Annotated in this window: 41 protein-coding genes and 1 tRNA gene; 17 read left to right on the forward strand and 25 right to left on the reverse strand. The window is 59.6% G+C overall.

Annotated elements, in window-relative coordinates; all coding sequences use genetic code 11:
- Positions 1-466: 466 nt before the first annotated feature.
- Positions 467-724: a CHRD domain-containing protein gene (locus ACVWZG_RS11380; RefSeq protein WP_414357840.1), complete on the forward strand. Its 258-nt coding sequence runs from the start codon at positions 467-469 to the stop codon at positions 722-724.
- Positions 725-958: 234 nt separating this feature from the next.
- On the opposite strand, the gene ACVWZG_RS11385 is transcribed toward ACVWZG_RS11380, so the two are convergent.
- The 3 genes from ACVWZG_RS11385 to ACVWZG_RS11395 all read right to left on the reverse strand — a co-directional run bounded on the left by ACVWZG_RS11385 (position 959) and on the right by ACVWZG_RS11395 (position 6,163).
- On the reverse strand, positions 959-2,350 hold the full coding sequence (locus tag ACVWZG_RS11385) for a TldD/PmbA family protein (protein ID WP_457407116.1): 1,392 nt from the start codon (positions 2,348-2,350) through the stop codon (positions 959-961).
- Between the two features lie 132 nt (positions 2,351-2,482).
- Positions 2,483-5,131, reverse strand: a complete 2,649-nt coding sequence (leuS, locus tag ACVWZG_RS11390; protein ID WP_457407118.1) for a leucine--tRNA ligase — start codon at positions 5,129-5,131, stop codon at positions 2,483-2,485.
- A 141-nt stretch (positions 5,132-5,272) separates the two neighbouring features.
- Positions 5,273-6,163, reverse strand: a complete 891-nt coding sequence (locus ACVWZG_RS11395; RefSeq protein ID WP_414418557.1) for a ferredoxin--NADP(+) reductase — start codon at positions 6,161-6,163, stop codon at positions 5,273-5,275.
- A 351-nt stretch (positions 6,164-6,514) separates the two neighbouring features.
- Here ACVWZG_RS11395 and ACVWZG_RS11400 point away from each other — a divergent pair, with 351 nt between their 5' ends.
- Together ACVWZG_RS11400 and pgl are read left to right on the forward strand one after the other, a co-directional pair.
- Entirely contained in the window at positions 6,515-7,522 is a 1,008-nt protein-coding gene (locus tag ACVWZG_RS11400) for a phosphoribulokinase (RefSeq protein WP_414351832.1), read from the forward strand.
- 86 nt (positions 7,523-7,608) lie between these two features.
- On the forward strand, positions 7,609-8,340 hold the full coding sequence (gene pgl / locus ACVWZG_RS11405; RefSeq protein WP_457407120.1) for a 6-phosphogluconolactonase: 732 nt from the start codon (positions 7,609-7,611) through the stop codon (positions 8,338-8,340).
- 151 nt (positions 8,341-8,491) lie between these two features.
- Here pgl and ACVWZG_RS11410 read toward each other — a convergent pair whose 3' ends face one another.
- The 4 genes from ACVWZG_RS11410 to rplS form a co-directional block, all read right to left on the reverse strand.
- Positions 8,492-8,914: a hypothetical protein gene (locus ACVWZG_RS11410; protein ID WP_414344534.1), complete on the reverse strand. Its 423-nt coding sequence runs from the start codon at positions 8,912-8,914 to the stop codon at positions 8,492-8,494.
- A 402-nt stretch (positions 8,915-9,316) separates the two neighbouring features.
- Positions 9,317-10,135: a tetratricopeptide repeat protein gene (locus tag ACVWZG_RS11415; protein ID WP_457407121.1), complete on the reverse strand. Its 819-nt coding sequence runs from the start codon at positions 10,133-10,135 to the stop codon at positions 9,317-9,319.
- A 72-nt stretch (positions 10,136-10,207) separates the two neighbouring features.
- Positions 10,208-10,280, reverse strand: a tRNA-Trp gene (locus ACVWZG_RS11420).
- A gap of 67 nt (positions 10,281-10,347) precedes the next feature.
- Positions 10,348-10,725 carry a 50S ribosomal protein L19 gene (rplS, locus tag ACVWZG_RS11425; RefSeq protein ID WP_011434427.1) on the reverse strand — a complete coding sequence of 126 codons (378 nt, stop codon included), beginning with the start codon at positions 10,723-10,725 and terminating at the stop codon, positions 10,348-10,350.
- Between the two features lie 166 nt (positions 10,726-10,891).
- Here rplS and ACVWZG_RS11430 point away from each other — a divergent pair, with 166 nt between their 5' ends.
- Together ACVWZG_RS11430 and ACVWZG_RS11435 are read left to right on the forward strand one after the other, a co-directional pair.
- On the forward strand, positions 10,892-12,265 hold the full coding sequence (locus ACVWZG_RS11430; protein ID WP_457407122.1) for an efflux RND transporter periplasmic adaptor subunit: 1,374 nt from the start codon (positions 10,892-10,894) through the stop codon (positions 12,263-12,265).
- Complete coding sequence (locus tag ACVWZG_RS11435) at positions 12,262-13,473, forward strand: ABC transporter permease (RefSeq protein ID WP_414424043.1); 1,212 nt, start codon at positions 12,262-12,264, stop codon at positions 13,471-13,473. Before ACVWZG_RS11430 ends, ACVWZG_RS11435 begins: the two co-directional genes overlap by 4 nt.
- Here ACVWZG_RS11435 and ACVWZG_RS11440 read toward each other — a convergent pair.
- Positions 13,470-14,978, reverse strand: a complete 1,509-nt coding sequence (locus tag ACVWZG_RS11440; RefSeq protein ID WP_457407123.1) for a UbiD family decarboxylase — start codon at positions 14,976-14,978, stop codon at positions 13,470-13,472. The two genes, ACVWZG_RS11435 and ACVWZG_RS11440, sit on opposite strands and share 4 nt — an antisense overlap.
- An 18-nt stretch (positions 14,979-14,996) precedes the next feature.
- The gene (locus tag ACVWZG_RS11445; protein ID WP_457407125.1) at positions 14,997-15,893 is read right to left on the reverse strand and encodes a carbohydrate ABC transporter permease; all 897 of its coding nucleotides are present in this window, start codon (positions 15,891-15,893) and stop codon (positions 14,997-14,999) included.
- 221 nt (positions 15,894-16,114) lie between these two features.
- Between ACVWZG_RS11445 and ACVWZG_RS11450 the strand changes: the two genes are divergently transcribed.
- Positions 16,115-16,450, forward strand: a complete 336-nt coding sequence (locus tag ACVWZG_RS11450) for a YbaB/EbfC family nucleoid-associated protein (protein WP_011434432.1) — start codon at positions 16,115-16,117, stop codon at positions 16,448-16,450.
- 35 nt (positions 16,451-16,485) lie between these two features.
- On the forward strand, positions 16,486-17,085 hold the full coding sequence (gene recR / locus ACVWZG_RS11455; protein WP_414357229.1) for a recombination mediator RecR: 600 nt from the start codon (positions 16,486-16,488) through the stop codon (positions 17,083-17,085).
- 14 nt (positions 17,086-17,099) lie between these two features.
- On the opposite strand, the gene ACVWZG_RS11460 is transcribed toward recR, so the two are convergent.
- Positions 17,100-17,678 carry a hypothetical protein gene (locus ACVWZG_RS11460; protein WP_414357227.1) on the reverse strand — a complete coding sequence of 193 codons (579 nt, stop codon included), beginning with the start codon at positions 17,676-17,678 and terminating at the stop codon, positions 17,100-17,102.
- Between the two features lie 247 nt (positions 17,679-17,925).
- Between ACVWZG_RS11460 and frr the strand changes: the two genes are divergently transcribed.
- Positions 17,926-18,474: a ribosome recycling factor gene (gene frr, locus ACVWZG_RS11465; protein ID WP_011429597.1), complete on the forward strand. Its 549-nt coding sequence runs from the start codon at positions 17,926-17,928 to the stop codon at positions 18,472-18,474.
- A 231-nt stretch (positions 18,475-18,705) separates the two neighbouring features.
- Positions 18,706-21,420 carry a CBS domain-containing protein gene (locus ACVWZG_RS11470; protein WP_457407128.1) on the forward strand — a complete coding sequence of 905 codons (2,715 nt, stop codon included), beginning with the start codon at positions 18,706-18,708 and terminating at the stop codon, positions 21,418-21,420.
- A 9-nt stretch (positions 21,421-21,429) separates the two neighbouring features.
- Here the strand turns inward: ACVWZG_RS11470 and ACVWZG_RS11475 are convergent, their stop codons facing one another.
- The 5 genes from ACVWZG_RS11475 to ACVWZG_RS11495 all read right to left on the reverse strand — a co-directional run bounded on the left by ACVWZG_RS11475 (position 21,430) and on the right by ACVWZG_RS11495 (position 25,530).
- Positions 21,430-21,936, reverse strand: a complete 507-nt coding sequence (locus ACVWZG_RS11475) for a hypothetical protein (protein ID WP_011434437.1) — start codon at positions 21,934-21,936, stop codon at positions 21,430-21,432.
- A gap of 92 nt (positions 21,937-22,028) precedes the next feature.
- Entirely contained in the window at positions 22,029-22,970 is a 942-nt protein-coding gene (locus ACVWZG_RS11480) for a transglutaminase family protein (protein ID WP_457407141.1), read from the reverse strand.
- A 121-nt stretch (positions 22,971-23,091) separates the two neighbouring features.
- Positions 23,092-24,138 (reverse strand): isopenicillin N synthase family dioxygenase, encoded by a 1,047-nt coding sequence (locus tag ACVWZG_RS11485; protein WP_457415385.1) that lies wholly within the window; start codon positions 24,136-24,138, stop codon positions 23,092-23,094.
- A 107-nt stretch (positions 24,139-24,245) separates the two neighbouring features.
- A complete protein-coding gene (gene mazG / locus ACVWZG_RS11490) occupies positions 24,246-25,046 on the reverse strand; it encodes a nucleoside triphosphate pyrophosphohydrolase (RefSeq protein WP_457407143.1) in 801 nt (266 codons plus the stop codon).
- Between the two features lie 262 nt (positions 25,047-25,308).
- The gene (locus ACVWZG_RS11495; protein WP_041436895.1) at positions 25,309-25,530 is read right to left on the reverse strand and encodes a DUF2949 domain-containing protein; all 222 of its coding nucleotides are present in this window, start codon (positions 25,528-25,530) and stop codon (positions 25,309-25,311) included.
- Positions 25,531-26,038: 508 nt separating this feature from the next.
- Here ACVWZG_RS11495 and ACVWZG_RS11500 point away from each other — a divergent pair.
- The 3 genes from ACVWZG_RS11500 to lipA all read left to right on the forward strand — a co-directional run bounded on the left by ACVWZG_RS11500 (position 26,039) and on the right by lipA (position 28,311).
- Positions 26,039-26,275 (forward strand): DUF3148 domain-containing protein, encoded by a 237-nt coding sequence (locus ACVWZG_RS11500; RefSeq protein ID WP_011429589.1) that lies wholly within the window; start codon positions 26,039-26,041, stop codon positions 26,273-26,275.
- A 465-nt stretch (positions 26,276-26,740) separates the two neighbouring features.
- The gene (locus ACVWZG_RS11505) at positions 26,741-27,235 is read left to right on the forward strand and encodes a DUF4079 domain-containing protein (RefSeq protein WP_011429588.1); all 495 of its coding nucleotides are present in this window, start codon (positions 26,741-26,743) and stop codon (positions 27,233-27,235) included.
- A gap of 221 nt (positions 27,236-27,456) precedes the next feature.
- Complete coding sequence (gene lipA / locus ACVWZG_RS11510) at positions 27,457-28,311, forward strand: lipoyl synthase (RefSeq protein WP_414424038.1); 855 nt, start codon at positions 27,457-27,459, stop codon at positions 28,309-28,311.
- On the opposite strand, the gene ACVWZG_RS11515 is transcribed toward lipA, so the two are convergent.
- Complete coding sequence (locus ACVWZG_RS11515) at positions 28,308-29,531, reverse strand: Era-like GTP-binding protein (RefSeq protein WP_457407133.1); 1,224 nt, start codon at positions 29,529-29,531, stop codon at positions 28,308-28,310. The two genes, lipA and ACVWZG_RS11515, sit on opposite strands and share 4 nt — an antisense overlap.
- A gap of 134 nt (positions 29,532-29,665) precedes the next feature.
- Between ACVWZG_RS11515 and ACVWZG_RS11520 the strand changes: the two genes are divergently transcribed.
- From ACVWZG_RS11520 to aroQ, 4 genes are all read left to right on the forward strand, one after another.
- The gene (locus ACVWZG_RS11520; RefSeq protein WP_011429585.1) at positions 29,666-29,815 is read left to right on the forward strand and encodes a hypothetical protein; all 150 of its coding nucleotides are present in this window, start codon (positions 29,666-29,668) and stop codon (positions 29,813-29,815) included.
- A gap of 376 nt (positions 29,816-30,191) precedes the next feature.
- On the forward strand, positions 30,192-32,141 hold the full coding sequence (locus ACVWZG_RS11525) for an acetate--CoA ligase family protein (protein ID WP_457407134.1): 1,950 nt from the start codon (positions 30,192-30,194) through the stop codon (positions 32,139-32,141).
- Between the two features lie 168 nt (positions 32,142-32,309).
- On the forward strand, positions 32,310-32,441 hold the full coding sequence (locus ACVWZG_RS11530; RefSeq protein ID WP_011434447.1) for a hypothetical protein: 132 nt from the start codon (positions 32,310-32,312) through the stop codon (positions 32,439-32,441).
- On the forward strand, positions 32,419-32,916 hold the full coding sequence (aroQ, locus tag ACVWZG_RS11535) for a type II 3-dehydroquinate dehydratase (RefSeq protein WP_414344089.1): 498 nt from the start codon (positions 32,419-32,421) through the stop codon (positions 32,914-32,916). Before ACVWZG_RS11530 ends, aroQ begins: the two co-directional genes overlap by 23 nt.
- 31 nt (positions 32,917-32,947) lie before the next feature.
- Here aroQ and ACVWZG_RS11540 read toward each other — a convergent pair whose 3' ends face one another.
- The 3 genes from ACVWZG_RS11540 to ACVWZG_RS11550 form a co-directional block, all read right to left on the reverse strand.
- Positions 32,948-33,958 carry an alpha/beta fold hydrolase gene (locus ACVWZG_RS11540; RefSeq protein WP_414417522.1) on the reverse strand — a complete coding sequence of 337 codons (1,011 nt, stop codon included), beginning with the start codon at positions 33,956-33,958 and terminating at the stop codon, positions 32,948-32,950.
- The gene (locus ACVWZG_RS11545) at positions 33,955-34,881 is read right to left on the reverse strand and encodes a fatty acid desaturase family protein (RefSeq protein ID WP_414399867.1); all 927 of its coding nucleotides are present in this window, start codon (positions 34,879-34,881) and stop codon (positions 33,955-33,957) included. Before ACVWZG_RS11545 ends, ACVWZG_RS11540 begins: the two co-directional genes overlap by 4 nt.
- A 105-nt stretch (positions 34,882-34,986) precedes the next feature.
- Positions 34,987-35,523, reverse strand: a complete 537-nt coding sequence (locus tag ACVWZG_RS11550; protein ID WP_457407137.1) for a thioredoxin domain-containing protein — start codon at positions 35,521-35,523, stop codon at positions 34,987-34,989.
- A 191-nt stretch (positions 35,524-35,714) separates the two neighbouring features.
- Here ACVWZG_RS11550 and pheT point away from each other — a divergent pair, with 191 nt between their 5' ends.
- Positions 35,715-38,192, forward strand: coding sequence for a phenylalanine--tRNA ligase subunit beta (pheT, locus tag ACVWZG_RS11555; RefSeq protein WP_457407144.1), 2,478 nt, complete (start codon positions 35,715-35,717; stop codon positions 38,190-38,192).
- 1,318 nt (positions 38,193-39,510) lie between these two features.
- On the opposite strand, the gene ACVWZG_RS11560 is transcribed toward pheT, so the two are convergent.
- The 6 genes from ACVWZG_RS11560 to ychF all read right to left on the reverse strand — a co-directional run bounded on the left by ACVWZG_RS11560 (position 39,511) and on the right by ychF (position 45,791).
- Positions 39,511-40,650, reverse strand: coding sequence for a glucose-6-phosphate dehydrogenase assembly protein OpcA (locus ACVWZG_RS11560; RefSeq protein ID WP_457395264.1), 1,140 nt, complete (start codon positions 40,648-40,650; stop codon positions 39,511-39,513).
- Positions 40,651-40,780: 130 nt separating this feature from the next.
- A complete protein-coding gene (locus tag ACVWZG_RS11565) occupies positions 40,781-42,379 on the reverse strand; it encodes a glucose-6-phosphate isomerase (RefSeq protein WP_457407139.1) in 1,599 nt (532 codons plus the stop codon).
- A 46-nt stretch (positions 42,380-42,425) separates the two neighbouring features.
- A complete protein-coding gene (gene folK, locus ACVWZG_RS11570; RefSeq protein ID WP_414414067.1) occupies positions 42,426-42,932 on the reverse strand; it encodes a 2-amino-4-hydroxy-6-hydroxymethyldihydropteridine diphosphokinase in 507 nt (168 codons plus the stop codon).
- Entirely contained in the window at positions 42,929-43,294 is a 366-nt protein-coding gene (gene folB, locus ACVWZG_RS11575; protein WP_414417813.1) for a dihydroneopterin aldolase, read from the reverse strand. The genes folK and folB overlap by 4 nt, the downstream gene beginning before the upstream one ends.
- Positions 43,281-44,150, reverse strand: a complete 870-nt coding sequence (gene folP, locus ACVWZG_RS11580; RefSeq protein ID WP_457395273.1) for a dihydropteroate synthase — start codon at positions 44,148-44,150, stop codon at positions 43,281-43,283. The genes folB and folP overlap by 14 nt, the downstream gene beginning before the upstream one ends.
- Positions 44,151-44,699: 549 nt before the next feature.
- Complete coding sequence (gene ychF / locus ACVWZG_RS11585; protein ID WP_011434459.1) at positions 44,700-45,791, reverse strand: redox-regulated ATPase YchF; 1,092 nt, start codon at positions 45,789-45,791, stop codon at positions 44,700-44,702.
- Positions 45,792-46,097 lie beyond the last annotated feature (306 nt).

Genomic DNA, 46,097 nt, shown 5'->3' on the forward strand with positions numbered 1-46,097 from the left:
CTTGGCTCATAAGTTCATTGTACTTCATCAAAGCGCATTCCTCCCGACACCGACCCTACGGGTACAGTGCGGGGCTCCTGCGATTTCTAGCTGAACCGAGCTTGGGGAAAGTGCCTGGGTGAACCCTCTCCCCCTCTCCGCAACTTTATAGGTACGGTCAGAGATTTCTGCTCCGCGCACGTTCTCCAGTCTACACCATCCCCCAACCCCCACAGGGTAGGGGCTTTTGTCTCTTGGTAGCGGGGATTTTGCCATCTTTTAAACCCGGAGATGAATCCGAAGCTGGGCCTGATACGTAACTTATTTGGCCTGTTCTCTGACCGAGGAGCTTTTTTCCATGTTGTTGATCGGTTTTTCCCTTCGGCCTCGTTCAATTTTCGAGGTTTTTTGCGGCTTTTGCCTGGTTGCTGTCTTGTTTCTCAGCGGTTAAGGAAGCTTTACAAATCTCACAACCCCACTTCTACCCATTGCTAACTTTGGCCCTGGGCACATTCACATTGCTCAGCCGCAGCCAGGACAATCTTTCGCCCAGGCCACAGGGCCGGTGGCCTTTGTCTTGAACATGTTGCCGAATCCAGGCAATCAGTCGGGGAATTTCCGACTGGAAGCCAACCTCACCCCTGAGCAAGTCTCCAGCTTTTTGGCCGGAGCTTACTACATCAACATTCACACGCAGGCCAACCCGCCGGGCGAGTTGCGAGCCCAGGTGGTTTTCCCTCGCTAAGGTTTGATCCAGTACCCCATCTGGGATCCCCGCAGGTGAGGGGATCCCTAATTTTTGCGGACGGATTGGCTGTTCTGTGAACTCCCCCACGGTCAGTCGGGCCGGCAGGACAGAGTTTCTGTGTAGCTCCTGGCCAGCAGCTTTCGGTAGTCCTGGAGCTGGCCTGCCAGTCCCCTTTACAGAGCGAGCTGTGGGCTTCACCTCTGGGCTAGCTGTGGAGCGCCAAGGGAATAACTACACAGGTTGTTGCCCACCTACAATGGCCCGACAGCGAATGTAGGGGCCGCCTGCATCCACCTTGGCCGGTTGACCCTTGCCGCAATGGCCGGATCCCAAATCCCACAGGAAGTCCCGCGAGACGGCATCTACCGATTGCAGCACCTCAAAAGCATTGCCGGTGATGGTGACACCGCGCAGCAACTCCGCCAGCTTGCCATCGCGAATGCGGTAGGCCCGCTCCACGCCAAACATAAACTCGCCGGTGGAGTCCGCCTGCCCGTTCCTGGCCCCATCCAGGAAGTAGCCATCGGGAGTGCTGGCGATGATTTCTTCTAGCGTTTGGGATCCGGGTTCAATGAAGGTGTTGCGCATGCGGATCAAAGGCTCATCGGCATATTCCCAGGCGCGGGCATTGCCGGTGGGCTCTACGCCAAAGTGGGCAGCAGTTTCGCGGTTGTGGAGATAGCTGACCAGAATGCCGTTTTGGATGATGGTGGTGCTTTGGGTAGGAACGCCCTCGTCGTCCACAGGAAGGGTTCCCCCTGCCCCTGGCATAAACTCCGAATGGCCGGAGTCTTTGAGAGTAACCAAGTCGCTGGCCACCCGCTGCCCCAGCTTGCCGGCAGCCACAGAACCCGCCAGGACAAAATCCGCCTCGACCGTGTGGCCAATGGCCTCGTGCACCAACAGCCCCACGATGGAAGGCGACAGAATAACCGTGGCCCATCCCCCTTCTGCGTAGCCTGCGGACAATAAATCAACCGCGGTAGCAGCCGCCTTTTCCGCCATCTGCAAGGGATGCGAGCGGAACAGGCAATCCCATCCCCCTGTTACCCCAATGGCCTCGGAGCCACTGCTGAGCTGGCCGGCAGCTTCGGCCACCGCCTGAACTCGCAGCTCGGGGCGTACCAGACGAAAGGCCACATCCGCCCCATCGGTGGTGACGATGGCTTTTTCCTCGTAAATCTCGTTGTAGGTGCAACTGGCGGAGCTAATTTGGCGGGAAGCCTGCCGGGCCTGCGCCTCGGTTTCCAGAGCCAACTGGATCTTCGCCTCCAGCGGTTTGTTCAACACCTCCTCCACACCGGGCTCGCAGAACTCCCCTTGGGCCAGCCGCACACTGGGCAGGGATCCCAGCTTTTGTTTGCGGTAGTCGGCACTGGCTTGAGCAGCACGGCGAGCCTCAGCGATGGCCTCCCGAATAGCAGCCGGCGAGGGATCCCCGGTGGCAGCAAAGCCCCAAGTGCCGGCCTCCAACACCCGCACCCCCACTCCGGAACGGCGACGAACCGCGGTGCGCTCAAGGCGGCCCTTCTCGGCAGTGATGCTGCGAAACACCTTGCTGTGGTAGCGCAGTTCCACAAAGCCAGAGCAATCCCGAAGAATGTCGCGCAGAAGGTCTCGCATAGCAACAGGGAGATGGGTGTAGTCCTCAGTCCAGCATAGCCCGATCCTGGAAAGTCGATGAGCTGCCACGCCGAGTGAAAGCCCCGATCCCGTTCGTGTCAGCAGTGCGGAACATTTTGGCCAGGCCCGCCGTTAGAGGACAAAGTTAACCAGCTTTTTCGGCACCACCACCACTTTTTTGGGCGTTGCCCCTTCCAGATATTTCTGCGCTGCCTCTGACCGAAGGGCCAACTGTTCCTGCTCCTCCGGCGTTACCTCGGCAGGGGCCTCAAACGAGCCGCGCAATTTGCCGTTCACCTGAATCACAATGGTCACCGTGTCGGCCACCAGCGCTGCCGGGTCATAGCTGGGCCAAGACTGCCGATGCACCGAGTCTGCGCCCCCCAGCGCCTGCCACAGCTCCTCCGCAATATGGGGGGCAAAGGGCGCCATCAGCAACACCAGCGTGCGGATCCCCTCTGCATAGACCGGCGAATCCAGGATCCCGGCCTCGCCCAGAGCATTGCTCAGCTTCATCAGCTCGGCAATGGCGGTGTTGAATTGATAATCGTTTTCCAGATCTTCGCTGACTTCCTTGATGGCGGTGTGGATGGCCCGGCGCAGATCTTTTTCCGCCTTGGTCAGGGATCCCACCTCGACCTTGGCCGGCAACAGCTCTGGGGCCCCGCTCTGCAAAGACTCCGTCCCGCTACCGCGAACGACAAACTCGTACACCTGCCGCCAGACGCGGTTGAGAAAGCGAAATTGCCCCTCCACATCGGCATCGTCCCACTCCAGATCCTTCTCCGGCGGGGCCTTGAAGAGGATAAACATGCGGGCCGTATCCGCCCCGTAGTGGGCCAGCACCTCCTCGGGATCCACGCCGTTGCCCTTGGACTTGGACATGGTAGCGTAGATAACTTGCAGGGGCTCGCCCGTTTCCGGATCCCGCGGGTCGTTGGGATCCTGCACCAGAGCTGCCGGGATCCAGCGATCCTTGCCGGACTTGTTGGGGTTATAGTAGGTGCGCCCTTGCACCATCCCCTGGGTGAGCAGACGCGAGAACGGCTCGTCAAAATCCAGCAGCCCCCGATCCCGCAACACCTTGGTAAAAAAGCGGGAGTAGAGCAGGTGCAGGATGGCGTGCTCAATGCCACCCACATACTGATCCACCGGCAGCCAGGCGTTCACCCGGTCTTTGCGGAAGATCTCTCGGTCGTTGCGGGCATCGCTGAAGCGCAGGAAGTACCACGACGAGCAGATGAAGGTGTCCATGGTATCGGTTTCCCGGCGAGCCTCCGCGCCACAGGTGGGGCACTTCACCTTCACCCAGTCCTCCAACTGGGCCAACGGGGATCCCCCTCGCCCCGTCAGCTCCACCTCCTCCGGCAAGAGCACCGGCAGATCCTCCTCCGGCACCGGCACAATGCCACAGTGGGGACAATGGATCACCGGGATGGGACAACCCCAATAGCGCTGCCGCGAGATCAGCCAATCCCGCAGGCGGTAGTTGATCTGCTTTTCCCCCAGCCCCTGGGCTTCCAGCCAGGCGATGGCTCTTTCCACACTTTGCCCTGGGCCTTTGCCCACCGGGATCCCGTCTAGGGGGCCAGAGTTGATCATCACCCCTTCCCCCGTCCAGGCAGCCTGCAGTTCTGAGGACTCCGTCCCGCTGGCGCGATCCGCTGAGGCCGGAGAACCCTCCGGCGGCTGCACCACCCGCTTGATGGGCAGGCCGAACTTGCGGGCAAACTCGAAATCCCGCTGGTCGTGGGCGGGCACGGCCATGATGGCCCCCGTACCGTAGCCCATCAGCACATAGTCGGCAATCCAGATGGGGATCCGCTCTTGGTTAACGGGGTTGATGGCGTAGGATCCCGTCCAAACCCCTGTCTTTTCCCGGTCTTCAGCGCTGCGCTCGATCTCGCTGCGGGCAGCGGCCTGGGCTTGATAGGCTCTGACGGCCTGCAGTTGCTCGGCAGTGGTGAGCTTGTCCACCAAGGGGTGCTCCGGCGACATCACCATGAAGGTGGCCCCCCAGAGGGTATCAGGCCGGGTGGTGAATACTGCCAGCTCGTCCCCTGCCTCGGTTTTGAAAATCACCTTGGCCCCCACCGATTGGCCGATCCAGTTCTCCTGCATGGTGCGCACCCGCTCCGGCCAGCCGGAGAGCTTTTCCAGATCCGCCAGCAGTTGGTCGGCATAGGCGGTGATTTTGAAAAACCACTGCTTGAGCATGCGCTTTTCCACCAGGGCGCCGGATCTCCAGGAACGCCCCTCCGCATCCACCTGCTCGTTGGCCAGCACCGTCTGATCCACCGGATCCCAGTTCACCGCCGCCTCTTTCTGGTAGGCCAAGCCCGCCTGCAAAAATTGCAGGAAGATCCACTGCGTCCACTTGTAGTAGTCCGGCGAACAACTGGTAATCTCCCGCTCCCAGTCGTAGGACAGGCCCAACCGCTGCAACTGATCCCGCATCTGGGCAATGTTTTGGTAGGTCCACTTGGCCGGCGGGATCCCCCGGTCGATGGCGGCATTCTCCGCCGGCAGGCCAAAGGCATCCCAGCCCATCGGGTGCAACACCGCGTATCCCTGCATTCGCTTGTAGCGGGCAATTACATCGGTGATGGTGTAATTGCGCACATGCCCCATGTGCAGGTTGCCGCTGGGGTAGGGGAACATAGACAGGGCATAAAATTTGCGGCTCCCGTCCTTCAGCTCTGGGGTGCGATCCAGCCCAATTTCACGCCAGTGGGCCTGCCACTTGCTCTCAATGGCCTGGGGATTGTAGCGCGCGTCCACGGTTCGATGCTCCTGGGAAAAAAGCGCATACGCTGGGAGATAGAAGCATTTTGACATACTCCCCACGCCAGTGCTCTCAAGCAAGGAACGGGATCCCTATTGGCGCTGACAAACCGACAAGCAGGGATCACAAGCAGAGATTCAGTAGGTTTCTTCGTGCCACCTGTCTGCTTTCTTCAGCTCCTTCTGGAACTTGCTCCAATCCTGACCGGCTTGTTCGGCCAAAGGCCCCATGACGTTGTTGATCCCGTCCTCCATCCCCTTGAGGCCGCAGATGTAGGTGTAGGTGTTGGGCTGTTGCAGCATCTCCCACAGCTCGGCGCCGTACTCGGCCATGCGGTTTTGCACGTACATTTTCTTGCCATCGGGGGTTTGTTGCTCGCGGCTGATGGCGTAATCGACGCGGAAGCGATCCCCGTACTGGGCTTTCCAGGCCTCCAGATCCCCGTGGTAGAGCAAGGTGGAGGTGGTGGGCACCCCAAAGAACAGCCAGATCTTGCCCTGATAGTTGGGATCCTCTTCAAACAGGTGCTTGATGAAGGCGCGAAAAGGGGCAATGCCGGTGCCGGTGGCGATCAAGATCAGGTTGGCGTTCTCATCTTCGGGCAGTAGGAAAGTTTTCCCCGATGGCCCCGTAATCATCACCTCATCGCCTGCCTTCAAATCGGTGAGGAAGCCGGAGCAGACCCCCACCCCCGGCTGGCCTGTCTCTCTATCGACATATTCAGCCCGCTTCACGCTCAAAGAGACGGTGCGCCCCTCGCCATCATCGCCAAAGCGGGTGGAAGCAATCGAGTAGAGGCGGGGCTTGTGGGGCTTGCCCTTGGCATCTTCGCCAGGAGGGATAATGCCAACGCTTTGCCCTTCTAGGTAGCGGTAGTTGGGATCCGGCAAGCTGAGCACAATGTGCTTAGTCAGTCCGGGTGCCCCTTCGCCGACAATGGAGTAGGTCTCCACACATTGGCCGATCAAGGGGGCGTTGGGACGATACAGATTGACGACAACCTCTCGCTTTTCTGCGCTGGCAACCATACCTGCGATCTGCTCCTGGCACTGGGAGGAAATGAGCTTACATATAGCAAAATAGCAAACACCACAGCAGCCCGGCTGCTCAAACGGAACTTGTCAGAGGAGAAGCAGACGACCTTCGCCAGCCCCCCAGGCCGTCCTGAGAGCGGCAACCCCGGAAAAATAATCCCGGCCAAGCTCATCGGCCAAAAATATGGATTTTTTGTTAAATTGTTGCTTGTGGTGCCCACAGCTCTGGCCTGCCAGCGGCTTGTGATGTAACGGCTTTATTTGGTATCATGCAAGACCGTAACAGTTGGTAACTTTCTAGAGCCTTTTTCTCAGTTTTGCCCTGCCCGTCCCCAAGGAGTTCCCATGGCAAGCAGTCCTGATCGTGTTGTGATGATTGGTGTCGCCGGAGATTCTGGCTGTGGCAAGTCCACCTTTTTACGCCGGCTGGGGGATCTATTTGGCCGGGATCTGATTACCACCATCTGTCTGGATGACTATCACTCCTTGGATCGCTACCAGCGCAAAGAGAAGGGCATCACGGCGCTGGATCCCCGCGCCAACAACTTCGACCTGATGTACGAGCAGGCCAAGGCGCTTAAGAACGGCCAAAGTGTGATGAAGCCCATCTACAACCACGAGACGGGGCTGATTGACCCACCGGAGCTGGTGGAGCCCAACCGCATCATCGTCCTGGAGGGGCTGCATCCCATGTATGACGAGCGGGTGCGCCAGCTGCTGGACTTCAAGGTGTACTTGGATCTGGCCCCAGAGATCAAGATTGCTTGGAAAGTGAAGCGGGACATGGCGGAGCGGGGCCACACCTACGAAGATGTGTTGCGCTCAATCGAGGCTCGCCGCCCGGACTTTGAAGCCTATGTCGATGTGCAGAAGCAGTACGCCGATGCCGTCATTGAGGTTTTGCCTACCCAGTTGTTGCCGGAGCTGGATCCAGAGCACAAAGTACTGCGGGTGCGGCTGATCCAGCGGGAAGGGGTGAAGTACTTCGACCATGTCTATCTCTTTGACGAAGGCTCCACCATCGATTGGATCCCCTGCGGCAAAAAGCTGACTTGTTCCTATCCAGGGATCCGCCTCCACTATGGCCCTTCCACCTACTTCGAGCACCCGGTTTCGATTCTGGAGATCGACGGCACCTTCGACAAGCTGGAAGAGGTCATCTACATCGAGAACCACCTGAGCAACTTGTCCACCCGCTACTATGGCGAGCTGACGGAACTGTTGCGCAAGCACCCGGAATACCCGGGATCCCGCAATGGCTCTGGTCTGATTCAGATCATCGTGGGCCTGAAGCTGCGCGCCCTCTACGAGCAAATTCGGGCAGAAGCCAAAGAGCTGGCGGTGGCTTCCTAGTGTTTGCCCCGCTTAGGGGATCCCTTCGGTAAAGTGTTGGTGCAGGTCGGCTGACCCAGCATAGGTCGGCAGTAGGGCTTCGGTGTATGCAGGGATTCCAGTTGGAGATCTTTCCGGAGGGCCCCGTCTTAATCCAACGGGCCATCGAGATTTGGCAAGGTCGGTCAGCCGCTGCCATTCGCGAGCGGGGACGCTTTACGGTGGCCTTGGCGGGAGGGAGCACCCCCAAGAAGCTGTATGCTGCCCTGGCCCAAACCCCAGGGATCCCTTGGCAACAAACCTGGCTGTTCTGGGGAGACGAGCGCTATGTTCCCCCGGATCACCCTGAAAGCAACTACCGCATGGTACGAGAAACCCTGCTGCAGCAGATCGGGATCCCGGCGGCTCAAGTTTTCCCTATGCCCACCCAAGCGAGGGATCCCCTTCGCGATGCTGCCGAATACGAGGCCACCCTGCGGCAGATTTTCGGTACAGAGTGCCCTTCTCTCGACCTGGTATGGCTGGGAGTGGGGGAAGATGGCCACACAGCTTCCTTGTTTCCCGACACAGCCGCTCTGCAGGTGCAGCACCGCTGGGTGACAGTGGGGCAAAAAGGGCAGGAGCCGCGCCTAACCTTGACCTATCCTGTTCTGAACCAAGCAGCCCAGGTGGTGTTCCTGGTAACCGGAGCGAACAAAGCCCCCATCGTGAAAGAGGCGCTGACCACCGAGGCCCACCTACCCTGCCAGCGCATAAACCCCAGAGGACGGCTGCTTTGGTTGCTGGATGCGGCGGCAGCAGCTCAACTGCCCCTGCCCTGTGTCCCGCTGCTCAGCTAAACAACAGGCGGGCTAACTGCCGATGGGATAGGATCCCCAGGCCCACCGCCCCCAAAATCATCCCAGCCCATTCCAGTGGCCACAGGTTTGATAGCCCCAGCGGCCAACGCACCAGGTTTCATGGGTCGAGAACCGGCGGGGCAGGGATCCCTCAGGGGTTGCCGGGCAAATTCTTCAGTACTGGAATCACCAGCTCTTGGACGGGCAGCGCTACGGGCTGGGCGGAGTCACTGCTCAGGGAGCTGGATGGCGCAGAAGGAGAAGAGCTGGGGATCTCGCCCATGGGCCGCAGTTGCCAGCGGATGATCTGCTCGCCGCGGTAAAAGGTGACCAACAACTGATCCCCTTGCGATTGAATTTGCCAGGTGCCATCACCGCTGGTTACCGAAATATGGCCGCCGGAAAAGGGTGCATCCAAGGCCGGCCCCGATTGGCTCCAGATACGCCCGCCACCCGTTTCCAAGATCAATTGCACCGTCGCCCCCTGCCCCTGGCCGCTCAAAATTTGGCCGGTTCCGCTCCAAACTCGGGTTTCCGTCTGAGCCACGGCGGGTTGCCCAAGCTGCAGAACCATGAGCAACAGCCCTGCCCAGCTCCAGTGATTTCGCAGCCTCCCTCTCCCATCAGGGAAGAAGGAAGAAGAGCGAGAGAAACAAGCCATTGCACTCACGTTGATACCACGCGCCGCGATAGGACTGAAACAGACGAAGAAGAAGGCGAAAAGGTGTCGCAGGAAGCAATCCCTTACACAGTTTTTTTCACAGCTCGCTGAAAGCCTTTGGGATCCCTCTGCGCTCTCTTGGCTCTGGGTTAAGCCTGCTGCTGGAATCCGCCCTCGGCTTGATCCCAATCTAGCAATCTCCATCCCCCCAGACAGGATGTAACCTGAGACTCTGGCTGCGGGGATCCCCAGCAACTGTTTCGTCAATGCGCAGAGTCAAGACCCAGAGTGCCTCCGCCGCAATCGTAAGCCTCACTACTTGAGAGAAAGGAAACGCTCCAGAGCTGCCACCATTGCCGGTGGCCAACGGCGGACGGTTTTCACCCATTCCAGGTCGGCGTAGCGGGGATCCAGCCCTTGCACAGCCACCCAATGACTTTCGGCCTCTCCTTGCCGACCCTGCACCCAAAGGATGGCACTGAGAGCAGCCCGCATATCTGGAAACTTCGGGTACTTGCGCACCAGAGCCCGCATCAAGCGCAGGGCAGCTTCTGTTTCGCCCACCTGGTAGAGGCTCAGAGCATAGTTGGCCTGAGCGAAGGCGTAGTCGGGAGCCAATTCTGTGGCGCGGCGGTAGTCGGCCAAGGCCTGTTGCCATTGGCCCAGCCCTGCTTCCGCATTGCCGCGGTTGTTGTAGGCTGCCGCATCGTTGGGATCCAACTGCAACACTCGTTCGTAGTCTGCAATTGCTTCCTGCCACCGCCCCAGCCCCTCCAGAGCAGTTCCTCGATTTAGATAGGGATCCGGCGCCTCAGGGGCCAAACGAATGGCCTCAGCGTAATCCTCCAGAGCTGCCTGCAGTTGGTGCTGGCTGACACGGGCATTGCCCCGGTTGCTCCACAGGGCTGGGTTGTCCGGCTGGATCTGCAACAGTTGAGTCCACAGGGCTTCCGCCTGGGCAAAATCTCCCCTCTGAGTTGCAGCAAAGGCTTCCTCAAACAGTCGATCGATCTGGCGATCCACCTTGTGGCTCGCCGCCGTTGCCACAACACCCAATCCAGGCCAGACAGGGATCCCCAACCAAAGCAGCAGCCCCAGCAACAGAGCCGAGAGGACATTGGAGACAGACTTCATGGCCGCCAAAACCACCTCAGATGGGGTGTTTCCACCTTAAGCCATCGCCACAGAAGGGGGTCTGATGGTTAGCGCGCCCTGGAGGACTCGAACCCCCGACATCCGGTTTTGGAGACCGACGTTCTACCAACTGAACTAAGGACGCATTGGCCAAAGGTTACACCCGCTTACCCAGTGTAGCAGGTACACCTAATTTTCAGAGGAGCTGTTCCTCAACTATCCGGGCTCTCTGCCTTAGCCTTGATGCGAGTGGCTTTGCCCACCCGATCCCGCAAATAGAACAGCTTGGCCCGGCGCACTTTACCTCGCCGCAGCACCTGAATCGACTCGATGCGCGGGGAGTGAATGAGGAAAACCCGCTCCACACCGATCCCTTGGAAAACCTTGCGCACCGTAATGGTGCGGTTGATACCGGAGTGGCGCATGGCAATGACCGTGCCCTCAAAGGCTTGTACCCGCTCCTTGCCCCCCTCTTGAATGCGAACTCCCACCCGTACCTGATCCCCAACCCGAATCTCCGGCAGATCCGGCTTCATCTGGGCAGCTTCAATGGAGCGGATGATCTCCTCAGCGTTGATGCGAACGTTCATGGCCTTCCCGCGCTACCGGCAGTTAACCATGGTAACAATCGTCGCTGTTTTTTGTACAGAGCTGGCCGACATAGAGCTCAAGAGGTGGGAGACTGTGTTTACGCTTCCCCCATTTTTCCAATAGGCTAGACAAAGATAAAGCTTTTGTTACAAACGGGAGACTTTTGTGATCCTGCACACCGATGAGCCCAAGACGGGATCCCTGTCTACTCCCAAGCTTGCAGAGCAGCCTCTGCCCCAGAGCAAACCCCGCCCCAAGAGATTTCCCTTCGGTTGGATGCTCTTGGGCTTGCTGTTGGCCGGCCTAGGGGGCAGCGGTCTCCTGATCCAGCGTCAGCTGCAGCAGCAGAGGGCAGAACGGCTGGAAAGATTGACGGTACCGGTTCAAGTGGTGGATCTGACCCAACGCCTGCGGGTGAGCGGCCAGGTGCAGCCGCTCCGCCAGGTGAATGTCAGCCCTCGCGAGTCGGGTCGCCTGGCGGAACTGTTGGTGGATCAGGGAGATGAAGTGGTGGCAGGGCAGTTATTGGCCCGGATGGACTACGGCGATCTCGCCAGTGGCATTCGCCAAGCCCAAGCCCGCATTCAAGAGCTGCAAGCCCGTCTAGCGGAGCAACAGGCCGGAGAGCGCCCCCAGGTGATCGCGGCGGCCCAGGCCAGGGTGGATGCTGCCCGGTCGCAGGTGGACTTGGCTCAGAGGGAGTTGGAGCGCATTCAGGCCCTGGTGCAGGCGGGGGTGATAGCCCGCAGCGAGCTGGATCAACGCTCGGCCCGCCTGGAACAAGCGCAAGCGGATTTGCGAGCTGCTCAACAGGAGTTGGAGCGATTGCAACTGGGGAGCCGCCCGGAAACCCTACAGCAAATTCAAGCCCAAATTGCCCAGGCACAAGCCGAGCTGGCCCAACGGCAATCCCGGTTGGCTGACACCGAAGTCCGCGCCCCCTTTTCCGGTGTGGTGGTGCAGCGCTTTGCCGAGGTGGGATCCTTTGTAGCTCCCACAACAGCAGCTTCCGATGCCACCGCAGCTTCTTCCAGTTCCATTTTGGCGCTGGCTCAGGGAATTGAGGTGCGGGCAGAAGTGCCAGAAGCCCAGATTGCCCAGGTGCGGGTGGGTCAGCCGGTGGAGATCCGCTCCCTGGCCTACCCCGACCGCCTGGTGCAGGGGCGGGTGAAGCGGATTGCACCCGCTACGGTGGTGGTGCGAGAGGTAACCGTCTTTCGGGTCTTCGTTGAACCGGAGCCTGGGGCCGACTTTTTGCGCACCGGCATGACTGTTTCGGTGGATTTCATTGGGGATCCCCAGCCTCAGGCTCTGACGGTGCCCTCAGTGGCTATCCTCCGGGAGGAAAGCCAGGAAGGCGTGCTCCTGCTGGATCCCCAAAGCCGGCAACCTGTCTATCGCCGCGTGGAAACGGGCATCACTCAGGGTGGAGTTACCCAAATCCTCTCTGGTCTGCAGGCAGGGGATCGGGTCTTTACTGCCCTGCCTCCTGGGGTGAACCTAGAGACTTTGATTAAAAGAGCGGAGCAACAGCCATGAGCCTGGCAACGGCGGCCAAAATGGCCTGGCAAATGGTGCGACGACATCGCCTGCGCACCGGGCTGAGCATGCTCGGGATCCTCATCGGCAATGCGGCGGTGGTGGCCATTGCCGGATTTGGCTATGCTGCCCAAGAGATGGCGGTGGATCAATTTCGCTCTCTGGGCACCAACTTGCTGATCGTCTTTTCGGCCAACTTGGGCCTGGTCGATGCCGGCAACATCCGCCCCCTCACTTTGGAGGATGTGCGAGCCATTGCTGCGGAAGTGCCTGCCGTGTCAGCAGCTGTCCCCAGCCTGGGCACCAATGTGCGCGCGGTGCGAGGTGGAGTGGATCGCCGCTACGAGGCCACCGGCACTTGGCCGGAGTACTTGTCGGTCTTGAACCTGGAGATCGAGGCAGGCCGCTTTCTCTTGCCCTCCGACATCGAGGAACAGCGCCCGGTGGTGGTGCTGGGCAGCGATGCCGCCAGCCAGTTGTTCGGCCTGGATCCCGCCGCTGCCATTGGGGAGACCGTCCTGCTGAACAACTTGCCCTTCGAGGTAATCGGCACTTTGCGCTCGAAGCCGACGGTGTTTGGCAACAGCGATGCCGGAGTGTTTCTGCCGGTGGATGTGGTGGCCAATCGGTTGGTCGGGCGGCGTTCCCCCTACGGCACAGAGCTGACGGCGATTTTCGTCTCGGCCCGCTCTGAAGCCGATCTGCCTGCTGCCGAGTTCCAAATCCGCAACCTGCTGCGCCAGCGGCACCAATTGGTGGGAGAAGATGACTTCATCATCCGCAACCAAAAGGTGCTCCTGGATGGGTCGGCCAGGATTTTGAGCCTGCTGCGGGTGCTGCTGACGGGCACGGCGGCCCTCTCCCTGCTGGTGGGAGGGGTGGGGATCATGAATGTGATGCTTATCTCGGTTGCGGAACGCACCCATGAAATCGGGCTGCGCAAGGCGATTGGGGCGGATAGCCGGCAGATTTTGCAGCAGTTTGCCGCCGAAGCGATTTTCATTGCCGTGACCGGGGGGGTGCTCGGGATCCTCCTCAGCAGCGGCCTGCTGGTGGCGGTGCAGGTGTTCACCCCCTTGGCCACCCAAGTCGATGGGGTGGCAGTGGGAGTGGCGTTCTCCCTGTCCACTGGGATTGGGCTAGTCTTCGGCATTTTCCCGGCCCGCAAAGCGGCGCAACTGGATCCCATTGAGGCCCTGCGGGCCTAGAGCTCGTATCCAAACAGGCGGGGATCCGCCGGCTGCCCATCGAGATCCGCCAGGCCATATTCTGCCCAGCGGCGATCCACCAAGCGGGCCACCTCCGGATCTGGAGCAAGGGGCTCCCGCCAGGGAGCATCGGTTTCCGGGGGGATCTTGGTGGTGGCATCAATGCCCATCTTGCCCCCCAGACCCCGTCTTTCGGTGGCAAAGTCCAAGGTGTCAAAGGGATTGTCCGGCAGAATAAACACATCCCGCTGCGGATCCACCCGCGAACACAGACACCACAGCACCTGCCGTGGATCCCGGACGTTGATGTCTTTGTCCACCACGATCACAAACTTGGTGTAGCTGAATTGGGGCAAAGCGCTCCAGAAGGCCAGGGCTGCCCGCCGCGCTTGGCCGGGGTAGGCTTTGTCGATGGAAAGAATAGCGGCCTTGTAGCCCAGCGCCTCCATCGGCAAGAAGAAATCCACGATCTCCGGCACCTGCTGCCTGAGGATGGGGGTGTAGATGCGGTTCAGGGCCAGCGCCATCATGTCGTTCTCTTTGGGGGGCTTGCCGCTGAAGGTGGTGAGGTAGATGGGATCCCGGCGGTGGGTCAAGCAGTGGAAGCGAATCAGAGGGGCCTGCTCGTTGCGGGGGCCATAGTAGCCGATGTGATCCCCGGCAGGCCCGTCGGGGGCCACTTCCCCAGGGGTGATGGTGCCCTCCAAAACGATCTCAGCATGAGCCGGCACCTGCAGATCCACCGTTTTGCACTGGGCCAGGTGCAACCCTTCTCCGGCGTAGAGACCGGCAAACAGCCACTCGGACAGATCCACCGGCAGAGGTGTGGCCGCCGCCAAAATCACCACCGGATCCACCCCCACCGCCACCGCCACCTCCAACTTTTGGCCCAGGGCCGCCGCTTTGCGCAGATGCCGAGTCGCCCCCCGCACCGACAGCCATTGCACCGTCATGGTGTTGCGGCTTTGCAACTGCAGGCGGTACACCCCCACGTTGGGGATCCCATTTTCCGGGTCTTTGGTGACCATCAGGCCCAAGGTCAGCACCCGTCCGGCATCGCCGGGGTAGACCCGCAACAGGGGCAACTGGGTGAGATCGACTTCCTCTCCCCGCAGCACCACCTGCTGACAGGGAGGAAGCAGATCCCGGCTGGGTTTAGCTTTGAGTACGCTAAACAGAGCTTGTCCCAACTCCACCGCCTGGGCAAAGCTCCGCGGTGGCCGCGGCTGGTAAAGCAGGGCCAGCTTTTTCCCCAGTTCCTCCAGATCCTGAGGCTGCTCCATTCCCAAAGCCCAGCAAATGCGCTCCACCGTGCCCAGGGTGTTGATGAGCAGCGGCATTGAGGATCCCTTCACCCGCTCGAACAGCAGCGCCGGCCCCCCGCAGGCCAAGAGGCGATCGGCAATCTCGGCAATTTCCAGATCCGGATCCACTTCTGCCGAAATGCGGCGGAGCTGACCACGGGATTCCAGCAGAGCAATAAAACGGCGTAGATCTCTGGGCATGAAAGGGAACCTAAGGGCTTACTTGTCGCGATTGAGGGCTAACCCGCTCATGAAGGGCTTCTGCAGCGCAATAAACACCAGCAGCGGCGGGATACTGGCGATGATCGCTCCCAGCATCATGGGGCCATAGGAGGCCGAGCTATCCAGATTGAGCAGGGATTGCAGCCCCACCTGCACCACTTGTCGCTCTCGGCCTTGCACGATCAAGCGGGGCCACAGGTACATATTCCAAGCGTAAACGAAGTGAATCACCGCCTGCGCCCCGATGGCGTTCCAGCTCAAGGGGATCAGCACCTGGGTGAGAAATTGCAGCGGGTTGGCCCCGTCCAGTTGGGCCGCCTCCGCCAGCTCGCGGGGAATGTTGGAAAAATGCTGGCGGAACAAAAACGTGGCCGTGGCGCTGGCCAGAAAGGGCACGATTAAAGCGTAGTAGGTGGATCCCCAGCCCAAGTTGGTGACCAACCGCAGCAGGGCAATGATCAAGATTTCTGTGGGCATCATCAGCGTGATCAGCACAAAGCCAAAGGCCAGCCCTTTGCCGGGAAAGCGGAAGTACACAAAGGCCAGCCCGGCTAGCAGCGACAAAACCGTCTTGCCCACGGTGATCGCCACCGCCACGATGGTGCTGTTGACCATGTAGTGGCCCAAGTGCCGCGCCACCATCACCTGATGCCAGTTGAAGGCAAAAGAGGAGCCAAAGGTCAATTGATAGCGGAACACCTCGGCATTGTTCTGGGTGCTCACGAGCAGGGCGTACAACACCGGAAATCCCAGAACCAAGCAGGCCAGCACCAGGCCCAAATGCACATACCAACGCTCCGGGATCCAGCGCCGCCAACGCCAGGGAGAAGGCCCTACCCAAGTTGAATTGGGCTGGGCCACTTGAGAGCGGGGATCCTGCAACAATTGAGCCATAGCACCTCCAGACGGCGAACACCGATGAGCAGATGGGCTTTTGAGTCGATCTTCGGCTTCTCTTGTGAGGATAATCTGCCAGAGTTAAGGGCAACCTAAGGAAGGCCGGTCGCCTTAGCGGTGCGGAGCACTTCTGGCCTGAACTTTCGAGTGCTTTCACCGGCGATGGGGAAACGGGTAGAGTAGAACAGCAGTATCTGGATAACCCAAGAGAGGATCCCATGACTCGAGGCTTTGGCCCCTTCGGCAAAATCCAAGAAGCGCTCAAGAAAGCCCAAGAGGTGCGCGATGGCGCTCAAAGGCTGCAAAAAGAGCTAGAGGAGATGGAGATCGTCGGCGAAGCCGGCAATGGGCTGGTGAAAGTGACGGTAAACGGCAACCAAGAACCCCTTAAGGTCTCTCTGGATCCCCAAGTGCTCCAGGAGTCGGTGGATGTGGTAGAAGACTTGCTCCTGACAGCAATGGTGAACGCCTACACCCAATCTGCTGAGACGATGCGCAAACGCATGGAAGAGCTGACCGGAAACATCAGTCTGCCGGGGTTGGGACTGGGTTGAGCCCCACTTGCTTAACCCCGCTTGCTTAACTCTGTATGTACACTCGCCCCTTGGCTCGCCTCATCGAAGAGCTGCAACGGCTGCCCGGCATTGGCTCCAAAACCGCTCAGCGCCTAGCTCTCCACTTGATCAACCGGCCTGCCGGCGAGATCGAAGCCCTGGCCAAAGCCCTGCTGGAAGCCAAGCAGACGGTTCGGCACTGTTCCATCTGCTTCAACTGGTCAGCGGAGGATCCCTGTGAGATTTGCCGTTCGCCACAGCGGGATCCCTTGCTGTGGTGCGTGGTGGCCGACGTCAAAGACTTGATTGCGATGGAGCGCACCCGCGAGTTCAAGGGGCTTTACCACGTTTTGGGCGGCCTCATCTCCCCCATGAACGGGATCGGGGCCGACCAACTGCACATCCGCGAGCTGGTGGCCCGGGTGGCACGGGAAAAACCGCAGGAGCTGATCTTTGCCATCAGCCCCAGTGTAGAGGGAGAGGTGACCATGCACGTGGTCAAGGATTACCTGAAGCCAGTTGCCCCCACCTTGCGCATGACCCGCCTGGCCTTCGGCCTGCCCATGGGATCCGAGCTGGAATACGCCGACGAGGTCACCCTGGCCCGTGCCCTGGAAGCCCGGCAGGAGTTGTGAGCCGCTCCAGCCCCTCAATCGCAGCCGGTTACCCCCTCCGCGCAGTAGGTGCTCCACCAGGGGTTGAAGTTGGCAGGATCCTCCGGCAGAGTGCTGATGTTCAGAAGTTCCTGGAAGCTGCTGTTGCGGCCTCCGTAGCGCAGGTGCATGTGCACCGGATCCCCGTGGGGTGCCCGCAGAATCACATAGGTGAAGGTCTCGCAACTGGCGTCTGCTCCAGGCTGCAACTGAAACAAATCCCAGATGGAACTTAAGGAGCGCTCAGGGTAGTAGAAGGGATCCGGCGCAGCCCCCCGATAGGCGTAGCGACAATTTTCCGCCAGGGGCTTTTTCCCCTCCAGATCGGCGTAGAAGGAGAAGAACTCCATCTTCTCAAACTTCACCCGCTTTGGATTGCGCGGATCGTTGGCCGATTGTTCCAGGGACGTATCCAGAGTGAAAACACCATCAATTCCCAGGTAGGGCACTTTATAAGCATTGGGGGACACAATCTGCAGCTCTAAGGCTGCCGCAGCCGCTCCAAAACCCAAGAGACTCAAGCTGCCGATCAGCCAGGTTAGGGCCGTTGAAGAACCAATTTGGCGAGAGAGCATAAAACTTTGTTGTGCCTGTGTTGTGCAGTAAACTGCAGAGCAGTTTAGGGGAAGCTTTGAGCTCGTACCATCCCACTGGGGGGCATCTGGCGAGAAATTCGCCGACTGCAGGTGCAGCTCTGAGGAACGGGATCCCATCTGGATCCCAACAAGGCAGTAAAATTGAGGTCAGGCTCACCGTAGAGGGGCCAGGTTGGCTGCCCAAGCCTGACTGTCTGGAAACTGTTTTGAAAGCGAGGAAAACCCCGTGGAGCTAGCTGAGATTGAGGAGTTGATGAACAAAGCTGTGCAAGCCACACAGCGCTCCTTTAATACGGTGCGCACCGGGCGGGCCAATTCCAGCCTGCTGGATCGGATTCAGGTGGAGTACTACGGCGTGCCCACTCCCCTCAAGGCCCTGGCCAGCCTCACCACGCCAGACTCCAGCACTCTCTTGATCCAGCCTTTTGATCCCTCGACCTTGGCGGCCATTGAGCGGGCCATTGTCGCCTCTGACCTAGGTCTAACCCCCAGCAACGACGGCAAGGTGGTGCGGCTCACCATTCCCCCCCTGACGGAAGAGCGGCGCAAAGAGCTGAGCAAACAGGTGGCCAAGCTGGCCGAAGAGGGGCGAGTCTCGATCCGCAACATCCGGCGGGATGGCATCGACTCGGTGCGCAAGCGGGAGAAAAACGGCGAGCTGTCTGAAGATGAGTCCAAAAGCTTGCAGGATGCCATCCAGAAGCTGACCGACCGCTATATCAAAAAGATCGATGAGCTGCTGGCAGAAAAAGAAAAGGAGCTGACGACGCTGTAAAAGCTCCTTGTGGACATAACTCCCCACGCTACTGGCCTGCTTCTGCATAGCCGTAGGACGGGGTTAAAGACCCCATTTTTTGATCAAAACTCGACACTCATCCCGAAACTTCAAGGTTTCCACTTGCCCCTCGAAGTCGGGCAGCCGTTCGTTTCTCCTCGTCCAATTCCAACAAGAGGGATCCCGGCTTAGGCCAGGATGGAAGAGCGGAATACGACAAACCTTGCCGCAATGGATCTGATCCTGTGCCATCAATCGGCGGATTTCGACACCCTAGGGGCGGCGGTGGGAGCGGCCCGCCTGTATCCGGGTGCCCGCATCGCCTTGACCGGGGGATCCCTGCCGGGGGTGCAGGAGTTTTTGGCCTTGTACCGAGATGAATTTCCCCTCATCGAGCTGCGCTCTGTGGATCCGGGACAGGTGCAGCGGTGGATTGTGGTGGATTGTCACGATCCGGATCGCTTGGGAAAAGCTGCCGCTTGGTTGAGCGTCCCCGGCGCGCAGATTGAGATTTTCGACCATCACCCCAGTCCACTGGATAACTTTTGGCCGCAGCAGCAGGTGAACTGTCATATCGAGGCCGTGGGGGCCACCTGTACCTTGCTGGTGGAGCGGCTGCAGGCTGCTGGGATCCCTCTCAGCCCTTTTGAGCGGCTGGCGCTGGCTTTGGGCATTCACATGGATACGGGATCCTTGACCTTCCCGGAGACCACCGCCCGCGATGCTGCTGCCCTGAGCTGGCTGTTGGATCAGGGGGTGAACCTGGTCTTGTTGCGGCGCTTTTTGGGGGATGGCCTCACCCCAGAGATGCGCGAGCTGCTCAGCCAGGGGTTGGCCCAGATGCAGGTGCAGCAGGTGGGGGAGTATCGCCTGGGAGAATGGCTGCTGGAGCTGCCGGAGTTTGTGCCCGGCTTGGCCGGCCTGGTGATGCGGCTGATGGATCTGACGGGAGTGGATGTGCTGCTCTTGGTGGCGCGGCAGGGGGAGCGGCTCAGCCTGATCGGGCGGGCGCGGCAGGAGTTTGCCCAGTTGGGCAGGGTGATGGCCCTCTACGGCGGCGGTGGACACGATTGTGCTGCAGCAGCCACGTTAAAAGCCAGCCCAGAGCAGCCTTTGCCCGACCCGGCCCAAGTCATGGCGGCCCTCAGGCAGGCTGTCAAAGAGCGGATCCCGCCCCCGGTGACGGCCAAAGATTTGATGTCGGCTCCGGTGCGCACCATCCGACCGGAGATCACCATCGACGAGGCCCAGCGGGTGCTGCTGCGCTACGGCCATTCCGGCCTGGTGGTGGTGGACGCTCAAGGTCGCCTGGTGGGGGTGATCTCACGGCGGGATATCGATATCGCCCTGCATCACGGGTTTGGCCATGCCCCCGTCAAGGGCTACATGACCACCGACGTGAAAACCCTCTCCCCCGACACCCCCTTGGCGGAGATTCAGCGGTTGATGGTGCAGTGGGATATTGGCCGCCTGCCGGTTCTCCAGGATGGACAGTTGGTGGGCATTGTAACTCGCACCGATGTGTTGCGGCACCTACACGAGTTGCCGGCCCTCTCACCCCAGTTGGCTTTGCCCACCCTTTCCTGCCCTTTGGATCTCACCTTCGCGGCCCTGTCGGAGCGGCATCGACAGTTGCTGGAGCAGGCCGCCCACATCGCCGATGAGAAGGGCCTGAGGTTGTATCTGGTGGGGGGAACGGTGCGGGATCTGCTGCTGCACCGGTGGGGACGGCAGCCCTCGCCCAACCTGGAGCGGCTGGATCTGGACTTGGTGGTGGATGGGCCCTACTCTCCGGCCCTGGATGGGACGGATCCCCCGGGCTGGGGCTTGATTTTGGGACAAGCGCTCAAACAACGCTTCCCGGAAGCGCGGCTGGAGATCCACGGCAAATTCCAAACGGCGGCCTTGATCTGGCCAGGCGGCTTTTGTGTGGATATCGCCAGCGCCCGCACGGAGTTTTATCCCTACCCGGCCTCTCCCCCCGAAGTGGCCATGGGATCCATCCAGCAAGACCTCTATCGGCGGGATTTTTCCATCAACGCCTTGGCCTTGCGCCTCAACGGCCCCCAGCGAGGACAGGTGCTGGATTTTTTCGGCGGACAAGCAGATCTGCAACAGGGGATCATCCGGGCATTGCACCCCAACAGCTTCATCGAGGATCCCACCCGCATTTATCGGGCGGTGCGCTTTGCGGTGCGCTTGGGCTTCGCCCTGGACTCGACCACAGAAAAATGGATCCGCGCTGCCGTAGCCAGTGGTCTGCACGATGCCGTCGGCGGGGATCGCCTCAAGCAGGAGCTGGCCTACATTCTCGGATCCCGCGATTGGCCCCAAGCCTTTGAGCGGCTGGCAGAATGGGGAGCTTTGCGCTGTATTCACCCCGACCTGGAGTGGGATCCCTCCCTGTGCCGGCGGTTGCAACGGGTGGGCCGCTGGGCCTATCACTTTCGCCGCCGCTATCCTGAGCTGGGATCCCAGGAGATCTGGCAACTGCGCCTAGAGGCTCTCCTCCTCACCCTGCCCCAAGCCCCCCAGGTGGCCAGCCAACTCCACCTCACCCAAGCAGGCATCGAACGCCTCAGCCATTCCTCCTATTACCAAACCCTGTTGGCCCAACTGGATCCCGGCAGCCTCTCTCCGGCCCAGGTGGTGCAACTGCTGCAGGGGCTGCGGATCCCGGCGGTGATTTTGTTGGCTGGGATCGCCCCCAAGCCGGCCCGGCGGCTGATCTGGCGCTATTTGCAGGAGTGGTACTGGGTGAAGCCGCTGCTCAACGGCCACGATCTGCGTCGTCTGGGTTATAAGCCAGGTCGCCCCTTCCAAGCCATTTTGGAGCAACTGCGTTGCCTCACCCTGAACGGCGAACTCACCACCCCGGCAGAAGCTGAAGCCTGGCTACAAGAACACTTCCCCCTGCCGCAAGCTCAATACCGAGGAAGAAAGTAGAAGGGCAAATCAGTCGAAATAGAAGAGAGTGACCAACTTGTGTTGTTCCTCAGCATGCTTGCAGGCATCCAGCAGCGTGACGCTGTCGTGGAAGACAAAGCAGATCAACTGCTGGCACTTGCTGATGATCTCCAGGTTGCACAGGCGGCTGGCCTCCGCCAAGGGAAGATGGTCGTTTTCCGGATGCTCCACCAGATGCAGCACCTGCTCCAGGCTGGCCCGCGACTCTGCCGGCTGTCGCTCCAAACTCTGCGGCAAGATCACCGTCAAGGACTTCATGTCCGCCCGCATCGCCCCCCGAATGACGGCCAAGTTGGTGCCAATGGCCCCAGAGGTGAGGATCTGATTGCCGGTAAGGGCCAGGGCATAACTGAGGGTCTCGATCAAATACTGATGGGTAATGGGCACATGACGGCTGCCCAGGATGGCCACTCGCTTCGGCCCAACTTGCTGAATGGCGGCCAACTCCTGCAAAAACGTATCAACGCTGGTGGGGACATCAATAGACTGGGTCAACGGGATCCCTCGGCAAATTCTCAAGATCTGGGCTAGGTTATGCTATCTCAAATTTCCGCTTTGGGATCCGGCCAAGTTGAAGCTCTACGGCTTCAGCCCCAAACTTTTGGTGGAGTGCTCAGGCTGTCTGCAGCAAGCTGGGCTTGGCTGTGGGCGGAAGATCCCGCCTGAATGTGGATGGTGTAGCTCATGCTGCTGTGAACGCCCCTGCCCAGCCAATGGCCGTAGAGAGGGGCAGCATCTCTGGGATAAGCGCTGGCCGCCAAAGCCACATGACCGTCGGCCACGGCCAACCCTTGGGTGGGATCAAAGCCCCGCCAACCGGCCCCTGGCAAGTACACCTCCGCCCAAGCGTGCAAATGACGGCGCCCAGGCTCTGGGGGTTCTCCACCCCTGCTCTCCCCTGAAGGCCGTGAGGGGCTGACTTGGTAGCCACTGACAAAGCGCGCGGCCAAGCCTACCGTACGGCAGACCTCCATGAACACCAGGGCCAAATCGCGGCAGGCTCCGGTTTTGCGATGCCAGGTCAAGCCGGCAGGCCAGGGATCCCCCTTTTCCCGCAAGATGTGGCGGCATTCTGAATAGATGCGCTGGTTCAGCGCCGGCAGAAAAGCTGTCGTTTCCCCCTGCACGTGATCCCATAGCTCCCAGGCCAAGGCCTGGATGCCGGGATCCGCCTGAGCCGTCAGATAAGGCTGTAATTGGGCTGCCAGCGTGCTGGGATAGTCGATGGGGAGATGGGTGGCCCAATCGCAGAGCAGGTAGTCGAAGGGATTCTGCCGCAGGGTGAGCACCGTGGCCTGAGTTTGGATGCGCAAGTGCTCGGTGGAATCCCCAAACCAGAGCCGAACCGCCGCGTTGCCCTCCAGGTCCACCAGCGCCGATTGGCCCACCGGCTGCGGATCCACCTGCAACTCAAAAGCCAGGAGAGTTTGGATCCCGTCGCAGCGCGGTCGCAATCGCACCGTATGGGGCTCCAGTTGGACTGGACGACTGTAGCGATATTCGATGAGATGGCGGATCTGAATTTGCACAGGCCAAATGACGGGCAAGGAGTTTTATCACAGGCAAAGGAGCACCGAGATTAGGCAACCCAAACTGCTCCCAGATCAAAGCCAAGAAGCGGTTGCATCGTCTGCCCGAGATCTCTAGACTTCAGGGATCCCGAGTTTGAGATCTCCGAGAGCTTTGCCCTGCCTTCCCAATCATCGAAACCTCCAGCTTAGAGCGAATATACTCCCCGGCCCGTACAGGAGCATAGCGAGGGGGGTTTGCTGCATTCTGGCATGTGGGCAGGCATTCGATCCAAGCATCGTCCCGAGGAGCTGTAAAGTAAACCAAAGACAGGCGGCGACTGGAACCGAAAGCCGATCGGGGTGGATTGACCACGCGGTGCAACGTGGAGCGCCAACGGTCATTGGTCCAACGGGATAGCAGATCGCCAACGTTGATGACAAAGGCGTTGGGAACAGCCTGCACATCAATCCACTCTCCTGCTTTGGAGTACACCTGCAGCCCTCCCGGCGCCCCATCCTGTCGCAGAATCGTGAAGCCACCGTAGTCGGAGTGAGCCCCATAGCGTAGCTGTCCCGGGATGGGCTCCACCTCCTGTTCAGGATAATGCACAGCCCGCAGCACTCCCCCTTTCCCCTCCATAAAAGGCAGAAAATAGGTTTCCGGCAGATCCAAAGCCAACGCGCCCATGCGCATCAAGGTTTGGGTGAGCTGAAGCAGAGCCGCATCATAAGCCAGAAGAGCAGCCCGCAGTCCTGCTGGATGGGTGGGCCAAAGGTTGCCCGAATCCGGATCCACCCCTGCTTGGGGCCGTTGTGGATCTTCCCGAAACAGGTCATTGAACACCAGCGCCTCACAGAGATCGTAGGGAACCTCTGCCCCACGGGTAGCGGCTACACTTTCGATGCCAATCGGCAGGTATCCCTGGTTTTTGACGCGATCCGGAGTCACCACCTCCATTTTTTGTTCCAGCGGCAGGTCGAAGAAAGCCCTCGCTCTCTCGTAGGCTGTTTGTATGATGGCCTCCGGGATCCCATGCCCTGTGATCACCACAAACCCCACCTCCTCCAAGGCTGCCCCAAAAGCCTTTGCAACCCCTAGCGGATCCGTGCCCTCCCGAAAGGGGGTCAAATCCAGACAAGGGATCCCAGCTTGCTCAAAGGAAGAAACTGGAGACATAGCCGACATAGAGACAGGTGCTCAGAACAGCTCCTACCCTACAAAGAGAACTTGCCCCAAGACTGTGTGGGCGGATACCCCCTCAAAGCCAGCGCCAGCTCAACCCCATATCCAAACTAGGGATATTCTTGCTTGGCCTGTTGCCAGAGGACTTCCAGCTCCTGGAAACTGCGTCCTTTCAGAAGGGAGCTTATGCCATCGCCGGGCAGGGATCCCGCTGGTTCCTGAGCCAGCTCTTCCATGCGCAAAAAACGGCGAGCAAAGCGCAGGTTGGTTTGGGTTAGAGCTTGGGCAGCATCCAAACCATACCAACGGCCCAAGTTGACCAGGGCAAAAAGCAGATCCCCCAGTTCGGCTTCCTGCCGAGTTGGATCGGGGGGATCCCTCTCCAATTCTCGACGCAGCTCGGCTTCTTCCTCGCGGATCTTGGCCCAGATCCCCTCCACCGTTGGCCACTCAAACCCTGCCCCCACCACTTTGCAGGAAATTTTCAGGGCAGCCATTAGGGGAGGCAAACTTTGGGCATAGTGCAGCAGTTTTTGGCCAAGGCTTTGATCCGGTCGCTCCCTTTGCTTGATCTGTTCCCAAGAGCGGTGCAACTCCGGAAGATCTGCCATCACAGCATCCCCAAACACATGGGGGTGACGGCGGATGAGCTTATCGGCAATTCCCGCAGCCACAGCTTCCAGATCAAAGTGGTTCTGCTCGGCAAAGATCTGAGACTGCAACACCACCTGCAACAACAAATCCCCCAGCTCTTCGGCAATTGCTGCCGGATCCCCGGCTCGAATGGCAGCTACCGTCTCATACGCTTCTTCAAGAATGTAGGGGGTAAGAGACTCTGGAGTTTGGGCCCGATCCCAAGGACACCCGTCGGGAGCGCGCAACCGAGCAACAATAGCCGCCAAACGACTCATGTGTGAGCTAGAGGCGGAACGCTCCAGATAAAGGTGGGCAAAATGGCCCGTCGCTTGAGGATCCCAGCTTTGGAGCGTCAATGGGCCGGCCACCACCTCCAAGTCTTCTGTTAGCAACGTAACAGACTGGACGGGAGAACAGATCTGTTGCAAAACACTGCGCAGCTTCGCCAGATCCTGGCCCCCACAGCTTTTCAGCAGCAGGGATCCCTGCTCAGCAGCGAACCACCGAGCCAGAGCCTGCTGCCAGTTGGGCTGAAGACTATCCAGCGTTTGCAGCATGATCAAAAGGGTAGGCGCGGCCCAAATCCAAAAGGCGGCTGAGCTGCTCCAGATCGATGAAACTCAACTCCAAAAGGATCATCAGCAACGGCCCTTGCTGGCGATGCTGCAGCTTCTTGGCCAGGCTCAGTTGAGAACGGTCGATAATGCCCGTTTCCAATAGATATTCCTCAAGGGCTGGGGGGGGAATGGGATCTAGCATGGTCGTTTCGCAGCGCTGAAGAAGGACAAATATGAAACTGAGAAGATAGTAAACTAACGTAACTATTCTTAACACTCCTACAGAGTTTCGGCAAAGATCCGGCTGGCAAATAGGCCACAGGTGAGCTTACCAAGCCCTGCGCCCACAGCTCCAGGACAAGAGAACCCCTAAATTGCCTCGGCAAATGAGGTTTCCGTATCCAAGGACACAAAAAATGGGTACCAAGAGTTCATGGTATGGTAGCAAATTGGCGATCAGTTGGCAGCACCCCGAAAGGCCGACTGCTTTTTCTTTGTGGGAAAAACCAACTCACCTTGCAAGATGTTACCTTTTTATCTCGTTGAATCCTCGTGCTTGATAAAAATCTTACAACAATTCTTCGGGGATCCAATCTGTTCGGCTCCTCTGGGATCTGCCCTAATGCTGTCATCCTGCTCGGGTTCGGTTTTGGGCATACATCGTCCTACGTTCAGCTAAGCTAGAGACACTTGCCACATGGACTCCCGTTATGTCTGAAGCCCAGGGTTTACTGCCGGTGGGGGCAACGGTTCAAGTGGTGGAGATGCCTCCTTACCTAAAAACGGCTGACCCAATGCCAATGTTGCGCCCGGCCCATTTGATCCGCTTGCACGAACAAGGGGTGATCCTGCAGCGGCGGCTGTTGGGCACCTACAGTGTGCAGTTTGCCAATGGCATCTTTCTCATAGACGGAAAATATCTCGCGCCAGTGGGATCCCTGTCCTGACACGCCCATCTCTCCTCCGAGCCAGCTGGATGGGTTTGCCGGCCTTTAGAACCTTTGGGAGCTGGCAGCTTTCTGCAGAAGCGAGCCTTCAACTGGCCGGCGGACTTTCGCGATAGCCTGAACCGCGGCTAGCCGCTTCTGACGCTTCAGCGAGCTCAGTTGCTTATTCCCGTCAGCGGTGTCGAAGTAGCTGACAGACCTGCCCAGCTTTTGGTAGCTGGTTTTGCGATCTGCCACCGCCGCGCTGTAGAGGGCTCAGCACATCCGCCCCCAGTGGTGCAAGAGTTTTTCTTGCTGGCGACTGGGATAAAGCTGGGCCGCGGCAGCGTTGCGTAGCCACAAAGTGACGCAGGGGGTTACCCTGCCATAGGGTGCCAGTCCGCTGCGCTGAGACTGGAGACTGCCGCGCATCAGGTTAACTCATGTTAATTTGGGGGCGTCTTCCTCTTCCATCCTGCGATCTCTATGAGCATTCAACTTCCTCGCTGGCTAGAACTGGCCTTGCCTTTCTTTCATCCTGTGCTGATGATTTTGGCATTTGCGCTGGCCCTGTATGCCCTTTACCTGGGTCTGCAAGCGCGACGGGTGCGCACTGCCTCAGCAGAAGAACGCAAGGAGCTGATCAAAGGGAAGTTTGGTCAGCGGCATTTCCTCGCCGGATCCCTGTTCTTGGTGTTGATGGTGTTCGGGGCGCTGGGCGGCATGGGGGTTACCTACCTGAACAATGGCAAGCTGTTTGTTGGGCCTCACCTGCTGGCCGGGTTGGGCATTGTGGCCTTGGTGGCCAGCTCTGCGGCTCTAGCACCGCTGATGAAAGACGGGCAAAAGGTCTGGGCGCGTAATGTGCATGTCCTATTAAACGTGGTGATCCTGGCGATCTTGGGTTGGCAGGCGGTGACCGGCTTTCAGATTGTGCAGCGCATCGTCAACCAAATGCTGACCACACCCCAGGTGGCTTAATCTCCCCGAAAGACCCATGCAACCCTGAACAGGGCTGAGCTTTGGGAGGACTTTGTCCCGCTGGTGCGAGCCGAGAAGTCCGTCGACCCAAAGACTTCGGCCTCCCCTTTTCGGAACCCAGAGCTTCATCATGTCAGAATGGCAGAGCAGGCGCTGCATCCTTCGGCTGTAGAGGGGCGCAGTCTTGTTGCCGATACCCAGTTAACGCAACGGTTCTCCCTATGTCGGTTAGCCCTCTTCCCAGTTGGGTCAAGCGTTCCATCGGCAAAGCCAGCGAGACTTCAGCGGTGCAGCAGGTGATCAAGCAGCGGGGCCTGCACACCATTTGTGAGGAGGGGCGCTGTCCAAATCGAGCCGAGTGCTACAGCCAAAAAACCGCTACATTTCTGCTGATGGGAGGGATCTGCACCCGCGCCTGCTCTTTTTGCCAGGTGGCCAGTGGACGGCCCGCACCGTTGGATCCCACAGAGCCGGAGAAAGTGGCCGAGGCGGTTGAGCTGCTGGGCCTCAGCTATGTGGTACTCACCTCGGTGGCCCGCGACGATCTGCCCGACCAGGGATCCGGTCGCTTTGTGGAGGTCATCGAGGCAATTCGGCGGCGCTGCCCCGGCACCCAGATCGAGGTGCTTACCCCCGACTTTCGCGGGGATCGCGAGTGCATTGCCCGTGTGGTGGCTGCCCAGCCTGTTTGCTACAACCACAACATCGAAACGGTGCGACGCCTCTCCCAGGCAGTACGGCGCAGCTCCGGCTACGACTTGTCCTTGCGGGTTTTGCGAACGGTCAAGGAGCTGAATCCTGGATTACCCACCAAGTCTGGGCTGATGCTGGGGCATGGGGAGACCCGCGCAGAAGTGCTGGAAACTTTCCGGGATCTGCTGGCGGTGGGATGCGATCGTCTGACTCTGGGGCAATACCTACAACCTTCCTTGGCCCATCGCCCTGTGGAACGCTACTGGACTCCGGAAGAGTTTGCCGAGCTGGGCCAGATAGCCCGCCAGATGGGGTTTCGCCAGGTGCGCTCAGGGCCATTGGTGCGCAGCTCCTACCACGCTGCCGAAATGGTTGAGAACTAGGCGAGAAAACCTGGCAGGGAGGTTGTGCGGTCTGATACAGCCGGTCTTCCCTGTTCAATCAAGGCACGCAAGCCCGCTTCCAGGCCAAACGCTTGTGCTGCAAACCGGCTGAGCACCTGCGGCGCCAGGGATCCCAGGCGGTACAGGCTGACCCCCGCCACCAGACCCGGCAAAAGGCCGTTGCCCCAGTCTCCCCACAGCCAGGAACTCACCCCTTCCGCCAGCAGCAGCAGAGCCCCATTGAGCAGCAGCGGTCGCCACAGCCCCTTCCACAAGACCCTCCGGGGCAGGTGCAGCCGGATCTCCAAGCCCAGCAGCCAAAGACCATCCAGCAGCGGGGCCAACAGCAAATCCAACCCCAGCGGAGCTAAGCCCACCCCCATCCCCTTGCCAAGGGCGAAAATCCTGCCCCATTGCTCCACAAAGAGGGCATGGTGCTGCCACTGTTTTTCCAGAATCTGGGCCTGAACCCGATCCAGCCGCTTCAACACATTCAAAGCCAGGAGGGATCCCGCCTCGGTTTGCAAAATCTGCAGAATTCGCCCCCGCAAGGCTTCAATTTGGGGTGCAGGCCGTTCCCATTCCAAAGTAATGCGGCCATCCGGCCAGTGGGTGCGGACTTTCAGAGGTTTTGGGCAAGCGGCCACGGTCAAAATCTCCTGCGGCGATACCCAGCCTAGGTGGCGGCTGATCTGGGCACAAATGGCCTGCAACTCCGCTTCGGAGTAGAGATCGCATTTGTTCAACACCAGCAGGATGGGCTTGTATAGAGTGCGCAGCTCCGAGAGAGCTTGGTATTCCAACTGGGTCAGGTCGGTGGCGATGACAAACACGATCAAATCCGCCGAGCGGGCCACATCCCAGGCCAACTGTTCGCGGGCTTCTCCTTCCACTTCGTTCAAGCCCGGAGTATCCACCAGCCTCACCCGCCAAGGGATCCCCGGCTCCGGCTGCCACAGCAGGGATTGGGGCTGCTGAGTGACCCCATTGAGGGGGCCCACCTTCAATCGCTCCTCGCCGGTTAGGGCGTTCAGGACGGCCGACTTGCCACGGTTGACCAGCCCAAACACCGCAATGGAAAACAGCCGCGCGGTGAGGCGCTTGCGCAAAGTGGATAGAGCCCTGAACTCCGGTTGTAAATCCCGACGGCTGGCCAGAGATTGCCAATGATCCCAGCACCTTTGCAAAACGGTTTCGGCTTGGGTCAAGGGAGTGGTCATAGACAGGGGCAATGGACTAACCCTCACTCTAGAGGGAATTGCCCCTCAGGGCTAGCCGTTTCTCCCCCCCAGCGTGGGGAATCCAAACCCCACAAAATAGGGCATGATCACCCTAGGGTTCCCCCGAATCTCCTATGCTGTACCGCCTTCCCCAATCTCTGAAATGGCTTCGTGTGGGTGGATCCCATCGTTCTAAGCAAGAGCGCCAGATCGTGCGCAGCCTGCTGGCCTTTGCTGGGGCGCTGCTGGTTATGGATGTTGTGCTTCTGAGCGCCCTTCGCTAGTCCAACTTGGCAAGCCCATCGTTAGGTGATTCCGAACAAGTCTAAGTCTGAGGCATTCCTCTAGCACTGCTACAGGCAAGCACTCCCAGCCCCTTGCCCATTATGAGGAGAGGGGATCCCAGAATTGGCAAACAGTTGCACTGCAACTCGAAATAACCCCAACCCGATCAGAGGGTGGGAAGGGTTTTCCAAGTTACCAAGTTGCCTGTCAGGCAACTGTTAATTGACCAGCAAAAGGCTAGCTGGGATCCCTTGTGCTGCGAGGGCAAGCCGCCGGGGATGGGGGCCGGATCGGGAATAATGGAAGCGGCCCCAGCCGGGAGAGCTGGGTTTTCCCCGCGCTGAGGTCGTTGTTTCCCTTCTCTTGAGGCCGGCTATGGTTTTGCAGGAGGCGGCGGGCGTGCCCCGCATCAACGCGCGCGAGTCGGATGTTTTCGACATTTTCAACCTGAAGCATTATCTCGGCCCTAACCCCTATCTCAATACAGCCGCTTTCACCTTCGACTTTGCCCTTACCCAGTGCCCACAGCCGCTGCCCATTGATGTCTACCTGTCCAAGGTCTGCTTCCATTTCCCCCAGTTGCAGGAGGGATCCTATCCTTCCTACGCCCACTTGTTTGCCCGGCTGGTGACGGAGGTGAACCGGTTGCAGATGGATCTCCACTTGCAGAAGTGGAGCTGTCACCTGTTTCCAGAGTATGTGCGCATCGCGGTGCAGACCTTGCATGGCCGTACCACTCGTGCCGCGGTTTATTTTGCTTGGGATTGGCTGGAAGCCATCGCCCAGGGGCAGCCCTTCGACGTTGAAGGGGAGATGCGCCGCCTGCAGCAATTGTTTCGCAACTCGGTGTACGGCGGGCCGACGGTCTATGCCCTCCTGCGGGCTGCTCACGAACGCGGGATCCCGACCTACTACCTATGGGATGAAGGGGTGATGCAGTATGGCTATGGTCGCAACCAGGTGCGAGGGGTGGCCACCACCTTTCACTGCGACAGCCATCTCGACTCTGACTTCACCACCCGCAAAGACGATTGCAAAGCCTTTCTGGCGGCGCAAGGGTTCCCCGTGCCCCAGGGAGAGGTGGTCGCCTCTTTGGCAGAAGCTTTGCAGCAAGCGCAAGAAATCGGCTATCCGGTGGTGCTCAAGCCGGTGGCCGGCCACAAGGGGATAGGGGTAACAGCAGGCATTCAAACCCCAGAAGAACTGGCCTTTGCCTACGAGGTAGCCGTGGCAGCCCTTCCCCCTGAGGAGCCCATCCGACTGATCCTGGAAAAGCATCTGCAGGGCACTGATTTTCGCCTGTTGTGTGTGGGAGGCCGCTTTGTGGCGGCCACGGAACGACGCCCCGCCTCGGTGACGGGAGATGGCCAAAGCACCATCGGGCAGCTCATCGAGCAGGCCAACCGGGATCCCGTCCGTTGGGATACCCCCACTTCTCCCCTGGGGCCGATCCAATGGGATGAGGCAATGGAGCGCTTTCTGGCAGAGCAAGGCTTGACAGTGGACAGTGTGCTGGAACCGGGGCGGACGGTCTATCTGCGCAAGGTATCCAATCTCTCGGCGGGAGGAGTGAGCCGCGATGTCACGGCCACCGTCCATCCCGACAACGTGGTTTTGGCCCAAACCATTGCCCAGCAGTTCTCGCTGGTGTGCTTGGGCATCGATGTCATTGCCCCCAGCCTGGAGCGCTCCTGGAAGGAGGGATCCCTGGGGATCATCGAGATCAATGCTGCGCCAGGTGTGCTCATGCACCAAAAACCTGCCATTGGCGCGGGAGTGGATGTGCCGGGGGCAATCCTCGACCATCTGTTTCCCAAGACGGCCCGCATCCCGATTTTGACCTTCAACCGCCTTACCTTGGCCGAGGCGCACACCTTGGTGGAGCACATCTTGTCCCACCGCCCCAACGCATGTGTGGGATCCGTCTGTCGGGAGGGCGTGCTGCTAAACCACAGCTCTAGACCCCTGCAGGGCAGCCTCTTTCGCCAGGTGAAAACCCTGCTGCGCCATCCCCAACTGGATCTGCTTTTGGCGGAAGCCGACGAAGAGACCCTGGAGCGGGAGGGCTTGGCCTACGAAGGCAGCGATCTGGTGGTGCTGCGGGATCCCTCCGATCAAGAGCTGCAAACCCTGAAACGGGATCTCAACCCCGGCGGCGCCCTCTTCCTGCAGCGGGGATCCACCCTAACTTTGACGGTGGCGGGCCAGGCGGAGCGATTTGAATTGCCGGGGACAGACCTTCAGATGGGGATCCTGCTGCGCTCCATGACCCTGCGGATCATCTGCAGAACCATTAGCCAGATGCTGAAGAACTGGTCTGGCTGAGGGGTTTTGGATTTTCTTCAGATTCTTGTAAAAGGGTAGGCAAAACAAGGGATCCCTGCTGGGGAAAAAGGCCGGCCAGCCAGTCAGCTCTACACCCCTCGGAAAGAAGCGCTATCATAGAAGTCCGTCGAATAAACTCCCTTCGTAAAACCTCGCGAGGCAGATCGGATGGATTGGGTAGAAAAGGTGCTGGAAAAGATCCGGGAATGGGTGGAACGTGTGATCGACACCCTGCTGGGGAACCCCCAGCCTCAACCTGCTCCTATTCCGGTAGAAGATGGATCCCATCGTCGTCGTTAATCCGACTGCCATTGCCCCCGGCGGCGAGCCTCTCAGCCTCTTGGTACTGCATGGCCCCAACCTCAACCTGCTGGGGGTGCGAGAGGTGGGCATCTACGGCTCAGTATCCCTAGAGCAGATCGATCAGGCTCTGCATCGGCAGGCAGAAATGCTAGGGGCGAAGCTGGAGATTCTCCAGTCCAACCATGAGGGGGTGCTCATTGATGCCATTCACCGTGCCCGCCAGCAGCATGTCGGCATTCTGATCAACCCTGGGGCCTATACCCACACCAGCATTGCTCTCCGAGATGCCATTGCAGCCGTAGGATTGCCCACTGTGGAAGTCCACCTAAGCAACATCCATCGCCGCGAGCCCTTCCGCCAGCACTCTTACATCGCCGCCGTAGCGATTGGGCAAATCAGTGGTTTTGGGGCGCAAAGCTACCTGTTGGGGCTACAGGCTCTGGTGCAACATCTGCGCCTGCAATCTGTGTAGGATCTGTGTAGGAGGATCTGTGTAGGTGCCCTCAGCTCTCCAGGAACTCCTGCACGGCTGTGCGAATAAAAGCTTCATCCTCGGGGTTTTGATGAGGATTACCGGCCCGGTGCCCCCAAATGGAGGGGATGATCTTGTAAACCGCGTTCGGGATCCATTCTGCCTCAGCCCGACAATCTTCTGGGGTGAAATACAAATCCGTCTGGGCGGGCATCACCAATGTTTGGGCCTGAATTGCCCTCAAAGCAGCCCGATAATCTCCCCGGTGAATGGGGTTGTCGCTGATATCGCAGCGGATCCAAGTTTCGATCATCGATAGCAAATTCTGCGGATCCCGGCGGCGGTAATTGGCCTCCCAGCCTCGCTCTAGATAATCTTCGAGAGAGGCATACCCCAAGGATTCATAGCATTTTTGGTTGAAAAAAGGTTGGGAAACAGCCCAACTGGCGTAGATGTGGGCAAAAGCTCGCAGACCCCGCTCTGGGACACCCGTAAATCGACGACCGTTCCAGGCGGGATCGGCAGTTAGGGCTGAGCGCAAACTCTCCAGAAAAACCCGATTGTGAACTGTGGTCTTGGCGGTGCCACAGAGGGCTACGATCCGTTCCACCCGCTCAGGAAACAGGGATCCCCAGTGATAGGCTTGCTGAGCCCCCATCGACCAGCCGTAGATCAGGCGGATGCGTTCGATCCCAAAGTGTTGGCGAATCAGGCTCTCCTGCAGGCGCACATTGTCCCAGTGGCTAAACCAGAAGCCATCTTCCCGCAAGCCACAGGCTGGATCGTTGCTGGGGGAAGTGGAAAGGCCATTGCCCAGCATATTGGGAATGAGAATAAACCACCGCTGCGGGTTGAGGATGCCGTCGGGACGAATCAGCCACTCCAGGTCGGGATGCTGAGCCCCATAGGAGGTGGGGTAGAGGATCAGGTTGTCTTTTTGGGGGGAAAGAGTCCCGTAGGTGGCGTAGGCGAGCGTGATTTGGGGCAGTTGGATCCCGCACTGTAGCTGAAAATCGTTCAGGCTCCAGGTGTAGTGAGTCATGCCTGAAATTGTTCAATCACCTGACGATGAACCCGCACATACCCCTGCCCTAGATGAGCCAGATGGGGCTTGAGGTATTGATGGGCATCGGCCAAAGCATGAAATGGAATGGAGGGGTAAAGGTGATGCTCAGCATGGTAAGGCATATTCCACATCAAAAAGCGGATTGGCCAAAGGGTAAGGGTGGTACGGGTATTGGAGAAGGGATCCTCGGTTTGGCTACAGCCTGTGTGCTCTGCCAGCAAAATGAAGCGCAAGATCGGCTGCCCTACCGCCAAAGGCAACAGCCACAGCCACACTATCCAGGGATCCCCCAGCAGAAGGGAGAGCAAGCTCCCAAGGCCGTAGACCCCTAGCTGCAACCGCACCGAACGAATGACCTCTTGGCGGGCCGATTCAGGAATGTAGGGATAGCCTTGCAACTGGCCGCTGGCTATGCGGATGTAGGTCTTCACCTTGCCGATCCACCAAGTCAAGCCGCTCAGCTCGAGCAAATACTCCGGCCAGCTCTGGGGTTTGGGATCCTCCAGCTCCGGATCCTTGCCCGGAATCTGGGTATAGCGGTGGTGCCATTTGTGGTATCGGCGATAAAAAGTGCTGTTGTAAAATGAGAGCAAGCCCGCCACCCAGGCTACCCCGTCATTCAGTTTCGGGCTGGCAAAAGCGGTGCGGTGTACACATTCGTGCAAAGCAGCAAACATCGTCGCCAAACTGGCCCCGTAAACCACCAGCGCCGGCAGGGCAATCCAGCCATTGACACCTTTCTGGGTCACCCACAGGCTGCCACTCACCGCCATCACCGCCAAATGTCCCAAAAGCTGCCGGAGCCCGGCTGAATTGGAGCGGACATTCAGTTGTCTGAGGCGCTCGCTTGGGATCAACCGTTGCGGATCCGGCAAAATCGGTGTTGTCTCGACAGCCATGGCCTGTTCTTGTGAGCTACGAGAATGGATAGAAGTTATCCAATATCAAACCGAGGCCAGACCTTTCCGCCTGTGTCCAAGACAACAAAACCCTGGACCAAACTCCTAACCATGACTGCGGGGATCCGGCTGATTGGGGAGGGCGCGCCTGCCCCGCTCCAGCTCAGACACCGGCCCGATGTTGGTCAACTGCAGGGGCTGTCCAGTTGCCAGAGCCAACACATTGGCTCGCAGAATCGACGGCGGCTGTTCGCCAATCGCCGATCCCAGCACTTCTCCCTGCCGATCCAAAAACAGAAAATGAGGGATGCCGTTCACCCGGTAGCGGCTCAGCTCCGGCAGCCACTTGGGATTATCCACATTGAGCATGACAAAGTTGACTTGATCGGCAAATTCCTTTTTGAGATTGGCCAGGAGGGGCGCCATGGCACGACAGGTGGTGCACCAATCGGCATAAAACTCCACCAAAGAAGGCTTGCCATTGGCCTGAGCTTGCTCCCAAGGTATGGCTTCTTGGGCTAGAGCCTCTAGGTTGCTGCCCGCCTGACGACCCTGGCTGGCCAAAAACAAACCCACCGCTAAGAGCACAGCTACTGCGGCAACCAGCCCGTTGCGCAACCGTTTTGCCCAGTCTTCCTTCATCTTTCCTCACCTTGCCATCCGCTGGATCTGACCTTAGCCGTCGCCTTCACTGTTTTAGCATCCCACCCTGTCCCACCGGTTCCGGCCAGAACCGGGTCTATGCCATCCCACGATCTTGGGCCGGGATCCCGGCTGGAGAAGAGGGCCAGGTGAGCGATAATGGGTGCGGCGTTTGCACCGATGGCTCAGCGATGCGCATCTCCTTGAAGTGGCTGCGAGAACTGGTGGATTTCCAACTTTCACCCGAAGAACTGGGGGAGGCCCTCACCCTGGCGGGGTTTGAAGTGGAAGAGATTGAAGATCGCCGCACCTGGGCAGAGGGGGTGGTTTTGGGCAGGATCCTGGCTGCCGAGCCTCACCCCAACGCCGACAAGCTGCAGGTTTGCCAGGTGGACTTGGGATCCGATCGGCCTGCCACCATTGTCTGTGGAGCTGCCAACGCCCGCCCTGGGATCCTGGTAGCAGTGGCCACGCCCGGCACCCATTTGCCCGCCCTCTCCCTCACCATTGCCAAAGCCGACAAGCGGGGGGTGATCTCGGAGGGCATGATCTGCTCTCTGGCCGAGCTGGGGCTGGAGAAATCTTCCGAAGGGATCCACGAATTCCCGCCCGACTTGGATCTGGAGGTTCATCCGCTTGGCTCTGATGTGCGCCCCCTTCTAGGCTTGGACGATGTGGTGCTGGATCTCACTTCCACCGCCAACCGGGCCGATGCCCTGAGCATGGTGGGGATCGCCCGCGAAGTGGCTGCCCTCACCCGCAACCCACTGCGCCTGCCCCCCGTCAAGCCTCTTCAGGCCAAGCCCATCCCCAACTTTCAGTTGCGCATTGCCGACGCCAAAGCCTGCCCCGCCTACAGTGGCGTGTTGATCGAAGGGGTGAAAGTCGGCCCTTCCCCCGACTGGCTAAAACACCGACTGGCCGCTGCCGGCATGCGATCCATCAACAATGTAGTGGATATTACCAATCTGATCCTGCTGGAATGGGGCCAGCCTTTGCACGCCTTCGACTGGGATCGCCTGCTCCAGGTCATGGGCAAGAAAAAACCCACCATCGAGGTGCGCTTGGCCCAGCCGGGAGAAACCTTAAAGACCTTGGACGGCCAAACCCGCACCTTGCAAGCCGACAGTCATCTCATTGTGGCCGGCAGCCAACCGGTAGCTCTGGCCGGGGTCATGGGAGGGGAAGAAACCGAGGTCGGCTCGACCACCACTCGCATTTTCTTGGAAGCAGCCCTATTCGATCCAGCGGTGACGCGGCGCTCGGCCCGGTCTCAAGGTCTGCGCACCGAGGCTTCCACCCGCTATGAGCGAGGGGTTAACTTTGCCACCCTCGATCAGGCCCGGGATCGGGCGGTGCAGTTGATCCTGGAACTGGCAGGGGGAGCAGTGGCCGGCCTCACCACCTTTGACCAGCGGCCCCCCCTGGAACGCACCCTGAAATTGCGGCTGTCGCGGCTGATCGATGTGTTGGGGGACGAGGTGCAGGCGGCGGATGTGGAGGAGATCCTATCTGCCTTGGGCTTTCAGCTCTCCCGTTGCGAAGGGGCCAATTCCCAGAGTGCCCTCTCCCCCGCTACCGAGACGGCAACCGTGGCCAGCTGCGTTTGGCAGGTCGTCGTTCCCCCCTATCGCCTGCGGGACATTGAGCGGGAGATCGACCTCATCGAGGAGTTTGCCCGTCTCTACGGCTATGACCGCTTCTCAGAAACCCTACCCACCGAGCCGCAGGTGGGATCCCTTTCGGCGCGGGAAACGTTCACCCGCCAGATCCGAGAAGTGCTGCGCGGCATTGGCCTGACAGAGGTATATCACATCTCCCTCTGCCCAGCGGAGGAGGATGGATCTTTGGTGAGGATTGCCAATCCACTTTCGCCTGAATATTCAGCCGTGCGCAATGCGCTACTTCCCGGCCTAGTGGAGGCCTTCCGCTTCAACTGGGATCAAGGCAACGGCCCGCTCCAAGCCTTTGAAATCGGTCGTGTTTTTGCCCATGCCCTTCCCCCCAACCCCCACCCTTACCGGGAAGCTGAGCATATCGGCGGTATCTTGGGCGGGGATCCCAATCCCCACGATTGGCAGCACCGCAACCGACCCATGGACTGGTTCGAGGCCAAGGGGCTGCTGGTCTCCGCTCTGGAGCGGCTGGGATTTGGCCCGGAGTTTCGTCTGGATCCCCCTGAAGAGCAATCGTCCCTGCTTCACCCCGGTCGCCAGGCCAGTTTGTGGATTGAGGGATCCCGCATCGGTTTGTTCGGGCAACTGCACCCCCGCCTCTGTCAGGAAAAGGGGCTGCCAGATCAGGTCTATGGGTTTGAGCTGCAGTTGGATCCCTTGCTGGAAAGCCTGGAGAGACGGGGCATTGTGCAATTTGTCCCCTTTTCGCCCTTTCCTGCTGCCGATCGGGATATCGCCTTCTTTGCGCCACTCGACCTTGCCGTTGGTGAGATCGAGAAGGTTATCCGTCGAGCGGGCGGAGAACTTCTCCAATCGGTGCAGCTTTTCGACGAGTACCGGGGCCAAGGAGTACCTGCAGGGCAGCGCAGCCTTGCCTTCCGCCTAGTGTACCGCGCTCCCGATCGCACCCTCACGGATGCGGAGGTAGAAGCTCTGCAAAACCAGGTGAGGGCGCAGTTGACAACACAATTTCCGGTGACCTTGCGCAGCTAGCCGACCCCTCTGTAGCTACTATAACATCCTCCCGGCGCTCGTCCTGTGGACAGGGCGCGGGCTACCCTTCCCGTCAGCAGGACGGAGTCCTTACCTCGCAGTTGGGCATTCCTGCCCCACGCCACTTGCCTGGGTCTACAACCCCCGACAAAACAACTGGACAGGCGGTTCTCCTTCCCCAGCCTCCCTGGCTACTGCCAGCTCGCAAAACAACCTCTAATCCACCCAGCACAGTTCCCAAGGCTGAGGCTGAGTCCCGATGCACCCGGTACCGGCATTCAGGGCACTGAGGCCCCCCGACAGCCCAGCTGTTGCTAACCGTCCCTCAGCACTTGCAACCGACTCGACGCACTCCTTGGGCAACATCCCCCTTGCCCAGCCCTTGGCCTTGAGGTCTTCCACAAAGAGATAAAGAGGGTCTGCCCTCGGTCCTAACGCCAATGGGCCCTCTGGAAATGGAACTCTTGGCAACCATTGGCAATGCCCTGCTGCATCCTGGCAACCTGCAGTGGTGCTCTCTTCCAGTGGCAAGACCCCTGCTGTTTTCTCGCCCCCCTGGGTTGCAGCCTTCTCAGCTGGCCTTGCAGGGCTTTGAAACCCTTGGGCCGTTCCCGGCAGACGCTGTCTGGCAAGGGGTTCTGCTGACGGTAATCAGAAGGGAAGGGTGCATCGGCAGGCAGGATGGACTCCTGCAGCAAGGAACCCCTGTCCAGTGGCCAAGAGCAAGATTCTACCCACTCCTTAGATTTCTGGCAAAGCGTAGTTGTATACGCGCCGGCCAATCTCCAGCCACGTCAACAGCGAGGACTCTGTCCCGCTAACGCGAGCGGCTTGCTGGGAGGCATCTGGATCAATCCGGTGCTTGTAGGGTACGCCAGCACAGGTACGTTTTACTACAGATTTTGCTCAGGGGTATGGCGGGGATCCATGTATCCCGGTGCTCACCCTGCGGGCAGGGCGCGGGACTGATTGCCCCCGCACCCCGTTAGCTACACCGCCGGGAAGCCCTGCCCTCTATTAGGGGCTAGTGACTAGTGACTAGTGGCTAGCCACTATCCAGGGTGAGAGTCGGGATGAAAGGCGGGGACATGATGTTTTGTCCTTGACTGGTGCCATAAACATAAAAAGTAGCGGGGTTTTATACACTGCCGCTATAAACATCAAGTACAGGGTGGTGGGGCATCCCGTCCTTTTCGCGCTAGCAGCGCGGAGCGCTAACCGGAGTCACTGGGAAGCCCGCACTCTCTCGCTTTAGCGGCGCGGAGCGCTTTGCATCAGCATGAGTGCGGGAGTATGTCACTTAAACCAGAAGCAGATCTCAGCTTTTGCCCAGCTTCAGCATCTGATCCACCACCCCTAGGGTTTCTTCGTAGAGGTAGTCGGGGCCAAGCCGCTGCAACTCGGCAGCCAGCAGGGTGTCGAGGGAATCCTGCTCCAGGGGAGCCACCTGGCGAACCACACATCTCTGAGCGCCCCCCATGGCTTCCATGCGCATACACCCTGTGATTTCGGAGCACAGCACAGTACAGGCGTCGGCTTCTTGGTTGCTGGAGGTGAGGCGCAGCCCGATGAGATCCCCCGGCTGGCTGATTTCCGAGGCCAAGGGCACAGCGGCCAGTTCTGCCATCACCTCGCCGCCCCTTTGGGTTTGAAAGCGGATGCGGTCAATCTTGTAATCGTGTTCTTGAGCCTGAACCCGCTCTGTGGGAGTCCATCCCAGGCGACCGGCCAGCCAGCCCAAGAAAAGGAACGCCTGGCAGGGATTGCCGGCTTTGTAGTCGAGGTTCACGCGATCTACGAGGTATAGGGACTCCCGCCGGTCGGGAGGGTCAAAGGCTTGGGCGGTGAGTTCCTGCCAAGGCAGCAGCCGCCGCCAGTTGAGATCCCCACAGTGGCGCCCCTCACCCACCAAGAGGTGGATTTCCTGCAGATCTTCTTCTGGATTGACAAAGCCCCGTGAATCGACGATGACCCGGTTGCTCAGAGCCACCAATTTTTGAAACAGCAAGCTGTTCAAATCCAGATCCCCTTGCCACCACAAAAAGGTGGGCAAGTTGGGGATCAGCAGCGAGGCAACGGTGCTGCAGGCCCGCACAAAGGCCGATTCGGGCGCTTTCAGGGTGATGTATTCGCAACAGACCAACGAGCTGCGCTGCTCACGGGTCACCGGACAGTAGGCGGCCACCTGGGCCTCGATGGCGTCGTCTGCAGATCCCTCCCGTTTGGCTCGCAGGTCAATGACGCGACAGGGGTTTTGGGTGGCGATGGCCTCGACGGTGGGAGAAGGTAGCAACAGCGCATCGTCCAGAGATTCGTACACCACCAGGGTAAAGGTGGCAGCGCGGGCGGCAACGCTCTCTCCTTTGGAAGACCAGATCTTGTTCAGCTCCTGCTCAATATCTTCGATGGAGACATCTTTCGGGGTTTGTAGGGGCAGGACGGCAGCAGATTGATCCATAGTCTCCTCCTGGAGTGGACTCTTGCTCGATTCTAGGCAGGCGGGCCGGCTGGCTGGGAAGGGCTTAAGGCCAGGTACAGATTGACCAACTCAAGCCTGCTCTCCGCACTTGCTCCAGGAAACTCGAGGCTCAAGCAGGCCGAGGCTGGATGTTCAGCTCCAAGGGGCAGGCGGGATCCCCTGTCAACAGGACTCCGCGGCCATTGGCGTGTAGGTGCCGCACAATCCAGTACAGGGTTTCTATGCGCTCCGGGCAGCCTAGTTTCTCTGCCAGTTGGGGCAAAGTCAGGGATCCCTGGTGCTCCTGCACCGTCTCTAGCAATCGCCGTTGCAGCTCCAAGACAGCGCTGGCGGCTTTCTTGCCTGCTTCCACCCCCGGTTGATGGTAAGCGTTGATCTGGATTAGGGAGGCGTAGAGGCCCACGGCTCGCTCGTAGAGGGCAATCAAGGCCCCCACCGAGCGGGCATCCACCCGTGGCAGCGTTACGGTAATGGAGTCGCGACCGTTTTCGTAGAGGGCCTGGCGGGTGCCCTGCAGCAGGCCGTTCAGGTAGTCGCCACTGGTCACCTGCGGCTCCACGAAGGGGGAAGGGATCCCGGGCTCCCGATCCTGAAGCACCTCGATGAAGGTGACAAAGAAGTTGTTCAAGCCATCCCGCAACTGCTGGACGTAGGCATGTTGGTCGGTGGTGCCCTTGTTGCCGTAAACGGCGATGCCCTGCTCCACGCGGTTGCCGTTTAGATCGTGGGATTTGCCCAGGGATTCCATCACCAACTGTTGTAAGTAACGGCTAAACAGCAGCAGGCGATCCTTGTAGGGCAAAACCACCATGTCCTTGCGCCCTTGCCCTTGACCGACGATGTACCAGGCCATGGCCAGCAGAGCGGCGGGATTGCGCTCCAGGTGGGGCAGGCGGGTGGCCTCATCCATGGTGGCTGCCCCGGCCAGCAAAGCCCGGATATCAATGCCCTGCAACGCTGCCGGCAACAGGCCCACCGGGGACGTTTCGGAGGTGCGCCCCCCCACCCAGTCGAAGATGGGGAAGACCTCCAACCACCCCTCCTGCCGCGCCTGCTGCTCCAATTGGCTGCCGGGGCCGGTGATGGCCACCGCATGGGCAGAAAAAGGGATCCCGGCTTTTTGGTAGGCCAGCTTCACCTCCACCAAGGCATTGCGGGGCTCTGGGGTGCCGCCGGATTTGGAGGTGGTGATCACCAGGGTTTGCCCCAGTTGGTCTGCCAGCCGCCCCAGCACCCGGTCAAACCCGTCGGGATCCGTGTTGTCGATGAAGTGGATGTTCAGGGGGGGGTGCAGCGGAGCCAGGGCCTCCGCCACAAATTGCGGCCCCAGAGCTGAGCCGCCAATGCCGATGCAGAGCAGCTCGGTGAACCGTCCCCCCCCGCTGGCCGGGATGGTTCCGCGATGGATCTTTTCGGCAAAGGTTTCCACTCGCTCAATGGAATCCTGAATGGCCTGCCGGATTTCAGGGGTGGGAGCCAGCTCGGGCGCCCGCAGCCAATAGTGGCCCACCTGGCGGCCTTCGTCGGGGTTGGCAATGGCTCCTGCCTCCAAAGCCTGCATATCGGCAAAAGCCTGGGCAAAGCGAGGCCGTAGCGCTTCCACCTGAGGGGGAGTGAAACGGATGCGGCTGATATCGACGAAAATCTCCAGGCCGGGATGGTAGTAAAGCCAATCGCAGTAGCGCTGCCAGAGTTGGAGGCTGTCCATGGGATCCCTTTTGCCGAAATCCCTAACCAGCTTACCAAACTCTTTCTTACTCCCAGCCGAGGGTCGTGCGCTCCAGCCAGGACTGATCCAAACTGATGAGTGCCTCTTTGACCCCCACACCGGTCTCAGGGTGACGCCAGTCGGGAGCGATCTCCCCCAAGGGAGCTAAGACAAAAGCACGTTCCATCATGCGGGGGTGGGGCAACGTCAGCTCAGGGCTGTTCAGGATGCGGCTGCCCATGGCCAGCAGATCCAAATCCAGGGTTCTGGCCTCCCAGCGGATGCGCCGCACCCGTCCTGCCTCCTGCTCGATGGCCAGCAGCGCCCTTAGTAACTCCAGGGGAGACTGGTAAGGGGGGAAGGGATCCAAGGCCACCACTGCATTGAGGTAATCAGGCTGTCCGGGTGGCCCCCCTTGGGCTGGGCTGCGGTAGAGACTGGAACGGGCCGCCACCTCTCCCAGCTGGGGCAGCTTCTGCACAGCCAGGCGCAACTGCTGCAGCGGATCCCCCAAGTTGCTTCCCAGGGCAATGTAGGCCAGGTCGGGATTCATACAGATCGGCGACGGTCGATCTCTACGTAAACATCATCGAACAGCCCCGGCAGGGGAGCTTGGGGCTTGTGAACCCGCACAGTTAGGGCCTCCAGCTGGGGATAGCTCTGCCACAGCCGCTCTGCAATCTGGTCTGCCAAGGTCTCGATCAAGCGGCGGCGCTGGCCGGTCACCTCTTGCCGCACCATCTCATACACTTGGGCATAGTCCACTGTGCCAGAGAGGTCATCCTGGATCTGGGCCAGGGAAAGCTGCATCTCCACATCCACCACAAAGCGCCCGCCCAAAACTGCTTCCTCCGGGCAGTGGCCGTGGTAAGCATGAAAGACAAGGCCCTGGAGCACCAGCCTACCCTGCATCATGGTGCAGAGCTTCCCAAGTGGCGAGGGCGGAAACATGAGCTGGCACGTTATGAACCCGTACCAGGGCAGCTCCCCGGCTGGCCGCAAACAGGTGGACGGCCACGCTGGCGCTGTCTCGCTCGCTGGGCACGGCAATGCCGGAAAGCTTGCCCACAAAACTTTTGCGGGAGGCCCCCACCAAAACTGGGTAGCCGTAGGCCACCAGCCGCGGTAGGGCTTTGAGCAGGGTTACATTCTGCTCAGCAGTTTTGGCAAAGCCTAAGCCCGGATCCAAAACAACGCTGGGCACGCCCGCCGCCAGAGCCCGCTCCGCCTGTTCCCTGAGGAAACCGAAAACCTCCCCCTCCAGGTCAGCATAGTCGGTCTGCTGCTGCATGGTGCGCGGCTCTCCCCGCATGTGCATGATCACCGCCGGCACCCCCTTTTCGGCACAGACCTGTATCATTTGGGGATCCCGCAGCCCGCTGACATCGTTGATGATGTGCGCCCCGGCAGCCAAAGCCGCAGCCGCCACCTCCGTTCTGCGCGTATCGACGCTGATGGGGATCCCGGATCCCTGCAAAGCTCGAATTACCGGCAAAACCCGGTCGCATTCCACTTCTACCGGCACCGGATCTGCCCCTGGGCGGGTGGACTCGCCGCCAACATCCACCATCAAGGCCCCTGCCGCCGCCATGGCCTCGGCTGCCTGCACGGCTGCTTCTGGGGATCCCCACTGGCCGCCATCGCTGAAGCTGTCGGGTGTTACGTTGAGCACCCCCATCACCCCAACGCCCCGCCAAGAAAGACGGTAGCCCTCTGGCGTCTGTTCTGCCCCAGGCAGAGGACGTCGGGAGATCAAGCTGGTAACACCCATAACCGCTGCAGGCTGCCGTGTTGCAAAAGCAGGGGGAAAAGTCTCCCACTGCCTAGGATGGTATTGCCGTCAATCCCAAGGCTGGCGCAAGCCCAACAGGATTCTACAAAATTTTTTACAACGTCCTTACAGAGCCACGATTGGTGAAAGGCTGCCCCTGCCGGCTCAAGCGCAAGGAATGGCCCCCGCCGACAGAGGAAGCTCTCCCGCTCTGGCTAGAACATGATGTCGTCTTCGGAACGACCCCAGATGCACCAAATGATAGAGGCAAAGATTGCCATGTAAACCCAGGCCATCGGGCCGTATTGCAGCAGATCCATCAATACATCCCTAAAACATTTGTTTATCTAGTCCAATTATTGTGATGTTTCGTTACAGCGTCAACAGTTCTCTCAGGAAAGGGCTGCTTCTCAGACCCAACTGGAGCTAAGGCGCCAAGCTGGGATCCCTTGTCCAGGGCGGGTTAAGTCTTTTTGCCTAAAGACAGGGAGCAAGTCTTCAGTTTCTGAGAAAACCCAGCTTGCCTGAGAGATGCAGGAGGATAGGGAACTAGACATTGAAGCGGAAGTGCATCACGTCCCCTTCCTGGACGACGTAGTCTTTGCCTTCGCTGCGCAGCAGGCCCTTTTCTTTGGCGGCATTCAGGGATCCCGCCGCCACCAGATCGGCATAGGCCACCGTCTCGGCCCGGATGAAGCCCCGCTCAAAATCGGAGTGGATCACCCCGGCTGCCTGAGGGGCTGTGGCGCCGACTGGAATCGTCCAAGCGCGGGTTTCTTTGGGGCCAGAGGTAAAGTAGGTGCGCAAGCCCAACAGCTCGTAGGTGGCTCGGATGAGAGATTTCAGCCCGCCCTCTTTTACCCCTAACGAATCCAGATAGGCCTGTCGCTCGTCGGGGGGCAGCTCCACCAGTTCCGCCTCCACCTGGGCTGAGACCACCACCACACCTGCCCCTTCCGCCTCGGCAAATTGCCGCACCTGCTCCACCCAGGCATTGCCGCTGGCCAGATCCGTTTCCGCCACATTGGCGGCGTAGATGACTTTTTTACGGGTGAGCAGCCCCAACCCTTTGATCAACTGCTCTTCTTCTGGGCTGAGGGGTACCAGGCGAGCCGGCTTGCCCTCGTCCAAGGCAGCCTGTAATTGTTCCAGAGCCTGCAACTCCAGTTGGGCGGTTTTGTCGGACTTGGCCTGCTTGCGCACCCGCTCTATGCGCCGCTCGATCTGGGCCAAATCCGCCAAGGCTAGCTCCAAGTTGATCACCCCGATATCCCGCAAGGGATCCACCGAACCCGCCACATGCACAATGTTCTCGTCTTGGAAGCAGCGCACCACGTGCACCACGGCGTCCACCTGGCGAATGTGGGAGAGAAACTGGTTGCCCAGACCCTCCCCCTTGCTGGCTCCAGCCACCAGCCCGGCAATATCCACAAACTCGATTTGGCTGGGGATGATCTCGGCAGAACCGCTGATCTTGGCCAGCACCTGCAAGCGCTCGTCGGGCACCGCCACCCGCCCCACATTCGGCTCAATGGTGCAGAAGGGAAAGTTGGCCGCCTCGGCTTTGGCATTTTCACAGAGGGCGTTGAACAAGGTAGATTTGCCTACGTTGGGCAGGCCGACAATTCCAGCTCTCAACATCCAGATCTTGGGGAAAAAGCCAAAAACCAGGGTAACGGGATCCCTTGCCCAGCGGAAAGATCCCTACTCTGACGTTAGCATTTGCCGCCCCTTTCCCAACCGGTGGATCCGCTCCCAAGCGCTCCGCGCCGCCAACGCCACCACCCTCGGCTCCTCTCCCAAGAGAACTGTATTTTTTGTCAGCTGCACAGTGTTGGGCAGCTGAGGTCTTTTGACATCCTCCCCGGCCTGAAGGCCGGAGATTCCTACCACGCTACGCATGGATGGCTCCTTGCGCAGTCGTCTCGGCGGGTTCCTGCTTCCGAC

It is taken from the genome of Thermostichus sp. OS-CIW-33 (genome assembly GCF_054059615.1).

Excerpts from the sequence above, each read along its gene's own strand:
- ACVWZG_RS11385 (WP_457407116.1), bottom strand. The coding sequence starts at position 2,350 with ATGCGAGACCTTCTGCGCGACATTCTTCGGGATTGCTCTGGCTTTGTG.
- ACVWZG_RS11395 (WP_414418557.1), bottom strand. The coding sequence starts at position 6,163 with ATGGTTGCCAGCGCAGAAAAGCGAGAGGTTGTCGTCAATCTGTATCGT.
- ACVWZG_RS11400 (WP_414351832.1), top strand. The coding sequence starts at position 6,515 with ATGGCAAGCAGTCCTGATCGTGTTGTGATGATTGGTGTCGCCGGAGAT.
- pgl (WP_457407120.1), top strand. The coding sequence starts at position 7,609 with ATGCAGGGATTCCAGTTGGAGATCTTTCCGGAGGGCCCCGTCTTAATC.
- ACVWZG_RS11410 (WP_414344534.1), bottom strand. The coding sequence starts at position 8,914 with ATGGTTCTGCAGCTTGGGCAACCCGCCGTGGCTCAGACGGAAACCCGA.
- ACVWZG_RS11415 (WP_457407121.1), bottom strand. The coding sequence starts at position 10,135 with ATGAAGTCTGTCTCCAATGTCCTCTCGGCTCTGTTGCTGGGGCTGCTG.
- rplS (WP_011434427.1), bottom strand. The coding sequence starts at position 10,725 with ATGAACGTTCGCATCAACGCTGAGGAGATCATCCGCTCCATTGAAGCT.
- ACVWZG_RS11435 (WP_414424043.1), top strand. The coding sequence starts at position 12,262 with ATGAGCCTGGCAACGGCGGCCAAAATGGCCTGGCAAATGGTGCGACGA.
- ACVWZG_RS11440 (WP_457407123.1), bottom strand. The coding sequence starts at position 14,978 with ATGCCCAGAGATCTACGCCGTTTTATTGCTCTGCTGGAATCCCGTGGT.
- ACVWZG_RS11445 (WP_457407125.1), bottom strand. The coding sequence starts at position 15,893 with ATGGCTCAATTGTTGCAGGATCCCCGCTCTCAAGTGGCCCAGCCCAAT.
- ACVWZG_RS11450 (WP_011434432.1), top strand. The coding sequence starts at position 16,115 with ATGACTCGAGGCTTTGGCCCCTTCGGCAAAATCCAAGAAGCGCTCAAG.
- recR (WP_414357229.1), top strand. The coding sequence starts at position 16,486 with ATGTACACTCGCCCCTTGGCTCGCCTCATCGAAGAGCTGCAACGGCTG.
- ACVWZG_RS11460 (WP_414357227.1), bottom strand. The coding sequence starts at position 17,678 with ATGCTCTCTCGCCAAATTGGTTCTTCAACGGCCCTAACCTGGCTGATC.
- ACVWZG_RS11470 (WP_457407128.1), top strand. The coding sequence starts at position 18,706 with ATGGATCTGATCCTGTGCCATCAATCGGCGGATTTCGACACCCTAGGG.
- ACVWZG_RS11485 (WP_457415385.1), bottom strand. The coding sequence starts at position 24,138 with ATGTCGGCTATGTCTCCAGTTTCTTCCTTTGAGCAAGCTGGGATCCCT.
- mazG (WP_457407143.1), bottom strand. The coding sequence starts at position 25,046 with ATGAGTCGTTTGGCGGCTATTGTTGCTCGGTTGCGCGCTCCCGACGGG.
- ACVWZG_RS11495 (WP_041436895.1), bottom strand. The coding sequence starts at position 25,530 with ATGCTAGATCCCATTCCCCCCCCAGCCCTTGAGGAATATCTATTGGAA.
- ACVWZG_RS11500 (WP_011429589.1), top strand. The coding sequence starts at position 26,039 with ATGTCTGAAGCCCAGGGTTTACTGCCGGTGGGGGCAACGGTTCAAGTG.
- ACVWZG_RS11505 (WP_011429588.1), top strand. The coding sequence starts at position 26,741 with ATGAGCATTCAACTTCCTCGCTGGCTAGAACTGGCCTTGCCTTTCTTT.
- lipA (WP_414424038.1), top strand. The coding sequence starts at position 27,457 with ATGTCGGTTAGCCCTCTTCCCAGTTGGGTCAAGCGTTCCATCGGCAAA.
- ACVWZG_RS11515 (WP_457407133.1), bottom strand. The coding sequence starts at position 29,531 with ATGACCACTCCCTTGACCCAAGCCGAAACCGTTTTGCAAAGGTGCTGG.
- ACVWZG_RS11520 (WP_011429585.1), top strand. The coding sequence starts at position 29,666 with ATGCTGTACCGCCTTCCCCAATCTCTGAAATGGCTTCGTGTGGGTGGA.
- ACVWZG_RS11525 (WP_457407134.1), top strand. The coding sequence starts at position 30,192 with ATGGTTTTGCAGGAGGCGGCGGGCGTGCCCCGCATCAACGCGCGCGAG.
- ACVWZG_RS11530 (WP_011434447.1), top strand. The coding sequence starts at position 32,310 with ATGGATTGGGTAGAAAAGGTGCTGGAAAAGATCCGGGAATGGGTGGAA.
- aroQ (WP_414344089.1), top strand. The coding sequence starts at position 32,419 with ATGGATCCCATCGTCGTCGTTAATCCGACTGCCATTGCCCCCGGCGGC.
- ACVWZG_RS11540 (WP_414417522.1), bottom strand. The coding sequence starts at position 33,958 with ATGACTCACTACACCTGGAGCCTGAACGATTTTCAGCTACAGTGCGGG.
- ACVWZG_RS11545 (WP_414399867.1), bottom strand. The coding sequence starts at position 34,881 with ATGGCTGTCGAGACAACACCGATTTTGCCGGATCCGCAACGGTTGATC.
- ACVWZG_RS11550 (WP_457407137.1), bottom strand. The coding sequence starts at position 35,523 with ATGAAGGAAGACTGGGCAAAACGGTTGCGCAACGGGCTGGTTGCCGCA.
- pheT (WP_457407144.1), top strand. The coding sequence starts at position 35,715 with ATGCGCATCTCCTTGAAGTGGCTGCGAGAACTGGTGGATTTCCAACTT.
- ACVWZG_RS11560 (WP_457395264.1), bottom strand. The coding sequence starts at position 40,650 with ATGGATCAATCTGCTGCCGTCCTGCCCCTACAAACCCCGAAAGATGTC.
- ACVWZG_RS11565 (WP_457407139.1), bottom strand. The coding sequence starts at position 42,379 with ATGGACAGCCTCCAACTCTGGCAGCGCTACTGCGATTGGCTTTACTAC.
- folK (WP_414414067.1), bottom strand. The coding sequence starts at position 42,932 with ATGAATCCCGACCTGGCCTACATTGCCCTGGGAAGCAACTTGGGGGAT.
- folB (WP_414417813.1), bottom strand. The coding sequence starts at position 43,294 with ATGATGCAGGGTAGGCTGGTGCTCCAGGGCCTTGTCTTTCATGCTTAC.
- folP (WP_457395273.1), bottom strand. The coding sequence starts at position 44,150 with ATGGGTGTTACCAGCTTGATCTCCCGACGTCCTCTGCCTGGGGCAGAA.
- ychF (WP_011434459.1), bottom strand. The coding sequence starts at position 45,791 with ATGTTGAGAGCTGGAATTGTCGGCCTGCCCAACGTAGGCAAATCTACC.